This is a genomic window from Amycolatopsis sp. NPDC114504 (genome assembly GCF_055633595.1).
This window is the reverse complement of sequence record NZ_JBVKDU010000007.1, coordinates 893,111-948,521: the sequence shown is the minus strand read 5'-3', so window position 1 is coordinate 948,521 and position 55,411 is coordinate 893,111. Positions and strand designations below refer to the sequence as shown.

Below are 55,411 nucleotides of genomic sequence, written 5' to 3'. Positions count from 1 at the left end.
CGTCTTCGGCGAGCTTCTGCAGCAGCCGGTAGCCGAGCTCCGGCCGGGACTGCTCGCGGCCGCGGAACATGATCGTGACCTTGACCTTGTTGCCCGCCGCCAGGAACCGCGACACGTGACCCTTCTTGGTCTCGTAGTCGTGCTGGTCGATCTTGGGACGCAGCTTCTGTTCCTTGATGACGGTCAGCTGCTGGTTGCGACGCGACTCGCGGGCCTTCTGCGCGCTCTCGTACTTGAACTTGCCGAAGTCCATGAGCTTGCACACCGGCGGGCGGGCCTGCGGCGCGACCTCGACGAGGTCGAGATCGTTCTCCTGCGCCAGGCGCAGCGCATCCTCGATCCGGACGATGCCGACCTGTTCACCGGCGGGTCCGACGAGTCGGACCTCCGGCACCCGGATTCGGTCGTTGATGCGTGTCTCGGAGCTGATGGGGCCTCCTTGGTCCGAGGAATGTTTCCTGTTCTCGTTCGACCTGGTGCCCACATAGCGAAGGCCCCGACACCATTCCGGTGCGCGGGGCCCACTCTGTTTCCGATCGTGCTCGGCCGTGAGGCCTGGCACTTCACCCTGGACTTGCGTCCTGGCGAGACCGGACCCGGACACCTGTACGGTGACGCGGGTGGGAGCGGGGCTCCACTTGCGGCCCCCGATCGCTCAGGGGCTGGTCGCTCGTGGAAGGGTACCAGACGTGTCGGAACAACCTTCCCAACAGCCCCCGTATTCCCCGGACGACCGCCACCTGGAGGACATCCCCAGCGTGGAGGTGATCAGCCGCGCGGCCGTGATGCTGCTGTCGGCCGGCGCCGAACGGCTCGGCCTGGCCGACGCCGACCCGGACAACTCCCCGCACCGCGACCTCGACGAAGCGCGCCGGCTCATCACCGCGCTGGCCGGGCTCGTGACGGCGTCCGCCGAGTACCTGGGCCTGCACGCCGGGCCGTTGCGCGACGGGCTGCAGTCGCTCCAGAAGGCCTTCCGGGAGGCTTCGGCCGTCCCGGACGAGCCCGGCAAGGGCCCCGGCGAGAAGTACACCGGCCCCGTCTACTGACCCTCTCGACCCGCTCGGCTCTTGCCGGACGGGCTCGCCGACATCTAACATGTTAGATGTGAGTCTCTCAAAGGTCACTCGCCCGCTCCTGCGGGACGAGGCGTACGACCGCATCCGGCAGGCCATCGTCGACGGCACGCTGCCGCCCGGCACTCCCCTGCGGGACACCGACCTCGCCGAGCAGCTGGGCCTGTCCAAAGCCCCCGTCCGCGAGGCGCTCCGGAAGCTGGCCGACGACGGCCTCGTCGACTCCAAGCCGCAGAGCTACACGCGCGTCTCCGACGTGATGTCCCGCGACGTCATCGACGCCCGGCAGATCGTGCGCGTGCTGCACGAGTTCGCCGTGCGGGAGGCGGCCCGGAGGTGCCGCCCGGCCGACGTCGCCGCGATGCGCGCCGCCAACGACCGGTTCGCGAAAGCCATCGAAGCCGGCGACATCGCCGCCGCCGTCAAAGCGGACGACGAGCTGCACGACGTCCCGGTCCGGCTGGCCGGCAACGCCGCGGTGGCCGCGACCCTCGACCGCTACACGCCACTCCTGCGCCGCCTGGAGCACGCCCGCTTCAGCTCCGCGCTGGCCTGGAACTCCGTCGAGCGCCACACGAAGCTCATCGACGCGCTCGAAGCGCACGACACCGGCACCGCCGTCTCCGTGATCTCGACCATCTGGACCGACCTCCTGGAGGACCGATGACCCTCGCCGACTTCCCGCGCTACCCCCTGCTGTTCGGCCCGTCGCCGGTGCACCCCCTCGAACGCCTCACCGCGCACCTCGGCGGCGCGAACGTCTGGGCCAAGCGCGAGGACGTGAACTCGGGCCTCGCGTACGGCGGCAACAAGACCCGCAAGCTCGAATACCTCGTCGCGGACGCCCTGAAGGAGGGGGCCGACACGCTCGTCTCCATCGGCGGTGTCCAGTCCAACCACACCCGGCAGGTCGCGGCCGCCGCCGCGCGCGCCGGGCTGAAGGCCGTGCTGGTGCAGGAAAGCTGGGTCGACTGGCACGACCCGCTCTACGACAAGGTCGGCAACATCCAGCTCTCGCGGATCCTCGGCGCGGACGTCCGGCTCGTCGACGCCGGCTTCGGCATCGGGTTCAAGCAGGCCTGGGAGGACGCCGTCGCCGAGATCGAGGCCGGCGGCGGGAAGCCGTACGCCATCCCGGCCGGCGCGTCGGACCACCGGCTCGGCGGGCTCGGCTTCGCGAACTGGGTCGTGGAGCTGGAACAGCAGGAGAAGGAACTGGGCGTCTTCTTCGACACCGTGATCGTCTGCTCGGTCACCGGCAGCACCCAGGGTGGCATGGTCGCCGGGACGGCCCTGGGCAAGAAGCGCAGGATCCTCGGCATCGACGCCTCCGCGAAGCCCGACGAGACCCGCGAGCAGGTCACGCGCATCGCGCGCAACACCGCCGAGCTGATCGGCGCCGGGGAGATCGCGGACGTCGAGCTGGACGACCGCTACCACGCCGGGATCTACGGCATCCCGGACAAGTCCACTGTGGACGCGATCGAGACGTGCGCCCGGCTGGAAGGCATGATCACCGACCCGGTGTACGAAGGAAAATCCATGGCCGCGCTCATCGACCTGGTCGGCCGCGGGGAGATCGGCAAGGACTCGAACGTCCTCTACGCCCACCTCGGCGGGCAGCCCGCGCTCAACGGCTACACGAGCGTCCTCGGCTGAGCGCCCCGGGGCCCGCGGGCCCCGGGGCAAGACCTCAGTCCAGCACGCAGAGCACGTCGATCTCGACGAGGAGCTCGCCCGGGAGGCCGACGTACACCGTCGTGCGGGCGGCGTGCGGCGCGTCGCCGATCAGCTCGTTGTAGACCTCGTTGAACGGCGCGAAGTGCGCCGTGTCGGTCAGGTACACCCGCACCATGATCGCGTCGGCGAGGCTCGAGCCCGCCTCGGCGAGCACGGCTTCGATGTTCTTGAACGTCTGCCGGGTCTGGCCCACGACGTCGTCGCCGACGATCTCGTTCGTGGCCGGGTCGAACCCGACCTGGCCGGCGACCTGCAGCAGGTTCCCCTTGCGGACGGCCTGCGAGAACTTCGCCGGCGGCTTCGGCGCGTTCTCGGTGGAAACTGCCGTCTTGCTCATCAGTGCCCCTTTCCGTTCTCCGTCCATCCACTGTGGACGGAAGCTTCCGTGGTCGCCGCGCGCAGGTCCGGGACCAGCGCCAGCAGGCCTTCGTAGTCGAGCAGCACCTTCGGCACCGACATCGACGCGGCGGCCAGCACCTCGCCGTCGGCGCCGCGGACCGGCGCCGCGATGCAGTGGATGAAGTCCTCGTGCTCGGCGTTGTCGACGGCGTACCCCAGGCGCGCCACGCGTTCCAGCTCCGCCAGGTAGTCCGACGGTGTCGTGATCGTGTTCGGCGTCAGCACCGGGTACTCGATCGAGTGCGCGATCTCCTCGCGTCGCACCTCCGGCATGGCCGCGACCAGCACCTTGCCGACGGCCGTGCAGTGCAGCGGCGCGCGCTTGCCGACGCGCGAGTACATCCGCACCGAGTGCCGGCCCTCGTACTTGTCGATGTAGACGACTTCGCCGTCGTCGTAGCTGGCCAGGTGCACGGTGTGCCCGGTGCGCGCGTTGAGCGCGGCGAGCGCGGGCTGGGCGCTGCGGCGGACGTCGATCGAGTCGAGGGCCTGGTTGGCCAGGTCGAACATCGCGCTCCCGAGCCGGTAGTACCGCGTGCCTTCGCGCCGGACGAAGTGGTGCTGTTCGAGGGTGCGCAGCAGGCGCAGCACGGTCGACTTGTGGACGCCGATCTCCTCGGCGAGGTCGTCGAGCGTGCGCGCGTCCTTCGCGATGGAGTTCAGCAGCGTCAAGGCGCGGTCCAAGCTCTGACTCACGTGCGCACCAGACCTTCCCCGGTCAGCCGGGCCGAACGCCACTCGTCCGGATCCGCCCGAAGCAGGCTATCCACGACCGTGCGCGGCAGCGGCACCCCGACGTCGTCATGGGTCAGCAGGGTCGCGGCGGCCTGCAGGTGGCCCTGCCGCAGCCGGGCCAGGGGTGCGGCGCCCCGCAGCGTCGCGGCCAGGAAACCGGCGGCGAACGCGTCCCCGGCACCGACCGGCTCGACGACGTCGACGGCCAGCGCGGGCGCGAACAGCGGCTCCCCCTCGACGAGCGTCGCGCCGCGTTCGCCGTGCTTGACGACGAGCGTGCGCGGCCCCGGCAGCAGCGCGCGCAGCTCGGCCGGGTCACCGGTCCCCCAGACGTGCTGGGCTTCGTCGTCGCCGGTCAGGACGATGTCGGCCTGTCCGGCCAGCTCGGCGAGCAGCCGCGGGTCCCGGCCGGCCCAGAGCGCGGGGCGCAGGTTGACGTCGAACGAGATCAGCCGGTCGCCGCGGGGCATTTCCAAAAGCGCCCGGACGAGCGCGAGGCAGCTCCCGGACAGCGCGGGCGTGATGCCGGACAGGTGCAGGACGCGGACGCCGTCGAGGTCGAGCCGGTCCAGCAGCGACGGGCCCATCCCGGACGCCGCGGAGCCCGCCCGGTAGTAGCGCACCGGGCTGCCGCCGGCGCCGCTTTCCTTGATGTAGAGCCCGGTCGGGCGGGCCGGGTCGACGTAACAAGCGCTGACGTCGACGCCATGGGACGCGATCTCCCGCAGCATCGCGCGGCCGAACGGGTCGTCGCCGACCGCGCTGACCCAGCCGCTCGGCACACCGAGGGCCGGCAGGTGACTGGCCACGTTCGATTCGGCGCCGCCGATCGTGCGCAGCCACTGCTTCACCTCGTCCGGCGGACCGGGCTCGGCGGGCACGAACAGGGCCATCGTCTCGCCGACACAGAGCACTTCGGGCCCGCTTGTCACTTTCCGTCTCCCCTGTCCGTCACCCCGTTGACCTGTGGCGACCCGGATGCTACACCTATGGCACTCAAAATGCGCAACAGTCGTTGCAACATACGCAACCGAGGTCGCCGCCGATGAACCCTTGCCTGATGAACCCCGCCGCGCTCGCCGCCCTTCGCGACGAGCGGATCGACTGGCGCTTCCGTTCGGCCGCCCCCGCCCTGACCGGGCTCACGCTCACCGAAGCCGCGGACCGGCGGCTGAACCTGTTCACCGACGGGTTCTTCGCGCCGTTCGTCGTCCTCGACGACGACGCGCTCGAGCACAACCTGCGGACGATGGCCGCGTGGTGCGCCGACCGTGGTGTCGTGCTCGCCCCGCACGGCAAGACGACCATGGCACCGCAGCTGTTCGCCCGCCAGATCGAGCACGGCGCGTGGGGCATCACCTGCGCGAACGCCGGCCACCTGCGGATCTACCGCGCGTTCGGCGTCTCCCGGATCCTGCTGGCCAACCAGTTCCTGGACCCGGCGGGCCTGCGCTGGCTGGCCGCCGAACTGGCCGCGGACCCGACGTTCGAGTTCGTCTGCTGGGTCGACTCCGTCCGCGGTGTCGAGCTGATGACCGAGGCTCTCGAAGGCACCGAGCGGCCGGTCGACGTCCTCCTCGAACTGGGTGCCGACGGCGGCCGCACCGGAGTTCGCGACACCGCGACCGCGCTGGCCGTCGCCGAAGCCGTGCACGCGAGCCCGGCCCTGCGGCTGCGCGGCACCGGCGGCTACGAAGGCGCGCTCTCCCACCACACCGACGAAGCCGCGCTCGCCAAGATCAGCTCCTATGTGGACGGACTGCGCGACCTCGCGATCACGTTCGCGGACAAGGGGATGCTCGACGGCCAGATCATCGTCACCGCCGGCGGCAGCGCGTACTTCGACCAGGTCGCCAACGAGCTGACCAAGCCGTGGCCGGACGGCCTCGACGTGCTGCCGGTGCTGCGCAGCGGCGCGTACGTCACCCACGACGACGGCTTCTACCGCGAGATCTCCCCCCTCGGCGACCACCCGCGCATCGACGGCGTCGCGTCGTTCCGGCCGGCGTTGCGGGCGTGGGCACAGGTGACGTCGAAGCCGTCGGACGAGCTCGCGCTGCTGACCATCGGCAAGCGCGACACGTCCTTCGACGAGGGCATGCCCGAGCCGCAGCTGCGCCGCACCCCAAACGGCCCCGCCGAACCCCTCGACGGGCACGTCGTCGCGAAGATGAACGACCAGCACGCGTTTCTCACGCTGCCCGCCGGGTCGCCGGTCGAGGTCGGCGACTGGATCGGGCTCGGGCTCTCGCACCCGTGCACGGTGTTCGACAAGTGGCCGCTGCTGCCGGTGACCGCGGCCGACGGCGAAACCGTCGTCGACCTCGTGCGGACGTGGTTCTGATGGACGTCGTCATCAAGAACGCGCTGGTCGCCGACGGCACCGGGGACGCCATGACGCGCCACGACGTCGGCGTCACCGGCGGCCGGATCGCCAGCGTCGCCGAGGCGGGCTCGCTGGACGGGCGCCGGAACATCGACGCCGGCGGGCTGGTGCTCGCGCCCGGGTTCATCGACATGCACTCGCACTCCGACCTGCAGCTGCTGGCCAACCCGGACCACCCGGCCAAGATCACCCAGGGCGTCACGACCGAGGTGCTCGGGCAGGACGGGCTGTCGTACGCGCCGGTCGACGACGCGGTTCTCGAGGCACTGCGGCAGCAGCTCGCGGGCTGGAACGACGACCCGGCCGGCTTCGACTGGAACTGGCGCTCGGTCGGCGAGTACCTCGACCGGCTCGACCAGGGTGTCGCGGTCAACGCGGCCTACCTGGTACCGCAGGGCACGGTCCGGATGCTCGCCGTCGGCTTCGACGACCGGCCCGCGACGGACGCCGAGCTGACCCGGATGAAGGAGCTCGTCGCCACCGGTCTCGCGGAAGGCGCGATGGGGATGTCGTCCGGGCTGACCTACACGCCCGGGATGTACGCGGAGACGAGCGAGCTGGTCGAGCTGTGCAAGGTCGTCGGCGAGGGCGGCGGCTTCTACAGCCCGCACCACCGCAGCTACGGCAAGGGCGCGCTGGAGGCGTTCGCCGAGATGATCGACGTCAGCAGGCGGTCCGGCTGCCCGCTGCACCTCGCGCACGCGACGATGAACTTCTCGGTGAACAAAGGAAAAGCGCCCGACCTGCTCAAGCTGCTGGACGACGCGCTCGACGACGGCTGCGACATCAGCCTCGACACCTACCCGTACCTGCCGGGCGCGACCTACCTCTCGGCGCTGCTGCCGAGCTGGGCCACCGAAGGCGGCCTCGAACCGACCCTCGCCCGGCTGTCCGATGTGGACGAACGTGAGAGGATCCGCGCCGCGATCGAAGAGTCCGGTTCGGACGGTGCCCACGGCGTCCCGATCGACTGGGACGCCATCGAAATCAACGGCGTCCGGAACGAGCACAACGCCCACCTCGTCGGGCACAGCGTCGCCACGTCCGCGCGTACGCAGGGCACCGAACCGGCGAAGCTGTACTTCGACACGCTGCTGGACGAAAAGCTCGGGACGTCGTGCCTGATGCACGTCGGGCACGAGGAGAACGTCCAGGCGATCATGCGGCACCGCACGCACACCGGCGGCAGCGACGGCCTCCTGGTCGGCGCCCGGCCGCACCCGCGCGCGTGGGGCACGTTCCCCCGCTACCTGGCCCGGTACGTCCGCGAACTGGGCGTGCTGGACCTCGCCGAGTGCGTCGCCCACCTGACCGGGCGGGCCGCGCGGCGGTTGCGGCTGACCGACCGCGGGCTCGTCCGCGCCGGATACGCCGCCGACCTGGTGCTGTTCGACCCGGACGCGGTCGCCGACACCGCCACCTTCGACGACCCGCGGCAGCCCGCCGCGGGGATCACCCACGTCTTCGTCAACGGCGTCGCCGCCCTCGACGACGGCCGTCCCACCGGCGCCCTCGCCGGACACTCCCTGCGCACCCCCCGGAGAGCCCGATGATCCACTGGCTGCAACACACCACGGGTGGCCTGCTCACGCTCGCCGCCGTCTCGATCGCCGTCCTGCTGCTGTTGATCGTCAAGCTCAAGATCGAGCCGTTCATCGCGCTCATCGTGGTCGGCCTGCTCACCGCGCTCGCCGCGGGCCTGCCGGTCGGCACGATCGTCGGCACCGCCCAGAAGTCGTCCGATTCCCTGCTGGAAAAGGGTTTCGGCAGCATCCTCGGGCACATCACGGCGATCATCGGGCTCGGCACGCTGCTCGGGTCGATCCTGGAACGCTCAGGGGGCGCGAAGGTGCTCACCGGGGCCCTGCTGCGGGGCTTCGGCGAGAAGCGCGCGCCGCTGGCCATGGGTGTCGCCGGGTTCATCTTCGGCATCCCGGTGTTCTTCGACATCGGCATCTTCGTGCTGGCGCCGCTGGTGTACGTCGCGGCGAAGCAGGGTAAGCGCTCGCTGGTGCTCTACGCGATGCCGCTGATCGCGGGCCTGTCGATCACGCACGCCTTCCTGCCGCCGCACCCCGGCCCGGTGGCCGCGGCGGGACTGCTGCACGTCGAGCTCGGCTGGATCATCCTGATGGGCCTGGCCTGCGGCATCCCCGCGTTCCTCGTCGGCGGCGTGCTCTACGCGACCTGGATCGGCAAGCGCATCGACGTCGAGGTGCCCCAGGAGATGATCGTCGCCGAAGAAGAGGGCGAAGAAGAGCAGGACGTGCCGTCGCTGGCGCTGGTCGGCTCGATCATCGCGGTGCCGCTGGTGCTGATCCTCGCCGGCACGTTCGGCAGCATCTGGCTGCCGAAGGGCTCCGCGCTTTCGGGTGTCGCCGCGTTCATCGGCACTCCGGCGGTCGCGCTCACGGTCGCCGTGCTGCTGGCGTCCTGGCTGCTCGGGCTGCGCCGCGGGTTCACCGGCAAGGACCTCAACGAACTGGCCTCGAAGTCACTGCGGCCGGTCGCGATGATCCTGCTCGTCGTCGGCGCGGGCGCGTTCTTCGGCGCGGTGCTCTCGGCCACCGGTATCGGCAAGGCGGTCGCCGACTCGCTGCACGACGCCGGACTGCCGGTGCTGCTCGCGGCGTACGTCATCAGTTGCGGCATGCGCATCGCGCAGGGCTCGGCGACGGTCGCCATCGTGACCACGAGCGGGATCATCGCGCCGACCGTGGCGCAGCTCGGGTATTCGCAGGTGCAGCTGGCCTTGCTGGTCATGGCGATCTCCGCCGGCTCGATCATCGCCTCGCACGTCAACGACGGTGGTTTCTGGATCGTTTCGCGGTACTTCAACATGAGCGTGGTCCAGACGCTGAAGTCGTGGACGGCGCTGGAAACCGTGCTTTCCGTTTCCGGTTTCGCGGTTTCGGCATTGCTCATGGCCGTGGTCTAGACCATACTGAAGGGAAGCCGCCGCCCGAACCGTTGGGAGACAATGACGATGACCGGACTTTCCCGTCGTACGTTCCTCGGTGCCGCCGCTGGGGCCAGTGCCGCGACCGTTCTCGGCGCACAGCTCGCGTCCGCGGCCACCACTCCGAAGGGCTGCATCGCCGGAGGGACCGTGTACATCGGCAGTTACACCAGCGGGGCGGGCGGCCACGGCCTCGACGTCTCGAGCCGGTCGGGTGCCACCCTGGGCCCGGTCCGGACGGTGCCGGGCATCACCGACACGTCGTGGTTCGACCGCGGCGCGGACGGCAAGACGTTGTACGTCACCAACGAAGGCGATCCGAACGGGTTCGTCTCCGCGCTGAACGTCAGTGACGCGGCGAACCCCAAGCTGCTCAACAAGGTTTCGTCGAAGGGCGGCGCGCCGACGCACCTGAGCGTGCATTCGAGCCAGAAGTACGTGCTGGCGGCGAACTACAGCTCGGGCAGCGTCGTCGTGCTGCCGATCCTGGCCGGCGGCAAGCTCGGCGCGGCCACGGATCTCGTGACGCACAAAGCCGACTCCGGGCAGGCCCACGCCCACCAGGTCGTCAACGACCCGACCGGGCGCTGGGTGCTGTCGGTCGACCTCGGCGCCGACTCCGTGTACGTCTACTCCCTCGACGTCGGCACGGGAAAGCTCGCGCTGCACCAACAGCTGAAGCTGCCCGCCGGTGCCGGGCCGCGGCACCTCGCGTTCGACAAGACCGGAGCGTTCGCCTACATCCTGCAGGAGCTGCGCCCGGAGGTGACGGTGGCGAGCTGGGACGCGGCCACCGGGAAGCTGAAGGCGCTTTCCGTGGTCCCCGCGGTGCCGCCGGGCAGCACCGGGGACCTGTTCCCCGGCGAGATCGCCCTGTCGAAGGACGGGAAGTTCGCCTACGCGACCGTCCGGGGGCCCAACACCCTGGCGACGTTCTCCGTCGCCGGTCCGACGCTGAAGCTGGTGTCCACTGTGTCCAGTGGTGGCAACTGGCCGCGGCACGTCGCCCTCGACCCCGGGGAGAACTGGTTCTACGTCTCGAACCAGCGTTCCGGCACCGTCACGTGGCTGCCGCGCGACCCGGCCACCGGCCTGCCCGACGCGGTCGCCGGCAGCCTGGCCGTCCCCGACGTCAACTCGGTCTACTTCGCCTGAGCACCGGTCGTGAGTGCGTAACAGTGTTCTAACACTGTTACGCACTCACGACCCTCCCCACTGGAGGATTCCCATGAGACTGCGCCGCACGCTGCCCGTCGTCGCCGGGCTGGCCCTGCTGGCCGGCTGCGCGCCCACCCAGTCCGCGCCCGCGGGCTCCGGCGGGGACGAGAAGACCGGCACCGTCCGGGTCTGGCTGTTCGACGAGGCCAACCGCGCGCCGAAGGAGGCCGCGGTCAAGGACGCCATCACCGAGTTCAAGGCCGCGCACCAGGGCGTCGAGGTCGACGTCCAGTGGGTGCCGGTCGAAGGCCGCGCCGACAAGTTCTCCGGCGCCTTCACCGACCAGGCCAGCGCCCCGGACGCCGCCGAGTTCGGCAACACCGACGTCTCCAGCTACGCCGCCACCGGCGCCCTCGCCGACCTGACCGGCGACCTCGCGTCGTGGAGCGAGGGCAAGGACCTGATCCCGACCGTCGTCGACACCGCGAAGTCCGGCGGCAAGACCTACGGACTGCCCTGGTACACCGGCATCCGCGCGTTGTACTACCGCACCGACGTCTTCACCGAGCTCGGTCTCAAGCCGCCGACGACGCTCTCGGAGCTCACCGAAGACGCCCGGAAGATCCGCGCCGCCAAGCCGGACCTCTACGGCATCTCCGTCGGCGGCAAGTACACCTACGCGATGCTCCCGTTCCTCTGGGCCAACGGCGGTGAGCTGGCGCAGGAGACCGACGGCAAGTGGAAGTCGACGGTCACCGGTGAGCAGGCCAAGGCCGGCGTGACGCAGTACGCGAACCTGCTCAAGGACGACATCTGCCCGCCCGCGCAGTGCGCGAACCTGACCGGCACGCAGAGCGTCACGGCGTTCGCCGGCGGCAAGGCCGGGATGACCATCGGCGGCGACTTCAACCGCAAGGCCGTCGAACAGGGCGCGGTCAAGGGCAAGTACGCCGTCGTCCCGATCCCGGGCACGGCCGCGGGCAGCGTCGCGCCCGCGTTCGCCGGCGGCAACCTCCTCGGCGTCTTCAACGCCTCCAAGCACCGCGGCCTGGCGCTCGAGTTCATCGAGCTGCTCGGCGGCGCGAAGTACCAGGAGAAGATGTACACGGCGATGGGGAACCTGCCGACGCTGAGCACCGTGCAGCAGAAGCTCGCCGCGAACGACCCGTTCCTCAAGCCGTTCGTGGACACCCTGAAGGCGGGCACGAAGTTCGTCCCGGCGACGCCGGCGTGGTCGAAGATCGACAGCCAGAACGTGCTGCCGACGGCCGTCCAGCAGATCGCGACCGGCGGCAAGGACCCGGCCGCCGCACTCACCGACGCGGCCGCGGCGATGGACAAGGCCTTCGGGTAGTGGTGACCGTCCAGGAAGCCCCTTCCGTCACGGCCCCCGCCCGGCGGCCGCGGCGGAAGGGGGACGGCCGGGCCGCCGCGCTCTACCTCGCCCCGGCGGGCGTCCTGCTCGCCGCGATGCTGGCCTACCCGATCTACCAGCTGATCCTCATCTCGTTCTACGACTACGGCCAGCCCCAGGCCGCGGGCAACGCGCCGCTGGTGTTCCTCGGCTTCGCGAACTACACCGACCTGCTGTCCCAGGTGCAGTTCTGGACCGTGCTCGGCAACACAGTCGGGTTCGCCGCGGCCTGCGTCCTCGGTTCGCTCGTGCTCGGCACCGGGCTCGCGGTGCTGGCTTCGCGCGTGCGGTCGCTCCCCCGGACGCTGCTGTTCCTGGCCGCGCTCGGCGCGTGGTCGACCCCGGCGATCGCCGGCTCCTACGTCTGGCTGTTCCTCTTCGACACCGACTTCGGCCTGGTCAACGAGGTGCTCTCGGGGGTCGGGCTGCCGTTCGAGCACCACTCGTGGACCTTCGGCACGGTCGGCGCGTTCGGGCTGGTCGCCGCCGAGGTGATCTGGTGCTCGTTCCCGTTCGTGCTGGTCACGATGTACGCCGGGATCAAGGGCGTCCCCGACGAGGTGCTCGAAGCCGCGTCGCTCGACGGCGCGTCGGTGTGGCGCACCAGCTGGTCGATCGTGCTGCCGATGGTCCGGCCGCTGCTGATGATCGCGACCGTCCAGTCGATCATCTGGGACTTCAAGGTGTTCACCCAGATCTACGTGATGACCAACGGCGGCGGGGTCGCCGGCCGCAACCTGGTCCTCAACGTCTATGCGTACCAACAGGCTTTCGCCGGGCAGGAGTACGGCCTCGGCTCGGCGATCGGAGTCGTCATGACGCTGTTGCTGCTGTCGATCACCGGGCTGTACGTCCGGTCGCAGCGCCGGAGCGCGGCATGGCTGTGAAGCGTCCCGGTCGGCTGATCGCCGAGGTCATCACCGTCGTGATCGCCGGGATCGTCGCCTTCCCGCTGTACTGGATGCTGCTCTCGGCGTTCAAGCCGCCGGGCGAGATCCAGTCGGCGAACCCGAAGCCGTGGACGTTCAGCCCGTCGTTCGACAGCTTCCAGCGCGTGCTCACGGTGTCCGGCTTCGGGCGGTTCTTCGTGAACAGCCTGGTGGTCGCGCTGGTCGTCGTGGTGTTGTCGCTGCTGCTGTCCTTTCTCTCGGCGGTGGCGCTGACGCGGTTCTCGTTCAAGGGCCGGACCGTGCTGCTGGTGATGATCCTGGTCGCGCAGATGGTGCCGGTGGAGGCGCTGACCATCCCGCTGTTCTTCCTGATGCGCCAGATCGGCGGCGTCGCGCCGGCGTTCGGGCTCAACGAGCTGGGCTCGCTCGTGCTGGTGCACCTGGCGTTCAGCCTGCCGTTCGCGATCTGGATGCTGCGCGGGTTCGTCGCGGCCGTGCCGGTGGAACTCGAAGAAGCGGCGAAGCTCGACGGCGCGTCGCGGATGCGGTTCACGTGGCAGATCCTGTTCCCGCTGGTGGCGCCCGGGCTGGTCGCGGTGAGCGTGCTCGCGTTCATCCACGCCTGGAACGACTTCCTCTTCGCCAAGACGTTCATCATCTCCAAGACCGAGAACCAGACGCTGCCGCAGGCGATCCTGGTGTTCTTCAAACCGGAGGACACCGACTGGGGCGCGGTCATGGCGTCCTCGACGCTGATGACGATCCCGGTCCTGGTGTTCTTCATTCTCGTGCAACGACGGCTGGTGTCCGGGATGGCCGGCGCCGTGAAGGGCTGACATGTCTTTCGATACCCTGCTCCCCCGCCCGGTTTCGGTGACGCCCGCGCCGGGTTCGTGCCCGTGGCCGTCCACTGTGGACGTCCGGTCGGCGTCTTTGCCGGCGGAGAGCTATCGGCTGGAGATCTCTCCGTCCGGGGTCGTGTTGCACTGCGGTGATCTTGCCGGGGAGGTTTACGGACGGCAGACGCTGCGGCAGCTCGCCGGGCCTTCCGCTTTTCGGGCGGCTTCTTTCGGCGAAGCGTTGTCGCTGCCATGCGGGGTCGTCGAGGACCACCCGCGGTTCGGCTGGCGCGGGTGCCTGCTCGACGTCGCCCGGCACTACCGGACCAAGGCCGAGGTGCTGCGGTTCGTCGACCTGCTGGCCGCGCACAAGCTGAACGTGCTCAACCTGCACCTGACCGACGACCAGGGCTGGCGCTTCGAGGTCCCCGCGTATCCCGGGCTGACGTCGGTGGGCGGCTGGCGGCCGTCGTCGATGACGGGCAGCGGGGGCGAGCAGGACGGTCGTCCGCACGGCGGCTTCTACACCGGCGAGGACCTGCGGGAGATCGTCGCTTACGCGGCGGCGCGCGCGATCACCGTGGTGCCGGAGATCGACATCCCCGGCCACGCCCGGGCGGCGCTGGCGGCCTACCCGTCGCTGGGGACTTCGGAGTCCTACGAGGTCTGGACCGCCTGGGGCATCAGCACTTCCCTGCTCGACCCGTCGGAGTCCACTTTGGACTTCTTCCGGACCGTGTTCGACCACCTGCTGGAGATCTTCCCGTCGAAGGTGATCGCCCTGGGTGGCGACGAGACCCCGGGCGCGACCGACGAACACCGTAAGTTCGTCCGGCTGCTCGCCGAGCACCTGGTGTCGCGCGGCCGCACGCCGATGGGCTGGGACGAGGTCCTCGACATCCCGGACCTGCCCCCGATGGTGATCGGCTCGTGGCAGAACGAAGAAGCGGGCGTCCGCGCCGCCGCGGCCGGGCACGATGTCGTGATGTGCCCGGAGCAGCACGTCTACCTGGACCACCGGCAGTCGTCGCACCCGGACGAGCCGATCCCGGTCGGCATGGTGCACACCCTGGAAGACGTGTACGCGTACGAGCCGGCGCTCACCGGAGAGCGGCTGCGCGGGGTGCAGGCGCAGGTGTGGAGCGAGCACCTCGACAGCGTGCGGCGCGTCGACTACATGGCCTTCCCGCGGCTGTCGGCGTTCGCCGAGGTGGCGTGGAGCGGCGGAACCCGGGACTACGCCGAGTTCCTGCCGCGCCTGCGCGACCACCACCTGCCCCGGCTGGACGCCCTCGGCGTCGAGTACCGGCCGCTGGACGGGCCACTCCCCTGGCAGACCCGGCCCGGGGTCCCGGGCCGGCCGCGCTGATCAGGGCAGCAGCGTCACCGTGAACGACCGCGTCGGGCCCACGTTGCCCGCCGCGTCGATCGAGCGGTACTCGACGCGGTGGCGGCCGTAACCCGGGGTGCGGTCGCTGAACGGGGACACCGTGAGCCCGCCCGAACCGAGGTTGCCGTACGCCAGGCCGTCGATCTCCGTGCCACGCGGCGTGAACAGGTACGGCGCGTTCGGGTCCGTCGGCCAGCCGTAGTACTTGTGCCAGCCGTCGCCGTCCACACGGAACTCCGGCATCCCGTCCGGTGAGGTCAGCCGCATCGTGAACGAGCCGTGGAACACCGTGCCCGGTGGCAGTTCCGCCGTGGTCGTCGGGCCCGTGGCGTCCACCGTCCAGGTCAGCGTGGTGCCGCCGGTGGTCGCGGTGAGCCGGTGCGTTCCGCGGGACTCGTCGAGCGCGAAGTCCGGGCCGCTCCCGACCGGCCGGCCGTCGAGGGCCCAGCGGACCGGCGGGACGGACCCCGTCGGCTCCCCGGTTTCGACGTAGATGACGTCGTGGCCGCCGACCGGCGCGGCGGTGGACGTCGATCCCTCCACTGCCGGGCCGCCGGTGGGCGGGGTGACGACCGAGGTGTCGACCGTCCACGTGCGCGTCGCCGTGGGCCGGACGGCCGGGTCGCGGACGAACGGCGTCGGGTCGGTCACCGTCGCCGTCAGCGTGTGCTTGCCCGGCTTCACGTGGGCCTGGCGCAGGTCGAGGGAGTCGGAGCCGCGCAGGGGGACGCCGTCGAGGGTCCAGGTGACGTCGAGGCGGTGGCTGACCGGGTGCATCGGGCGCACCCACACGACCCGGTCGGCGCCGACCGTGCCGGCCGGGGTGCCGCCGGCGATCAGCGGGACCTTCGCCGAGATCCGCTGAGTCATCCGCTCGCGGCCGACCTGGTCGAACGCGTAGCCGAGGGTCTTCATCATCGAGTGCGCACTCGGCCGCCAGACGCCGGTCTGGGTGTAGAGGCCGCCCTCGTACCGGCCGAGCCGGCCGCCGGACTCGCTGGGCTCGCCCAGCCACCGGTACCACTTCGCGTGCTGGTCCCGCATCTGCTTCTCGGTCAGCAGGGTGTGGTGGATCGAGTCGGGCTCGCCGCCTTCGTAGGCGCCGCCCGGGACGTTGCGGGCGTAGTAGTCGTACTCGTCGTCGAGCCCGCCGAGCGAATGGCCCAGCTCGTGCGGCGAGATGAGCGCGGAAAGCGCGTTGCCACCGGACGCCGTCGCGTACGCGCCGCCCGCGCCGCCGTAGGTGTCGCTGTTGGCGAGGGCGAGGATCTGCCGGTTGGCCCGGGTGGTGCCGGGCACGAGATCGGCGTACCGCTGCGCGGCGTCGTCGTCGACGGTGAGGAGGCGCTGGACGCTCTGGGCGTTGCAGCCGCCCCAGAAGCCCATGTTCAGCGGAGTGTTCCTCTGCGGCGCGTCGAGCGAAGGGTCACAGTCCACACCGGACTCGGGCGAGGCGATCGACACGGCGTAGACGTTGAAGTAGCTGCGGTAGGACTTGAACGGCTCGAGCGACCACAGGGTGCTGACGTGCCGCTGGACGTCGGCGAAGAACTTCGGCTGTTCGGCGGCGGTGTAGCCGTCCCCGAGCACGACGAGGTTGAACCGCTGAGCGGCGGGCCCGCTCACTTGGACGTCGGTGACACTCGCGGCCGGCTCGTCGGCGTAGGCCGGCGTGGCGATTCCGACGACGATCAGCAGCGCTGCGAAGAACCCGGCCCACTTCGACATGGTCCGGTTCTACCGCAACGGAAACACCCCCGGAACCGCCGGAAGTCGGAGGCTCGCAGTATAGGGCGTTATACGCGGGTGAGCCGGTACCAGACCTCGGGCCGGCCGACCTGGCCGTAGTGCGGCTCGCGGTGTGCCATCCCGTTGTCCGCCAGGTACTCCAGGTACCGCCTCGCCGTCACCCGGGACGCTCCGATCGCGCTCGCCGCCGCTCCGGCCGACAGGCCTTCCGCGGCTCCCGACAGCGCGTCCGTGATCGCCTCCAGGGTCTGGACGCTCATCCCCTTCGGCAGCGGGGGCTGCTCCGTCGTGCGCAGCGCCCCCAGTGCCCGGTCGATCTCGGCCTGGCCCGTCACCTCGCCCGACGCGTCGCGGAACTCGCGGTAGCGCTCCAGCTTTTCGCGCAGCGTCGCGAACGTGAACGGCTTCAGCAGGTACTGCACCACCCCCACCGACACCGCCGCCTTCACCAGGCCGAGGTCGCGCGCCGACGTCACCGCGATGACGTCGATCGGGAGGCCCGCCGCGCGCAAGGAGCGGCAGACCGCCAGGCCGTGGGTGTCGGGCAGGTAGAAGTCCAGCAGCACCAGGTCGACCGGCTCACGTTCGCAGAACCGCAGGGCGTCGCCGCCGGAATGGACGACGCCCGCCACCGAAAACCCGGACAGCCGCTCGACGTAGACGCGGTGCGCCTCGGCGGCCACCGGCTCGTCCTCCACCACCAGCACCCGGATCACCGGTCCGCCTCCTGTCGCGGCAGGCGCACGGTGAACACCGCGCCCCGGTCCCGCCCGACGTCCACCGTGCCGCCGTAGCGGCGCACCGCCTGCCCGACCAGTGCCAGGCCGAGCCCGTGGCCGTCTTCGGCCTTCGTCGACCAGCCGCGGCGGAAGACGTCCACGTCCTCGGGGACGCCGGGTCCGGTGTCGGCGACGCGCAGCAGCAGCTCCGCGGGCCCGGAGCGGGCGGTGACGACGACCGCGGGCTTGCCGGTGCCGCGCACGGCCGCGTCGATGCCGTTGTCGATCAGGTTGCCGAGGATGGTCACCAGGTCGCGGGATGCGACGCCGAGCGAGATGTCGTCGATCACCGTGTCCGGCGTGATCGTCAGCTCGACGCCGCGCTCGCTGGCCTCCGCGGCCTTGCCCAGCAGCAGCGCGGCGAGCACCGGCTCGGCCACGGCGCCGACGACGCGGTCGGTCAGCTCCTGGGCGAGCGCGAGCTCGGCCGTCGCGAACTCGACGGCCTGCTCCGGCTGCCCGATCTCCACCAGGGAAACGACCGTGTGCAGCCGGTTCGCCGCCTCGTGCGCCTGCGACCGCAGTGCCTCGGCGAGGCCGCGGGCGGTGGTCAGCTCACCGGTCAGCGTCTGCAGCTCCGTGTGGTCGCGCAGGACGACGACGGTGCCCTGCGAGCGGCCGCCCGAGCGGACCACCGACGTGCTGACGAGCAACACACGCGAGTCCGTCAGGTGCAGCTCTTCGGCGCGGTTCTCGGCCGACCCGAACGCTTCGACCAGCTCGGCCGGCAGGCCCAGCGACGTCAGCTCGCGCCCGACCGGCTCGGCGTCGAGGCCGAGGAGGGCGCGCGCGCCGTCGTTGCACAGGCCGATGCGCCCGTCGCGGCCGACGAGCAGCACGCCCTCCCGGACCGAGTGCAGCACGGCTTCGTGGTACTCGAACAGGTTGCTCAGCTCGTCCGGCGCGACCCCGCGCGTCTGACGCCGCAGCCGGGCGCTGATCAGCCAGCCGCCCAGCGCCCCGACCACCAGCACCCCGGCGGCGACGCCGAACAGCGGCCAGAGCCGCTCGCGCAGCTCGGCCGAGATCGCCGCGACGATGATCCCGACGGCGACCAGCGCGACCACCCGCTGCCCCGGCCCGAACACCGGGACGACCGTGCGCACCGACGGGCCGAGCGAGCCGGTGTAGGTCTCGGTGTACTGCTGCCCGCGCTGCGCCTGCTCGATCGTGCCGATGTAGTGCTGGCCGATCAGCGCCGGGTTCGGGTGGGTGTACCGGATCCCCGCCGGGCTCATGATCGTGATGAAGTCGACGCCGGTGTCCGCCTGCACCCGGACCGCGAACGGCTGCAGCGTCACACTGGGGTTCGGGGTCGCCGCGGCCGCCGCGACAGTCGGCGCGTCCGCGACCGCCGAGGCGATCGCGCGGACCTGGTCGCGCGCGTTCTCGTCCACCGCCCGCGACGCGTCCAGGTAGGCGAACGTGATCCCGGCGCCGGCGAGCACGCAGAGCACCACCAGCTGCAGCACGAGCAGCTGGCGCGCCAGGCTCCAGCGGGACGACGTCGCGGACACCTCCTCATACCAGCACACCGGCAGGCGGCTGTCCGAACAGGACGGGGCGATCATCGCGCGAACTCAATGAACACAAGTGAGCCGGGTCACCCGAATGCCCCTACAGTGTGCCGCAACCTGGAACACCCCTGAGCTGGAGGCAACGGTGCCGACCCCACCGACAACCGACGAGACCCCGCGTCGGCGGGACAAGACCCACTACCTGTACCTGGCCGTGATCGTCGCGGTCGTGCTCGGGATCCTGGTGGGCTTCCTGTTCCCCGGCTTCGCCAAGGGCCTCAAGCCCCTCGGCGACGGCTTCGTCAACCTGATCAAGATGATGATCACGCCCATCATCTTCTGCACCATCGTCATCGGCGTCGGCTCGGTCGCGAAGGCGGCCAAGGTGGGCCGGGTCGGTCTGATGGCGTTGTTCTACTTCATCATCATGTCGACGTTCGCACTGGCGATCGGCCTGGTCGTCGGCAACATCCTGCACCCGGGCACCGGCCTGCACCTGAACCCGGCCGACGTGAAGAGCGTCCAGAAGTCCGCCGGTGGCGCCGAAGCCCCGGTCGACTTCATCCTCGGCATCATCCCCAAGACGCTCGTCTCCGCCTTCACCGAAGGCGAGGTCCTGCAGACCCTGCTGGTCGCGCTGCTCGTCGGGTTCGCGCTGCAGAAGCTGGGCCCGACCGGCGCTCCGATCCTGCGCGGCATCGAGCACATCCAGCGCCTGGTGTTCCGCATCCTCGCCATGATCATGTGGGCCGCCCCGATCGGCGCGTTCGGCGCCATCGCCGCGGTGGTCGGCGCGACCGGCTGGGCCGCGTTGAAGAGTCTCGCGGTGATCATGATCGGGTTCTACGTCACCTGCCTGCTGTTCGTGTTCGTCGTGCTCGGCCTGGTCCTGTGGCTCGGCGCCCGCGTCAACATCTGGCACCTGCTGCGCTACCTCGGCCGCGAGTTCCTGCTGATCTTGTCGACGTCGTCGTCGGAGTCGGCGCTGCCGCGGCTGATCGCGAAGATGGAGCACGTCGGCGTCAGCAAGTCGGTCGTCGGCATCACCGTGCCGACCGGGTACTCGTTCAACCTGGACGGCACCGCGATCTACCTGACCATGGCGACGTTGTTCATCGCCGCGGCCCAGGACGAGCCGCTCTCGCTCGGCTCGCAGATCGGCCTGCTGGTGTTCATGATCATCGCGTCGAAGGGCGCGGCCGGCGTCAGCGGCTCGGGCATCGCCACCCTGGCGAGCGGCCTGCAGTCGCACCGGCCGGAACTGGTCAACGGCGTCGGCTTCATCCTCGGCATCGACCGGTTCATGTCCGAGGCCCGCGCGCTGACCAACTTCGCGGGCAACGCCGTCGCGACCGTCCTCATCGGAAACTGGACGAAGGAGTTCGACCGGGAGAAGGCCGAACGGGTCTTCGCCGGGCAGGAACCCTTCGACGAGGCCACCATGCTCGACGAGCACAGCCCCGCGGCCGGCACCGACGACATGGACGAGACCAGCCCGCAACCCGCCCGGTAACACCGAAGACGTTCGTGCTCACGCCCCCGCTGAGCACGAGCCACGCGGGCCGCTGTGCGAGTTCCCCGACTTCGCGCAGCGGCCCGTTTCCACGTCCGCGTCAGCAGGCGGCGTGGCCGTCGTAGACGACGCGCGCGGCGGCGATGTCTTCGCGGTGCTGCTCCGCCCAGCCGAGCAGGCCGCTCAGCGACTGGTACAGCTCCTTCGCCATCGGCGTGGCTTCGTACTCCACGCGCGGCGGGACCGTCGGGTAGATCGTGCGCTCCAGCAGGCCGTCGCGCTCGAGGTTGCGCAGCGTCAGGGTCAGCATCCGGCGGCTGATCCCGTTGACCGCGCGTTCCAGCTCGGTGAAGCGCACGGGGCCGCGGATGGCCTCCAGGAGGATGCCGATCGCCCACTTGCCGCTGATCCGGTTGATGACCTCCAGCACCGTGCAGACGTCGAGTTTCTCCGGGTCGATCTCGGTGACCTGGACAGGTACACCGATGTTCCCCTGGGACATGAAAGTGCCTCCTTACGAGCGCACCCATGGTCACACATGATGGGCACTGTTACAAGAAGTGCCCTGGCAACGACCAGGGGGAACGCTCGACTGGAGGGGCCCAGACATGGCCGAGAACCATCCCACCCGCTCCCGCGGCCTCGCCTTGGCGGTGCTGTGCGCCGCCTCGCTGATGGTCGTGCTCGACAGCAGCATCGTCGCGGTGGCGCTGCCCGCCATCCAGGCCGACCTCGGCTTCACCGCCGCCGGTCTCGCCTGGGTCGTCACGGCGTACCTGGTCGCCTTCGGCGGCCTGCTGCTGATCTCCGGCCGGCTCGGCGACCTGCTCGGGCGCCGCCGCGTCTTCCTCGGCGGGCTCGGCCTGTTCACGGCGGCGTCGCTCGTCGCGGGACTGGCTTCGGACGCCGGTGTGCTCGTCGTTTCGCGGTTCGCGCAGGGGGTCGGCGGCGCGCTCGCGTCGGCCGTCGTGCTCGGCATGATCGTCACGATGTACCCCGAGCCGGGCCCCCGCGCGAAGGCGATCGGGGTGTACAGCTTCACGCAGGCCGCGGGCGCGTCGATCGGGCTCATCGCGGGCGGCGCGCTGACGCAGGCGCTGAGCTGGCACTGGACGTTCTACGTCAACCTGCCGATCGGCGTGGTCGCGCTGGTGCTGGCGGTCCGGGTGCTCGAAGCCGACCGCGGCCCGGGCCTGCGGGCCGGCCTGGACGTCCTGGGCGCGGTGCTCGTCACCGCGGCGGTGATGCTCGGCGTGTACGGGATTTCGTCCTACGCCTGGGGTGCGGTGGTCGCGGCCGCCGCGCTGCTGGCCGCGTTCGTGGTGCGGCAGGCGAAGGCCCGCACGCCGCTGCTGCCGTTGCGGCTGTTCCGGATCCGCGCGGTCACCGGCGCGAACGTGGTGATGGTGCTGATGGTCGCCGGGATGCTGGGCTTCCAGTTCGTCACGGCGTTGTACCTGCAGCAGGTGCTGGGCCTCGACGCGCTGCGCACCGGCGTCGCGTTCCTGCCGGTGCCGCTGGTGATCGCGGTGGCGTCGCTGGGCTTCGCGGACAAGCTGGCCGCGCGGTTCGGGGCACCGGCGGTGCTGCTGTCCGGGCTGGGCCTGGTGATCGTGGGCTTGCTGCTGCTGACGCAGGTGTCCGACAGCTACTTCACCGGCATCCTGCCGCCGCTGCTGGTGATGGGCCTCGGCGCGGGCGTGGCGATCCCGGCGCTGATGGGGCTGGCGATGTCGGACGTCGCCGACGCCGACGCGGGCGTGGCGTCCGGCCTGATCAACACGACCCAGCAGGTGGGCGCGGCGATCGGCACGGCGGTCCTGGCTTCTGTGGCCGCGTCCCGGACGGCGAGTCTGGGTTCGCTCGGCCACCGCGAAGCACTGGCGTCCGGCTTCCGGCTGGCGTACGGCGTCAGCGCGGGCTTCCTGATCGCCGCGGTGACGCTGGGAGCGGTGGTCCTGGCCCGCCGCCCCCGCCCGGCCGCCACGCCTGCCCCGGAGGTCTGCGTGGCCGGCCGTGAGTGAAGGGTCGACACGCGTGATCAGAGGGTCGACACGGCTTCCCCGACCGTGTCGACTCCGCAATCACGCGAGTCGACCCTTCACTCACGCGAGTTGGCGCTTCGATCACGCCAGGTAGGCCGAAAGGCCGCGGTGGCCCCGCCGCATCATCAGCGCGTGGTTGGCGCGGAAGAGCGGCCGGGCCACCGCGTCGAGCCGCCGCAGCAGCTCCTTGCGAGCCTGGACGTCCTGGGTGATCCGCAGGAGCGTGCCCGCGCCCGCCGCGCGGACCGCTCCGGCCAGTACCCCGTCCAGGTCGCCGCTCAACCGGACCCGCATGAGGCCCGCCCGTTCGTCCTGGTGTTCCCGGTGCATCCGGACCACCAAGCGGAACGGGAGCCGGGACCGGCAGATCAGCTCGGCGGTGTCGTCGTCCACCCGGCGCACCGTGCGGACGTCCGACCACCACCGCGGGTAGCCGGCGAGGTCGGTGACCGCGTCGAACACCCGATCGGGCGCGGTACCGGGCAGCAGCCACGTGCTGCTGAACCGGTAGCGCGCGCCCGTCATACCTGGGCCGAGACCAGCTTCCGGCCGTCCACCGTGACGATGTCGACCGACTTCACGTCGTCAGGCGCCACCAAAGCGGAACCGTCGAGCGAGAAGCCCGAACTCTCCCACTTCTCGGACACCTTCCAGCTGCCGGCGGTGACCGCCTGGCCTTCCTTCGTGACGACCTGGAGGAGGCACTGCTCCCCGGCCTTGACGCCCTTCACGGCGACGTTCACCCGGACCCAGCCCTGGAACGGGGCCACCGACGCGGCCAGCTGCACGCCGGTCGTCGGATCACGCCCTTCGACGCTCTTCGTGCCGGGCACATCGGTCGGCGGCGCGGGGATCGCGAGGGGCTCGCTTCCCCCACCCGTCTGCCGGCCGACCAGGATTCCGCCGCCGAGCGCGGCCACGACCAGCACGGCCGCCGCGACCAGGGCGAGGCCCCGGCGTGACGTCGTGCGGCCCGAAGAGCGGACCGGCAGTGCTTCTTCTTCGTCGCGCACCCGGCGGAGGGTCTTCTGCAGCAGCAGATCCCCGCCCTCGGGCGGCCCGTCGAGGAACGCCTCGGGCGGTACCTCGTCGAGCGACTCGCGCAGAGCCACGAGCTCGTTCAGGTCGAACCGGCACTGCGCGCAGGTCTGCAGGTGCCGCCGCTCGAAGTCGGCCGCCTCCCCGGGATCGAGCGCGCCGAGGGCGTACGCGCCGAGCTGCGTGTGACTCTCATCGACCGCGTTCATCGCGCCACCTCCGTTCCGCTCGAAATCATCGCTGCTCTCAATGCTCTCAGTGCGTAGTACGACCTTGATTTCACGGTACCCGGTGCGACGCCGAGTGTTCTCGCCGCTTCGGCCACCGTCCGTCCCCGGTAGTAGATCTCCACCAGGACCTCTCGGTGCTCGTTAGAAAGACCGTCCATCGCGCCGAGCACCGTCATCGAGTCGACCACGCCCTGGGCGTGATCGCGCTCGACGGCCGGCGTCGGCGCGCCTTCGGCCGGTTCGGCCACCTCCTGTGGCCGGGCCGCCCGGGCACGTGCCCGGTCGGTGACCAGGTTGCGCGCGACGGTCAGCAACCAGCCGCGCACCGAGCCCTTCCCGTCGTTCTGCAGGTCGTCCGCGTGTTTCCACGCTCGGACCAGCGTCTCCTGGACCACGTCCTCGGCTGCCGCCCGATCACCGGTCAGCCTCGTCGCGTAGGCCAGCAGGCTCCGGCCGTGTTCGGCGTACAGCTGCCGAATCAGGTCCTCGCCTTTGGCCTTCTTAGGCCGCCTGCCTCCTATGGCCACCCTCGTCCTCCCGACGGTGTTCTGAGTCGTCGAGGACAGTAGTGCAACCCTCAGCTCCACCGGCGGTGCGTGCGCCGAGCGCAGCGCGACCATGGTGTTCATCGGCTGCCCGTCCTTCCTCGTGCTGCCCGGAATCCGTCGGTTTCAGTAGCCGGAGCCACCGGCCGCGGGCTGTGCCGCGGTGATCTTGCTGCCGTCCGGGGCGACGGCGAACCAGGTGCCGTTGGCGCCCTGGCCGTTCATCTGCCCGGGGGCCTTGTCGCCCGAGAACTCGTAGAGCGCCCAGCCGTTGAGCGTGAGCTGCTTGCTGCCGTCCGGCCGCGCCAGCGTGCCGACCTGGCTGTCCTGGATGCCCTGGAGCATCGGCGAGGTCTCCCCGGCCAGCGCCGGCGGCCAGGTCGTGGCGCACTCGGCCTCGCAGTGGGACATCGGCGGCGTGGCCATGTCCTTGTCGAACCGGTAGAGCGTCTTGCCCGCGGCGTCGGTGACGACCGTCCCGACCCCCGCCACCTCCGTGGCGGCCAGCATCACGTGTCCGGGCTGCCCGTGCTCCGGGTTCCCGCCCCCGGCGGAGGCCATGTCGCCACAGGCCGACAAGGGGGCGACGACGGCGATCGCGGCGGCACACAAACTGGCCGTCCGGATACGGTTCATGGCGTTTCTCTCCTCGGTGAGGGCGGCACCGCCGTCCGGCGGACCTCGACACCTGAGACACGGACGGTTGCGGGAAACGGTTCAGCGGGCTTTCGCGCGGTTCGGTGCCGGTTCGGGGCCGGATTGGTGCGTTCCGGTGATCGGCACGACCTTGTCGCCGTGCGGGCGGGTTCCTAAGCTGATCACGATCGCCGCCGCCCCCGCTTCACCCGGGAGCCGCCGTGTCCGTGAAACCCCTGCTCTGCGTGGCGCTGCTGGCCGCGGGCTGTGCCACCGCCGCGCCGGCGCCCTCGTTCACCGCTTCGCTGACGTCACCGACCGACGTGGTGTTGACGTGGCCGGACGACGAGGCCGGCCACCGCGTCGAGTACGCGAACGACCCCGCCGGGCCGTGGACGACGCTGCGGTTCCTCCCCGCCCACACGACGAGCTACCACCACCCGGACCTGATCCCCCGGACGCCGTTCTACTACCGGGAGCAGCCGTTCACCGGCCCGGTGACGACCGAGCTGCACGAGGTGACGTCCGGCGACACGGTGACGTTCACGTGGGCCGACCGCACAAGCGACGAAGCCGGGTTCCTCCTGGAGATCCGGCGGCCGGGCACGCCGGACTTCGACCCGGTCGAGGTGACCGACCCGGACGCGACGACGTGCACCTTGTCCGTGCTCCCCGGCGAGGGGGGCTCGGCCTACCGGCTCCGGGCCCTGCACTACGGCCCGCTCTCCCCGGTGGTCCACCAGACCACCGGGGAGGAGCGGTGAGCCGCTACTCGGCGGTGAGGACGGTGCGCAGGAACTCGCCCGTGTAGCTCTCCTCGACGCTCGCGATGTGCTCCGGCGTGCCCTCGGCGACGATCGTGCCGCCGCCGTTGCCGCCTTCGGGACCCATGTCGATGATCCAGTCGGACGTCTTGATCACGTCGAGGTTGTGCTCGATCACGATCACCGAGTTGCCCTTGTCGACCAGCCCGTTGATCACGCCGATCAGCTTGTTGATGTCCTCGAAGTGCAGACCGGTCGTCGGCTCGTCGAGGATGTACACCGTCTTGCCGGTCGAGCGCTTCTGCAGCTCGCTGGCCAGCTTGACGCGCTGCGCCTCGCCGCCCGAGAGCGTCGGCGCGGGCTGCCCGAGCCGGACGTAGCCGAGGCCGACGTCCACCAGCGTCTGCAGGTGGCGGTGGATGGCCTTGATCGGCTCGAAGAACTCCGCCGCCTCCTCGATGGGCATGTCGAGCACGTCCGAGACGGTCTTGCCCTTGTAGTGCACCTCGAGGGTTTCCCGGTTGTACCGCGCGCCCTTGCAGACCTCGCAGGGGACGTAGACGTCCGGCAGGAAGTTCATCTCGATCTTGATCGTGCCGTCGCCGGCGCACGCCTCGCAGCGGCCGCCCTTGACGTTGAACGAGAACCGGCCCTGCTGGTAGCCGCGGACCTTCGCCTCGGTCGTCGCCGCGAACAGCTTCCGCACGTGGTCCCAGACGCCGGTGTAGGTGGCCGGGTTGGACCGCGGGGTCCGCCCGATCGGCGACTGGTCGACGCGCACCAGCTTGTCGACGTTGCCCAGGCCGTTGACCCGGGTGTGGCGGCCCGGCACCTGGCGGGCGCCGTTGAGCTTGTTCGCCAGCACCGTCGCGAGGATGTCGTTGACCAGCGTCGACTTGCCCGAGCCCGAGACGCCGGTGACCGAGACCAGCGCGCCGAGCGGGAACGAGACGTCCAGCCCGCGCAGGTTGTGCTCGCGCGCGCCGACCACGGTCAGCTGCCGCTTCTTGTCGATCGGCCGCCGGATCGCCGGGATCTCGATCCGCCGCCGCCCGGACAGGTACTGCCCGGTGATCGACTCCTTGCTCTTGAGCAGCTTCTTGTACGGTCCACTGTGGACGATGTGGCCGCCGTGCTCGCCCGCGCCCGGGCCGATGTCGACCACCCAGTCGCTCGAGCGGATCGTGTCTTCGTCGTGCTCGACGACGATCAGCGTGTTGCCCAGGTTCCGCAGCCGCGTCAGCGTCTCGATCAGGCGGTGGTTGTCGCGCTGGTGCAGGCCGATCGACGGCTCGTCGAGCACGTACAGCACGCCCACGAGACCCGAACCGATCTGCGTCGCGAGCCGGATCCGCTGTGCCTCACCACCCGAAAGAGTGGCCGACGCGCGGTCGAGCGAGAGGTACGTCAGGCCGACGTCGAGCAGGAAGCGCAGGCGGGCCTGGATCTCCTTGAGCACCGCGCCGGCGATCATCGACTCGCGCTGCCCGAGCTCCAGCTCGTCGAGGAACTGCGACGCCTCGGCGATGGAGAGGGCGCAGACCTCGGCGATCGACATGTCACCGCGGGTCTTGTGCTGCAGCGTGACGGCGAGGATCTCCGGCTTGAGCCGGGTGCCCTGGCAGGCCGGGCACGGCACCTCGCGCATGTAGCCCTCGTACCGCTCGCGCATGTACTCGGACTCGGTCTGCTCCTGGCGCCGCTCGAGGAACGGGATGACGCCCTCGAAGGCCGCGTAGTACGACCGCTGGCGGCCGTAGCGGTTCTTGTAGCGGACGTGCACCTGCTCGTCGACGCCGTGCAGGACGGCCTTCTGGGCCCGCGCGGGCAGCCGGCGCCACGGCGTGTCCATCCGGAAGCCGATGGTCTCCGACAGCGACTCCAGCAGCCGGATGAAGTAGTCCGCGCTCTGCCCGCCCGACCACGGCGCGATCGCGCCCTCGGCCAGCGACAGCTCGTCGTCCGGGACCACCAGCTCCGGGTCGACCTCCTTGCGGATGCCGATGCCGGTGCACTCGGGACAGGCGCCGTAGGGCGAGTTGAAGGAGAACGAGCGGGGCTCGAGGTCCTCGATGGCCAGCGGGTGGCCGTTGGGGCAGGCCAGGTTCTCGGAGAAGCCGCGGATCCGGTGCGGGTCGTTCTCGGGCAGGTCGACGAACTCGAGCTCGATCAGCCCGTCGGCCAGCCGCAGCGCCGTCTCGACCGAGTCGGTGAGCCGCTGGCGCGAAGACGACTTCACGCTCAAGCGGTCGATGACCACGCCGATCTGGTGCTTTTCCTGCTTCTTCAGCTTCGGCGGGTCGGTCAGCGCGTGGACCGTCCCGTCGACGACCACGCGCGCGTAGCCCTGCTGCTGCAGGTTCTCGAACAGGTCGACGTACTCGCCCTTGCGTCCGCGCACCACCGGCGCGAGCACCTGGAAGCGGACGCCTTCGTCCATCTCCAGCACCTGGTCGACGATCTGCTGCGGGGTCTGCTTGCTGATCGGCTCGCCGCACTTGGGGCAGTGCGCCTTGCCGGCCCGCGCGTAGAGCAGCCGCAGGTAGTCGTAGACCTCGGTGATCGTGCCCACGGTCGAGCGCGGGTTGCGGGAAGTCGACTTCTGGTCGATCGACACCGCGGGCGAGAGGCCCTCGATGAAGTCGACGTCCGGCTTGTCCATCTGCCCCAGGAACTGGCGGGCGTACGCCGAGAGCGACTCGACGTAGCGGCGCTGCCCTTCGGCGAAGATGGTGTCGAAGGCGAGGCTCGACTTCCCGGACCCGGACAGACCGGTGAATACGATCAGGCTGTCGCGGGGCAGGTCGAGATCCACGCCGCGGAGGTTGTGCTCGCGGGCACCGCGAACAACGAGGCGATCAGCCACGCCAGGGTCCCTTCAGTGTCATTCTCAGCTGCGGTCGCCGGCCCGGTGGGAGGCTGCACGGGCGGCCTCTCCATGCTACGAGCCACCACCGACAGAAACTGGCTCCGCGTCTTTGACCTGCGGTTCTTCCGGCTTTCGCCGAGTGGTGAGCCACCGGTGGACCGGCCGTTCGACCCCCGCGGTGACCGCCCAGCCCGCCAGCACGGCGGCACCGACGACCACGGGGAGCCGCAGCCAGCCGGGCAGGCCGGCGTCGAGCAGGGCGCGGGCCAGGACGTAACCCAGTTCCTGGTGCACCAGATAAAGACCATACGAGATGCCCGCGAGCCAGGTGACGGCCGGGGCGATCCTCGCGAGTCCGGGGAACCGCCAGTCCGGGCCGCGGGCGGCCAGGCAGACCAGCAGCAGGAGCACGGCGAACCCGATCGTGGACGGCCAGCGCAGGGCGTCCTGCGGCAGCGCGACGTGGAACGGGAAGACCTGCAGGTCCTGCGCGGCGACGGCGGCGGCCACGAACAGCGCGGCGTGCCACGTCCGGAGCCGGCGCTGCGACCAGAGCCACAACGCGATGCCGATGGCGAAGACGTGCAGCCGATGCAGGCCGAGGCCGTAGAAGAAGGTCTCGACGACCGGGCTGGCCGTCCCCGGTGGGAAGACCAGGAAGCGGAGCGCGAGCGGGACGAGGATCAGGGCCCACAGCAGGGCGACGGTCAGCCGGTGGGTGCGCCACGACCGCGGCCACAGCAGGGCGGCGCCGGTGAAGGCCAGCAGCTGCACCGGCAGCGTCCAGTAGGAGCCGTCGAGGTAGTAGAACGTCTCCGACCGGACGCCCCACTCCTGCACCATGCCGAGGTTGGCGACCAGGTCGAGCCCGGTGGGGATGTACCACGGCGCCGGGTTCGCCGGCGGCCCCTGCGGCACGCCGAAGAGGAACCCGAGGACCCCCGACGGGTACGGCAGGCCGCTGAAGGAGATGGCCGCCCACCGCGTCACGACGTAGGTCACCAGGACGGCGACCAGGTAGGCGGGCACGAGGCGCGCGACGCGGTTCCACAGCCACCGGCGCGGATTGCCCTTGCGGAGGCTCGCGCAAACGAAGAAGGCGGAGATCACCAGCAGGATCGCGGCGCCGAACTGCGCTGTCACCCTTACGGGGTACCCCGTCAGTTCGGGGTGCAGAAGAGCACCCTGGTGGGTGACGTGCCCGAGGATCACCGCGAGGACGGCGACGACGCGGAGGAGGTCCCAGCTGATCCGGCGCGGCGTCGGGGAGGTGGGCACTGTCGTCCTGAGGTCGGTTCGGCGGGGGTGCGGTGAGCCTACGTGGCGGGGTGAGCGCGCGCTTGTGCGGGTGGAACCGGTTGGAGCGAAACGACTACCGTGTGCAGGGTGAACATCGTGGAGACCTACACCGGGCACGTCGACCCGGGCGGCGACGCCACCCGCCGGACCCTGGACGCGCTGACCATCACCAAGCTGTCCGTCGGCCCGATGGACAACAACACGTACCTGCTGGTGTGCCGGGCGACCCAGGAGGCCCTGCTGATCGACGCGGCGGCCGACCCGGAGCGCATCTCGGACCTGATCGGCCACGGCCCGGACCGGCCCGCGTTGAAGACGGTGGTGACCACCCACCAGCACGGCGACCACTGGCAGGCACTGGGCGCGGTGGCGGGGGCGAACGGGGCCAACACGGCGGCGCACCCGCTGGACGCATCGCCGTTGCCGGTGCCGCCGGACTTCCTGGTGGAGCACGGGGACACGCTTTCGGTGGGGCAGGTCACTCTTTCGGTGATCCACCTGAGGGGGCACACACCGGGGTCGATCGCGCTGCTGTACCGCGATCCTTCGGGGCACCCGCACCTGTTCACCGGGGACTCGCTGTTCCCGGGCGGGGTGGGGCGGACCACGTCGCCTGAGGACTTCGCGTCGCTTGTGGACGACGTCTCGTCGCGGATCTTCGACGAGCTGCCGGACGAGACGTGGTTCTACCCGGGCCACGGGGATGATTCGACGCTGGGCGCGGAGCGCCCGAAGCTGAAGGAGTGGCGCGACCGCGGCTGGTAAGATTACGTGCCCGCGGCGCGAAAGCTCCGACAGGTAACCTTTGACTGCCGGCGTCTCTCCGGCGCTTGCCTGATCAGCGGGTGCCACCAGGAGAGATATCCGGATGGCCGATTGGTGTAATGGTGAACACGCCTCGATTGCGAGGAGTTCCCGGGTTCGATTCCCGGGTCGGCTGAGTGCAGGACGTTTCCTGCACTCAGCCGACCCTGGAATCCCAGATTTCACACAGGAATTTATATCGTGTCCTCCTTCAAGGTCTGGAAATACCACCACAGCAACTCAGACTTACTCGAAACCGGATTCACCACCACGACACGATACTGCAAGGAATTCATCCGACAGGGCCGCCAGCGAGAAGCGGACTCTCAAACCCGGCTGGCCGCGGTCAACCTGGCCGCACTCTTCGAGAGCCGCCTGATGGAACTGATCTTCCACGAAGATTCAGCCGTCTACGCCGATCGCGACAGGATTCTCGCCTGCGCCTCGATGTCCGACACCTGGCGCAAACTGGTGGACGAAGGCTTCGCTCAACTCGAAGGCATCCGCCTCAGTCTGGTCCCTCGAGGCTTGAAGTCCTCGAACAAATCTCGCCACACGGAGATCATCACCGCGATCGACGACCACGTGGTGCCGCTGATCGAACTCAGGAACGCGTTGGCTCACGGGGGCTGGGAATACACGCTGACTGATGACCGGATGACAGTCTCGCAGACCAAGATGCAACACCTCCGAACCACGTCGTTGTGGCATCTCCAGGTGCAACACAATCTCTTCGGTCATCTTTACAAAGCAGTCTATGACCTACTTATAGCGAAGTCATTCGAACGCGACTTCGACAAGCATTTCAACAACCTGCACGCGGCAACCGCCAGACTGAAAAGGAACGGTTCGAAGGACTGGGAGGCGATGCTCCGGCGGAGGTGGCAGCGACGCCCCGCACGAATGCACTTACCTCCTGCGGCCAAAAGAGCCATACCCTGACGGGGTGATACAACACCGCGACGCTCGGTCGCCAAGCGCTTGCGCCGATGTCGGCAGGTCGGTGATCCGGTCGCGTCCGCTGAGACCGGGCGCCACGTCCGGAGCAACCGCATAACGATAAGGGACTTCCGCGCAACTTCCCGGACGAACCGGACGTCCCCCGAGAACCCAGCGCTGGGACTTCCATCGGTTCGCTCCAGGAGGCCCACCATGTCCAGACCCGTCAGACGCGCGCTCCTCGCCGTCGCGATCCTGCTCGCGGGAACCGTCGCCGCCGCCGCGCCGGCCCACGCCGCTCCCACCATCCCGGCCATGACCAACATCCGGACCGGGAACAACCCCACCTTCGACCGGATCGTGCTCGACCTGACGTCCGGACCCGCGCCCGCCGTCAGCTACCAGCTCACCGACGAACTCACCGCTGACCCGAGCGGCGAAGTCGTCTGGCTCACCGGCGAATACTTCATCAACGTCTCCGCCACTCCCGCCGCCGCGCACGATGATGCCGGGACGCCCACCTACACCGGGCCGCAGAAGTTCCGGACGCGGAACCTCGCCAACGTCATGGCCGTCGCCGTCACCGGGGACTTCGAAGCCCACCTCACCGTCGGGCTCGGCGTGCGGTCGCGGACCGCGGTGAACGTCTTCACGCTCACCGCGCCCAACCGCGTCGTCATCGACGTGGCCCACTAGGGGAACGCGGGGGAGTCACCCGCGCTCGTACGGGATCTTCTCCCCCGCCTCCACCGCGACCGGCAGGTGGTTGCCCGCCGGCGGCAAGGGGCACGTCGCGAAGTCCGTGAACGCGCACGGCAGGTTCACCGCCCGGTTGAAGTCCAGCGTCACCGTTCCGTCCGCCGAAGGCGCGCTGACCGGCAGCGAGCGGTTCGCCGCGTACGTCGTCACGCCGCTCGTCTCGTCCGTGAACAGGATGCTGAAGCCGCCGTCCTTGCCATTGAACGCGGTCAGCGTGTGCGACGCTCCATCCAAAGAAAAGTGCACCAGGCCCGGCGCCGTGTACACGTGGCTGAGGCCCTCCACCACCGCGCCGACCGTCGTGGGCCGCGGTGCGTCGAACGGCTCGAAGCGCCCCTCGATCACCCAGGACGGCGATGGCTCGAACGCCGGGATGCCGTGGAACTCGCGCAGGACCTCGGCCTTCGGGTCGTGCACGCGGATCAGGTACCCGGACCGGCGGGCGACCTCGATCTCGACGTCGCCGGCCAGCACGCGCGTGCCCGCGCCGCTGTTGACCAGCTCGAACCGGCGGGTCCCGGTGATCGGCGAACCCTCGTGCGTCAGCGTCGCGCCGGCCGGGTCGACGTACGCCGCCTCCGCGTCCTGCCACCAGCGGCCCGGGATGCCCGGGTACTCGCGCGGGGCGTCGGTCAGCCAATCGAGCGACACCAGCGCCAGCCAGCCGTGGGGTGCCGCGAGGTCCTCCTCGCGGTGGGTCTTCCAGTCCTGCCACTCGCTCGTGAACGTGCTCATCGCGGGCCCCTTCTGCTCGGCTACGACGGTGCCAACCCGCCGCCCGCGCCGGTATTCCGCGTCCCAGTATCCGGACCGGTCCGCAGCCACGCGATTTCGCGCTCGCCGCCGGCGGGGACGACAACGCGCCGGAACCCCGGCTCGTCCGCGAGAGCCGTGTGGAACCGGTCGGAGAGGATCAGCAGCTGGTCGCACTCCGGGGCCGCGGCCATCGCCGCCTTCAGCACCTCCGCGTCGCACAGCCAGACCGCCAGCGCGATCGCCGCGCCGCCGAAGTTCGGTGGCCGCAGCACCACGTCGCCGTGGTCGGCGGCGAGCCTCAGCCGCAGCCGGCCGAACTCGTTGAGGTGGCGGTTGCGGCGCCGCAGCGCCTCGCCCAGCCCGTCGGCGAACTCCGTCGCGACCCACCGCAGCGGCACGGTCGGCGGGATGACCAGCGTCGTGTTGTCCCCTTCGGCCCGGCGGTACCAGGTCGGCGTCCGGTACGGCACCGGGACGTGGTCGAACACCTCGTCCAGCACCCCGTCGAGGGTGGTGCCGAGGTGCACCGCGCGGGCGGTGCCGCCGCGGCTCGGGGAGACGATCCCGAGCCGGACGACGGTCGCGGCCACCGGGACGGTGCGCATGGCCTCAGTCCTCCCGGGGGTCGAAGGACCACTGCAGGCCGTAGCTCAGCCCCTGGTGCAGGTCGTGGAACTCGAGCGCCACCTCGCCGACGCGGTTGACCGTCAGCGCGTCCCCCGAGTCGACGCCGTCGTCGACGACCCGGCCCGGCACGCCGTTGAGCCGCCACACGCGCGGCGGCGGGTTCGCGCGGTCGAACCGGACCCGCACCGAGAACTCTTCGCAGCGGCGCAGGGGCGTCATGACGTAGTACGGCCGCAGCGACGTGCGCCGCGGCGCGAAACGGATCCCGTACTCGTGCCGCTGGCCGAGCCGCAACGGGCTGGGGAGCCGCATGACGAACTGCGCGTGGCTCACCGAAACCTGGCGCGCTTCGACGATCTCGCCGCCGAACAGGACCTCGGCGGCGATGTCCGGCACCGGGTCGCTGCCCGGCTCGGCCGGGACGCTGAACGAGAGGACCAGCTCGTCGAGTTCGTCGACCTCCGCGACGATCCGGCGCTCCTCCTGCAGGTCCGGCGGGTCGCGGTCGAGCCGGAGCACCGCCTTCGCCGACTCGGCGTACCAGCCGGCCAGCGGGTGCCGGTCACGGTCCGGCGGGGGCGCGCCGAGCAGCTCTTCGAGCCGGCGGAACGCGAGGTCGATCCGCCGGCGCGCGGTGCGCGGGTCGCGGTCCAGGACGCTGGCCAGCCACGAGATCCGCCGGTCGAGAAACTCCCCCGCGGCCTCTTCGTGCAGGCCGAGCGCCGCGAGCGCGGCCAAGCGCAGGTCTGCGGGCAGCCGGCCGCACAGCTCGGTCAGCCGCAGCACGAGCTTCTGCCGGGCGGCGGAGGGCTGGTCGGCGCCGGTGATCTCGCACGCCTCGCGCAGGCAGGGACCGATCCGCTGGTGCAGGTCGGCCGCGTCGAGCCCGCGGCCGCGGCGCAGTTCGTTCAGCTCGCGCACGAACGGGAAGGAGCTCTCCGGCCGCATCCCACCCCCTCCCGGCGCCGCGGTGAAAATGACGGTCCAGATTACCAAGAATCGGTTCCGCGCGACGGGTGACAGATCGCGGACACCCGCATTTCCGGAAATACCCGGTCGGCCGGCCCCCCACGAGCCGGCCGACCGGGCGCCGCGGGTCAGTTCGCGCCGAAGATCAGCGCCCAGATCGAGTGGCTCTCCATCACACACACCTCCTCATCGCTGCGCCCAGGCCGAGACGGGGAACGAGGAATCGCCGTGTGACGCCGGCGCGGCGGCGAAGATCCGTTGCGGATTTCACGGCAAAGCGTTCCCCGAGCTCGCTTCGAAAGGGAATCCGGCCGGTCGGCATCTGATTCTTTTCCGGCCGGAACCCAGGATCGCGCCTGGGTGGGGTCCGCTCAGAGGTCTGCTGTCACGGGCGTTGTGTGCCGTTTGGCTCAGAACGGGCGAAGGCCCGCAGGACGCGCAGCTCGCGGATGACGATCCGGCGGCGGCCGGTTTCGACGATCCCCCGCTCCCGCAGCATGCGCAACGCCCGGGCGACGGTACGCCGGGCCGCCCCGATCTGCGCGCCGATGTCCTCCTGCGAGCCCTCGATGAGCACGCCCCCGGGGACGCGCCGGCCGTGTTCCTCGGCCAGCCGGACCAGGACCACGGCGACGCGGCGGCTGACGTCGAAGGCCGCGGCGTCGACCCGGGCCGACTCGGCGCTGCGGAGCCGGGCCGCGACGGTCTTGATCGTCGCGATGGCGATCTCCGGCCGGGCGTGCAGGACGTCGACGAACTCCGCGCCGGTCAGCTGGAAGACGGTGCAGGGTTCGATCGCGCGCACCGACGCCGACCGCGGCAGTCCGGTCACGGCGGCGAGGTCGCCGAGCACCTCGCCGGGCCCGCGCAGGCCGAAGAGCACCTCGCGGCCGTCCTCGACGATCGTGGAGACGCGCACCCAGCCGGCGACCAGCACGTGGACGTGGTCGGACGGGTCGCCTTCCATGAGCACGACGTCGTTCGCGCGGAACCGGCGGCGGGTGCCCCTGGCGAGCAGGTAGTCGCGATCGGCGTCGGCGAGATAGGCCAGGAGCGCTCCCTCGGCCTTGTCGTCGTGCCCGCTCATGGCTCCCCTCCGGATCTCCACCGTACTGTGCCGTTCGTTACTGATCCGACCACAGTCACAGCCGGATGGCTTTCGTGGCAATCGCACGTACCGCTCGAGGGCCGGCCTACTTTCGGTCGGATCAGTAACGCGGCGTGGCGGGCCGGGGCGAGAGCCGGGACCGGTAGGGTCGCCGCGTGGACGTGGAGATCTTCACCGACGGCGCGTGCAGCGGGAACCCGGGACCGGGCGGCTGGGGCGCGGTGCTCCGCTACGGCAAGCACGAGCGCGAGCTATACGGCGGCGAAGCGACCCCGACGACGAACAACCGGATGGAGCTGACGGCGCCGATCCGGGCGCTGGAGACCCTGACCCGGCCGTCGCAGGTCCGCGTGTACACCGACAGCACGTACGTGCGCAACGGGATCATGCAGTGGCTGCCCCGCTGGAAGAGCAACGGCTGGCAGACGGCGGCGCGCGAGCCGGTGAAGAACGCGGACCTGTGGCAGCGCCTGGACGCGGCGGCCGGCGCCCACGAGGTCGAGTGGCTGTGGGTGAAGGGCCACGCGGGACACCCGGAGAACGAGCGCGCCGACCGGCTCGCGGTGCGCGGGGCGCAGGAAGCGCGGGAGACCGGGAAGCCGGTCAACGCGGAATAGTCCTCAGTAGACGGTCGTGGCCGCCGTGGGATGCTTTCCCCATGACTCCCGCTTCGTGCCCGTGCGGCCTCGCCGAGTCCTACGCCGCCTGCTGCGGCCGGTTCCACGACGGCGCTCTCGCGGCGCCGACCGCCGAACTGCTCATGCGGTCACGGTTCAGCGCCTTCGCCGTCGGGGACACCGCGTACCTGCTGCGCACCTGGCACCCGGACACCCGCCCGCGCCGGCTGAGCCTCGACGCCGGCCAGGAGTGGACGCGGCTGGAGATCCTCGGCCGGACGGGCGGCGGGCTGCTGCACACCGAAGGCACGGTCGAGTTCCGCGCGCACTACCGCGACCACGGCCGCGACGGGTTCATGGAGGAGAACAGCCGCTTCCGCCGCGCCGACGGCCAGTGGGTCTACCTCGACGCGGAAGCCTGATGGGCACCGCACTCGTCGGCGTGGGCGGCGCACTGCTCGGCGTGCTCGTCGGCGGCTTCCTCCAGCTGCTGCAGGCGTCGCGCAGCCGCCGGTGGCAGCGCGAAGACGCGCTCGGGAAGCTGAAGCAGGCCATCTACGCCGAGTACCTGCGCTCGATCAGCGCGAGCTACGGCCAGGCGATGGCCGGCGAGCGCAGCCACGGCGAAGACGCCCGGTTGCACGCCGCCACCGCCGAGATCGAGGTGCTGGCCGGGGCCGAGGTCTCCGGATCGGCGCGGGATCTCGCGAACACGGTGATCGAGGTGCACACGAAGATAGCCGCGGGCGACGGCGTCGAAGAGGCGACCGTCGCCGCGGTCGACACCCGGCGGCTCGCGGTGATCGCCCTCTTCAAAGCCGATCTCGGAATAACCGCGTAACGGGCCCCGACGCCGTGCTAAACAGTGCTGCGATGGGAAAACTGACGCGCCGCGCCCGGGCCAAAGCCGACTACTTCGGCTTCATCGGCGCCCGGGAGTGGCCGCTCGCCGCCTCCGGGCTGGGTGTTGTGCTCGGGGTCGTCACCCTCCTGCCGAGCGCCGTCGGGGTCGTGCTCTCCGTCGTCGCGCTCGGGCTCGGGGTCGCCACCTTCACCCGGGACGTCCGGTTGCTGCGCCGCCGCTGGGCCGGGTTCGCCTTCACCACCATCGCCGCTCCCTTCCCGACCGCCGAGCTGCCGCCGCCGTCGGCGTATCCGGCGTCGGAGTACCTCGCCGTGCCCGCTCGCGGGACCGCGCTGGTCAGCGCCGCGATCGACCGGGACCTCCGGACCGAGCGGCACACGATCACCGTCGCCGAGGAGCCGTACCGGCTGCCTCCCGCGCTCAAAGCCACCGCGCCGCACGTGCTGCCGCTGCGGGCGCGCGGGCGGCTGCTCTTCAACGGCCCGATCGTCGGCATGCGCGGCGACCCGCTGCCCGCCGCCGGCGCGCGGCCCGCGCCGATCCGGCTGCACCGGGCCCGGTTCTTCGACGCCGTCTGCTCCAACGAGCTCGGCACGCTCCGCATCACCCGCGCCGACACCGGCGAGGAGTACGACCTCCGCAAGGCCGAACTGACTGACACCGACGGCGCGCTCCGCGAGCTCGGCAGCAGCACGCTGGCCGACCTCGTCGGCGTCTCCACCGTCGCGTTCACCACCGACGGCAAGCTCGTCACCGTCCGGCAGTCGTCGCTGAACGCCGTGAGCGGGCTGCTGCTCGCGCCGTCGGGCAGCGGCTCGCTCGAGCCGCGGGACCTGCGCACGGCGGACGGCGGCTCGCGCCGGTCGCTCCACACCGCCGTTTGCGCCGGGATGGAACGTGAACTCCGCGAGGAGAGCGGCCTCAAGCCCGACGACGTCCGCGAGACCAAGCTGGTCGGGTTCGCGCGCTGGATGGAACGCGGTGCCAAGCCCGAGTTCTTCGGCGTGACCGAGCTGGCGGTCGACAGCACCGAGATCGCCGCGCGCCGCCCGGTCAGCGGCGAACGCCTCTACAGCGCCGGGCTGACGCTCTTCGACGTCGACCTCGCGGCCATCGGGGCCGCGCTGGCCGATGGTGTCCCGCTCAGCGAAGCACTTCCGCAGCGGATCTGGGAGGACGGTTCGCTGCCGCTCCTGCTGGCACTGCGCGCCGCGGCGGTGTGGCGGGCGACGCGGGTCTGACCGATTCGCCCCTGTTCTCCGGGTGACCGGACCGCTACGATCGTCCGCAATTGTTAGGAAAGTTCCCTAACGATGGTCCGCTGTCCCCCACGCCGCCGCGGTGCCTAGGAGGCGCGCTAGTGAGCTATCGGCTGAGAAGAACCCGGACCCTCGTGGCGGCGGCGGTGCTCGCCGTCGCCGTGAGCGGGGCGACCGTTCCCGCGGCGACCGGACAAGAACAGGTGCGGGTGCAGGCGACGGGCCCGGCCACCGCCGTCCCCGGCTTCCTGATCCAGACGTCGGCGCAGGTCAGCGACGACTCGGCGGTGTCGAAGCCCGGCTTCAACACCGCCGGCTGGTACCCCGTCGGCCCCCGGTCGACCGTCTACGCCGGCCTGCTGGCCAACGGCAAGTACGCCGACCCCTTCTACTCGACGAACATGAAGAACGTGCCGACCGCGGACTTCAAGGTCCCCTGGTGGTACCGCACCGACCTCACGGTCACCGACACCACCCAGCGCACCTACCTCGACTTCAGCGGCGTGCTGTCCAAGGCCGACGTCTGGGTCAACGGGACGCGGATCGCGGACAAGACCCAGGTCACCGGCGCCTACACCCGCCACGACCTGGACATCACCGCGCTCGTGAAGGCCGGGACGAACAGCATCGCGTTCAAGGTCTACCCGAACGACCCGAACAAGGACCTGTCGATGGGCTGGATCGACTGGGCGCAGACCCCGCCGGACCAGAACATGGGCATCGTGCGGGACGTCCTCGTCCGGCGCAGCGGCCCGGTGGCGCTGCGCGGTGGTCACGTCGTCACGAAGCTGACCGGGACCAGCCACGCCGACCTCACGGTGAAGGCCGACGTCCGCAACGACTCGGCGGCCGCGGTCTCCACGACGGTGTCCGGCACGGTCGCCGGGAAACCGATCAGCCAGACCGTTTCCCTGGCGGCCAAGGAGAAGAAGACCGTCACGTTCCCGGTGACCGGGATCGACAACCCGCAGGTCTGGTGGCCGGCCGGGATGGGCGGGCAGCCGCTCTACGACCTCGACCTGACGGCGAACGTCGGCGGCGCGGCGTCGGACTCCTCCCACGAGAGCTTCGGCGTGCGCCAGGTGACGGCGAACAAGAACTCCAGCGGCGGCCGGTCGTACACGATCAACGGGCGCCCGCTGCTGATCAAGGGCGGCGGCTACTCGCCGGACCTGTTCCTGCGCTGGAACGAGCAGTACGCGGCGGACAAGCTCGCCTACGTCAAGGACCTCGGGCTCAACACCGTGCGCCTGGAAGGGCACATCGAGCCGGACGAGTTCTTCGACCTCGCCGACCGGATGGGCGTGCTCACGCTGCCCGGCTGGGAGTGCTGCGACAAGTGGGAAGGCCAGGTCAACGGCGACGAGAAGGGTGACCCGTGGACGGCCGCGGACTACCCCGTCGCGAAGGCGTCGATGACCGCGGAGGCCGAGCGCCTGCGCGACCACCCGAGCGTCATCTCGTTCCTGATCGGCAGCGACTTCGCGCCCGACGCGACGATCGAGAAGAACTACCTCGACGCGCTGTCCGCCGCGGACTGGCCCACCCCGGTGGTCCCGGCCGCGTCGGCGAAGTCGTCGCCGCAGCTCGGGTCGTCCGGCATGAAGATGAACGGGCCGTACGACTACGTCCCGCCGAACTACTGGTACGACAAGGCGCACACCGACCTCGGCGGCGCGTGGAGCTTCAACTCCGAGACCAGCGCCGGGCCGGACATCCCGACGATGGACACGCTCAAGCGGATGATGTCCTCGAGCGAGCTGGACACGATGTGGAAGAGCCCGTCGACCGCGCAGTACCACCGGTCGTCGTCTTCCACGTTCGCCAACCTGAAGCTCTTCGGCGACGCGCTGACCAGCCGCTACGGCAAGCCGGCGAGCCTCGACGACTTCGTCCGGAAGGCGCAGCTGGCGCAGTACGAGAACGTCCGCGCCGAGTTCGAGTCGCACTCGCGCAACTTCAGCGACAGCTCGAACCCGGCCACCGGGATCATCTACTGGATGCTCAACAGCGGCTGGACGTCGCTGCACTGGCAGCTGTTCGACGCCTACCTCGACCAGAACGGCTCCTACTTCGGGGCCAAGAAGGCGAACGAGCCGCTGCACATCCAGTACTCGTACGACACCAAGTCCGTTGTGGTGGTCAACCACAACCACGACGCGGCGTCGAACCTCACCGCGTCCGTCAAGCTGTACAACCTCGACGGCACGGAGAAGTTCAACCAGTCGAAGGCCGTATCGGTCGGCGGCGACGGCGCGAAGACCACCGCGCTGACCATCGGTTCGGTGAGTGGCCTGTCGACGACGTACCTGGCGAAGCTGGTCCTGAGCGACTCGTCGGGCAAGGAGGTCAGCCGCAACGTCTACTGGCTGTCCACCAAGGCCGACACGCTGAACTGGGACGCCAGCGACTGGTACTACACGCCGCAGTCGGCCTACGCGGACCTGTCCGGGCTGAACGGCCTGGCCCAGGTGTCGCTGGGGTCGACCGCGACGTCGACCACCAACGGTGACGGCACCACGACGACCAAGGTGACGCTGACGAACGGCTCGTCGAACAAGGTGCCGGCGTTCTTCGTCGACGCGCACGTCCTCGGCGCGGCGAACGCACCGGTGCTGCCGGTGCGGTGGACCGACAACCAGGTCACCCTCTGGCCCGGCGAGTCGACCACGCTGACCGCGACCTACCGGACCGCGGACCTCAAGGGCGCCAAGCCGTCCGTGCGGGTCGCGGGCTGGAACACCGGGACGAAGACGATCCCGGCGGACGGCACGGTCGATCCCGGCCCGGGCGACCCGGTCGACTACCAGGCCGAGAACGCCACGATCACCAGCGGCGTCGTGGAGTCGAACCACGCCGGGTTCACCGGCACCGGGTTCGTCAACTACGACAACGCGACCGGCAGCGCGGTGGAGTTCTCGGTCAACGCGGCCGCCGCCGGCTCGGCGAACGTCGTCCTGCGGTTCGCCAACGGCACCACGGTGAACCGGCCGATGGACATCACGGTGAACGGCACCAAGGTGGCGTCCGCGGTGGCGTTCGGCGGCACGGGGAACTGGGACACCTGGCAGACGGTCACGATTCCCGTGACGCTGACCGCCGGGACGAACAAGATCAAGGCGACCGCGACGACCGCCAACGGCGGCCCGAACGTCGACAAGATCACCGTCTAGGTCCGAGCCGGGGCGGTGTCGTGCCGCCCCGGCTCAGTCCCAGAGCAGGCGCTGCTCGCGGTCCGGATCGGACACCGTCGTGGAGACGTCGTCGAAGAGGCGCGTGACGCGGTCTTCGCGGGTGTAGCGCGGCCAGCCCGGGTCGCCGGCCGCGATGAACCGGACCCACGCGTCGCACATCTCGGTCGCCATCGCCTGCATCCGCTCGGCCGGGAACGTCCGGCCGGCGAAGAGGAACCGCCAGTTCTTGTTGCGGATGTCGTCGAACACCAGCGGCAGGTCGAGGCCGTGCGGCGCGCCGAGCCCCTTCCCGCGCGGCGCGATCCGCCAGTCCAGCCGGTACATCCACGCGTCCGGCTGCTTCTCGGCGAAGCGGATCGCCGGGATCCACCAGTCCCCCGCGGTCAGGGCGCGGTTGCGGACCTGGCCTTCGGGCCAGTCGAGCAGTTCGCCGTACGCCGCGACGGCCTTCTCGATCTCGGCGGCGTCCAGCACCGTCGAGCCGACGCCCAGGAGCTTCGCGCCGCCCGACTGCAGCCAGCTGAACAGGTCTTCCTCGTCGGCCGTCGTGCCGATGAGCAACGGGACGTCGCGGACGCCGTCGATCGGGCGTTCGGGCAGCAAGTCGCCGTCGACGACCACGCGGTAGGTCACCTTGGTCCCGGAGGCCGCCGAAACCCGTTGCTGCGCTTCGAGAATCCGCTTCACGGGCAGGGTGGCGAGTTCGTCCGGCGCCGCGTCCAGTTCGAACAAAACGGCCGAAGCGATCGCCGCGCCCTCGGCGGGGGTGTGCACGACCGAGCCGACGCCGGTGCCGCTCTGCACTATCGCCTGCCGGACCAGGCCGCGCGTGGCGGGCACGGCCAGCAGCGTCCCGACGGTGCGGCCGCCGTTGGACTGCCCGGCGAGCGTCACGCGGTCCGGGTCGCCGCCGAACGCGTCGACGTTGTCCCGGACCCACTCCAGCGCGGCGACCTGGTCACGCAGCGAAAGGTTCGAGTCGGCGACGCCGGGCAGATGCAGCATGCCGAGCACCCCGAGCCGGTAGCCGACGGTCACGACGACGACACCCCGCCGCGCGAACGCGGACCCGTCGAACTGGTGCGGCGCGCCCATCACGCCACCGCCGCCGTGGATCCACACGAGCACGGCGTACGAGCCGGGTTCCGACGGCGCGTGGACGTTCAGGTAGAGGCAGTCCTCGTCGCCGGTGAAGCCCCGCCCGGTCAGCTCGGGCTGCGGCGCCCGGGCGGCCCACTTCGTCGCGTCGCGCTCCCCGGCCCAGCGTGGCGCCGGGCGGGGCGCGCAGAACCGCAGCTCCCCCACCGGCGGTTGCGCGTACGGCACGCCGAGGTACGTCCGGACGCCGTCCTGCTCGGACCCGCGCAGGGCGCCCGTCGTGATCTCCACCGTCGTCACGGACCCAGCCTAGGAGCTTGCCCTGAAGTGCGCTCCAGCGTGTTGACTGGGCCACACACACTGGGAGGGAACCATGAGCGCGTCCGAAAACAAGCAGCTCCTGAAGACGGCGTTCGACGCCTGGGGCACCGGCGACATCCGGCCCCTGATCGCCGCCATGGCCGACGACGTCACGTGGACGGTCAGCGGCCACAACAGCTGGTCCGGCCGCTTCCGCGGCAAGGACTCGGTCCGCCGCGACCTGCTCGCCCCGCTCGGCGCGCAGTTCGACGGCACCTACACCAGCACCGCGAGCCGGTTCGTCGCCGAGGACGACGTCGTGGTGGTCGAGACGCGGGGCAGCGTCGCCACGAAGGCCGGCGGACGCTACGACAACCGGTACTGCTTCGTCTTCCGGCTCGAAGGCGGCAAGATCCGCGAGATCACCGAGTACCTGGACACCCAGCTGGTCGCCGAAGCGCTCCCCGAGCTGGCCAGGTGACACGCGCCGCGAGCGGCGGGTAATGAAGCGGCGCATCCATCTGCCAGTAACCAACCAAAATGTAACGCCGCAACAGGGATCGCCGATCTCTTGAGAATGTCAAGCTTGCTAGGAACGCTGCTCGGCGTCGAGCCGACATCTCCGAAGTTGCCTCCTGAAGAGCGGCTCCTCTGGAAGCAGTCCAAGGAGCTGCGGGACGCAAAAATGACGACGCGCTACCTCCTAGTTGCTTTGATAATAGGCTTAGCGATCCTGTGGATAGCATACCCAATATTCCAAGGTACTGGAGGATTCTACTGGTCGGCTTCGCCGGCCGTGCAGGATGAGACGCGAAAGACCGTAAGCATCCTCGCCGCCGCCGGCCTTTTTCTCGTCAACACACAGCATCGGTCCACCCGGCGGTCAGCCATGACCTACTTCAAGGACCGACTTGCTGTCGAGCGCGCGAAAGCCGACCTAGAATCTTCCGAGAAAGACACCAACGACCTCTCGCTCGAGCTACTCTGGAAGCAGACGCAGAAGCGACTCGACTTCTATCATTCGGTCGCAACCGGACAAGCCGAGAAGAGCTATCTTAGCAGTCAGCGCGCCACTATGGTCGGCTTTGGCGTACTGCTGATGACGGTTGTCTTTGCCGCCATCTCTGCGTCGCTGGGCGGCGCTCTTGCGGCCGGAGCTATCGGTCTCGTTGGCGGCGCCTTGACTGCGTACTTGAGTCGAACTTTCCTCCGCGTGTATGAATCGTCCTCACAACAGATGCGTCAATATTTCGAGCAGCCGCTCTCCTTCTCCCAACATCTGGCAGCGGAGCGGCTGGTCACGATGTTGGACAACGATGCAGACCGGGCGGCTGCCGTGATGCAACTCGTGCGTGCCATCACCCGGACCGAGAGACTGTCTGACGACAACGGCGACGCAGAAACCTCTTCGAAGTAAGTCGTAGGCCGATCACTCCGCGTCACCGGTAGCCCGGGCGGCCGACGCGCCGGGCGCAAGGGGTGAGGCTGGCCAGGTGACACGCGCCGCGAGCGGCGGGTAATGATTACCCCGTGCACATAGCGGCAGAGATAGTGGCGCTGGTCGTGACGGTCCTCGTCGTCAGCGCGGTGGCGCGGCGGCTGGACTGGTCCGCCCCGCTGTGCCTGATCGTCGTCGGCGTCGGCGCGTCGTACGTCCCCGGCGTGCCCGAATATCACCTCGACCCCGAGGTCGTGCTGCTCGGTCTGCTTCCGCCATTGCTGTACTCGGCGGCCATCCAGACGTCGCTGATCGACTTCCGGAAGAACCGCTCGGCGATCGGGCTGATGTCGGTCGGGCTCGTCGTGTTCACCGCCTTCGGCGTCGGGCTGGTCGCCTGGGCCGTGATCCCCGGGCTCCCGCTGGCCGGGGCGATCGCGCTCGGCGCGATCGTCGCCCCGCCGGACGCCGTCGCGGCCAGCGTCGTCGCCCGCCGGGTCGGCATGCCGCGCAAGCTGATCCGGCTGCTCGAGGGCGAAAGCCTGTTCAACGACGCGGCCGCGCTGGTCGCCCTGCGCACGGCCATCGCCGCGCTCGCCGGCTCGGTCAGCTTCTGGCAGGTCGGCGCCGACTTCCTGCGCGCGGCCATCGGCGGGATCGTGCTCGGGCTGGTCGTCGGGTTCGTGGCCGCGTTCATCCGCGCCCGGCTGAACGAGCCGGTGCTGGACACCGCGCTGTCGTTCGCGGTGCCGTTCATCGCCTACATCCCGACCGAGGCGATCCACGGGTCCGGGGTGCTCGCCGTGGTCGTCGCCGGGCTCATCCTGGGGCACAAGGCGCCGAAGATCCTCTCCGGCTCGGCCCGGCTGGCCAGCAGGCTGAACTGGCAGACCATCGCGTTCCTGCTGGAGAACATGGTCTTCCTGCTGATCGGCCTGCAGCTGCGGCGGATCCTGTCCGAAGTCGGCGAGTCCGGGCTGTCGCTGGGCATGCTGACCTGGATCTGCGTGGCGGTGCTCGCCGCGACGATCCTCACGCGGATGCTGTGGCTCATCGGGATCGGCACCGTGAAGCGGCTGGAACGGCGGCTGCTGCCGAACCGGGCGAAGGCCAAGATCTGGCCGTGGCGCTACTCGGCGGTGATCTCCTGGGCGGGCATGCGCGGGGTCGTCACGCTCGCCGCGGCCTTCGTGCTGCCGGCCGACACCCCGCAGCGGGCCGTGCTGGTGCTCGCCGCGTTCGTCGTCGTGGCCGGCACGCTCGCCGTGCAGGGCATGACGCTGCCACCGCTGATCCGGCGGCTGCGCCTGCCGCGGCCGGACCCTGCGGAGGACGCGCTGCAGGAGGCGTCCGTGCTGCACGACATGACCACCGCGGCGCTGGCGAAGCTCGAGGAGATCCAGCAGCCGGACGACCCGCCGGAGATCATCCAGCGCATCCGCGACCGGCTGCAGAACCGCTCCGACTCCGCGTGGGAGCAGCTCGGCAGGCAGAGCGTCCTCGCCGAGACGCCCAGCGACGCCTACCGCCGCCTGCGGATCCAGCTGCTCGAAGTGGAACGCGAGCAGTTCCTGAAGGCCCGCGACGCCGGCAGCGCCGACGACGACGTCCTGCGCAAGGTCCTGGAACGGCTCGACATCGAAGAGTCCATGCTGGACCGCGACGAAGCGGAACCCGACGTCGAAGGCCGCGAACTGCGCACGCCGGCCGCGACGGCCGGTTCGTGCAAGCACCTGGCCCACGAGTGGACCGAGAAGGAACCCAGCTCGCCGGACACGTGCGCCGCCTGCGTCGAGGAAGGGACGTCCTGGGTGCACCTGCGGATGTGCCTGAAGTGCGGCAACGTCGCCTGCTGCGACTCCTCGCCGCGCCGGCACGCCACCCGGCACTTCCACGAATCCCGGCATCCGGTCATGCGGAGCTTCGAGCCGGGCGAGACGTGGCGATGGTGTTTCGTGGACAAGCAACTCGGCTAACCTCGGGGCCATGAGCACGCCCGAGCAGGAGATCGAATACCGCCAGCACCGCTTCAGCCCGCCGCCGGGGGCGACGGAGATCTTCCTGGTGCGCCACGGCGAGTCGGCTCCCGCCCGTGGCGAAAACCCGTTCGCGCTGGTCGACGGGCAGGCCGACCCGGAGCTCGCGCCCGACGGCCGTGACCACGCCCGGCGCGTCGGCGACCGGCTGGCCGGCGAGCGGATCGACGCGATCTACGTGACGACGCTGCGTCGCACGGCGGAGACCGCGGCTCCGCTGGCGGAGAAGCTCGGGCTGACCCCGGTCGTCGAGCCGGACCTGCGCGAGATCCACCTGGGCGACTGGGAGAACGGCCTCTTCCGGAAGTACACGGCCGAAGGCCACCCGATCGTCGAGCGGCTGTGGACCGAGCAGCGCTGGGACGTCATCCCGGGCGCGGAGTCCGACGAGCGGTTCGGCGCCCGGCTGCGCGGCGCGCTCACCCGGATCGCCGCCGCGCACCCGGACCAGCGCGTCGCGGTGTTCACCCACGGCGGCGTGATCGGCGAGGTGTTCGCGCAGGCCAGCCGCTCGGTCGAGCGGTTCGCGTTCCTGGGTGCCGACAACGGGTCCGTGTCGCACCTGGTGCTCCACGGCGACAACTGGATCATCCGGCGCTTCAACGACACGGCGCACCTGGCCACGCCGCTGGGCTGAGCTTCCCCTGCTAGACGGCGCAGCTGAACTGGCGTCCCGGCTCGGCGACGGTCTTCTCGGCGACGACGACCCCGTCGACGACGATCCGGCAGCGCAGCTCGCCGGGCCCGGGGTTGCGGGCGGCGATGCTGTAGAACTCGGTGCGCCCGGCCGGGCCGACGCGGGTGAACTCCGCCGACCAGGGCGTCGTCACCTCGGCCCGCTGGGCCAGCGCCGAGCCCGCGGCGGCGTAGGTGACGTCCTGGGCGCCGTGCGCGCCGAGCAGCTCGTAGACGACGGAGTGGCTCGCGGTGGCGACCGCGGCCGGCACGACGACCGGCGCGACCACCGGCTCCGCCTTGGCGGGCCCGCGCGAGGACCGGGGCACGACGAACGCCGTCACCGCGACGGCGGCGGCGAGCACGCCCAGGACGACCACGACACTGCCGGCCGCCCTGGCGCGGCCGGGGCGGTCACGGTCGGTGCGAACACCCATGGAGAGGTCTTCTCTCGTCGCGCGCACTTCCGTCGAGTGCGTCGACCTCTATCTCGCCGTGACCTCACTGCGCGTTAGCCGCTGTTCGCGAGATGTCCAACTTTCACCCAATCGGGTGCCCGGGTCCGGCCCGCGTTTTTGTCGGACCCGAGGTGCATCATCGGGGGTGTGTACGAAGAGACGGCACCCCCCGGCGCACTGGCGGGCGTGGCGCGCTGCGTGTGGCGATCGGCTTCGGCGGGACCGAAGCGGATAGTCCCCGACGGCTGCCTGGACCTGGTGGTCGGCGACGGCGGGGTGTTCATCGCGGGCCCGGACACGTCGGCGTGGTCCTCGGTGACCCGGCCGGGAGCCGAGCTCCGAGGGGTGCGGTTCACACCAGGCCGGGCGTCGGCGGTCCTCGGCGTGGCGGCGGACGAGCTGCGCGACCGCCGGGTGCCGTTGGGTGAGCTGTGGGGGCGAGCCGGGGAGGTGCTGGCGGAGAGGCTGTTGTCGGGCGATCTGACGCCGGTGCAAGCGGTTGCGTCGCGGTTGCCGGAGGTCCCACCGGCGGATCCGGCGGATCCGGCGGATCCGGCGGTGGCGGCGTTGATCGCGGAGATGGACGCGGGGGCGGCGCGGGTGTCGCAGGCGGCGGCGATGGTGGCGGGTGCGGCTGCCGTGGTCGGGCGGGGAGGTGGGGGTCCGGCGGAGGTCGCCGGAGTGCTTGCCCGGGGCGGCGTCGACCCGGCACCGATCGCGGCCGCGCTCGCCCGGCAAGGCGTCGACCCGGCGCAGGTCCAAGCGCTCCTCGCCCCGCGTGGCGCCCCGGCCAGCGTCGCTCGAACCGCGCTGCTCGACCGGCCCGACCCCACCCGAGCCGCGCCCGATGTCGCGGCCGCGCGGGTCGAAGAGCCCTTCGCCGTGAGTGAGCGGCGGCTGCGGCGGCGGTTCGTCCAAGCCGTCGGGTACGGCCCGGCCACCTACCTCCGCGTCACCCGTTTCCAGCGTGCCGTCGCGCTGGCTCCGTGCGTCGCGGGGCTGGCCGCGCTCGCCGCCGCCGCGGGTTACTCCGATCAGGCGCACCTCAGCCGCGATTGCCGGGCATTGACCGGGCTGACCCCGCGTGCCTACTTCCGCGGACCCTCCACTGTGGACGAGACGGTGCGTGATCGACTCCGTTCGGCGTAACCCGTACGGGCAACCGGAAGTGGGTCCTCACCCGAGAGGGTAAGCGGACGGTAAACGACTACCAAGAGCGCTATCCTCCCTTCGACCAGTGATCAGGGAGGGCGTGTGGCCACCATCAGCGACGTCGCGGCCAGGGCCGGCGTCTCCACGGCGACCGTGTCGCGCGCGCTCAACGGCAAGTCCACTGTGGACCCGATGCTCGCCGCGCGTGTCCAGGAGGCCGCCGCCGAGCTCGGGTATCACCCGAACGGGCTGGCGCGGAACCTCCGCCGTCAGGAGACCGCCGTCCTCGCGCTGATCATCTCCGACGTCGAAAACCCGTTCTTCACGGCCATCGCGCGCGGCGTCGAGGACCTCGCGCAGCGGTCGGGCTACTCCGTCGTGCTCTGCAACTCCGACGAGAACGAGGACAAGGAGCGGCGCTACATCGAGGTCGCGCTGCAGGAACGGGTCGCCGGGGTGGTGCTCTCGCCCACCGGCCGGTCGACGAACGTCGAGGGCCTGCGCCGCCAGGGCACGCCGCTGGTGGCGGTGGACCGCCCGCTGCCGGCCGACGCGGGCGACCAGGTCCTGGTCGACACGCGCCACGCGGCCGCCGAAGCCACGCGCCACCTGCTGGCGGGCGGTTACCGCCGGGTCGGCTGCCTGACCGGCCCCGCCGGCGTCCGCACCGCCGACGACCGCCTGGCGGGCTACGCCGACGTCGTCGGCGAGGCGAACGTCGTGTCCCGGCGCGCGGAATACCGCGCCGAGGGCGCCCGGGTGGCGGCACTGGAGCTGCTCGACGAGCCGTCCCCGCCGGACGCGCTCCTGGTCGCGAACAGCACGATGGCGATCGGAGTGCTGGAGGCGCTGTCGTCGCGCGGCCTGCGTTCGGGGCGCGACGTCGGGATCGTCTCGTTCGACGACGCCCCGTGGACGACGCTCATCGACCCCCCGCTGACGGTGGTAGCCCAACCGGCGTACGAGGTAGGCCGCGTGGCGGCACAGCTCCTGCTGGCCCGGATCACCGACAGCACCCGCGACGCGACGACCACGACGCTCGAAGCCCGGCTGATCGAGCGGAAGAGCTCCCGCCGCTGACCCGGGTGGCCACCGGTTCGCACGCCGCAAATGCCGACTCGCGTACCTGGATGGACGACTCGCGCACCCAGACAGCCGACTCGCGTACCCAAACGGACGACACGCGCACCCGGAAGGCCGACTCGCGTACCTGGAAGGCCGACACGCGCGACTGGGGGGCGACACGCGTGACTGGGGAGTCGACACGCGTGATTGAAGGGTCGACTCGCGTGATTGGAAGGTCGACTCGCCTGTGTGCGGGTGGAGCGACGTGCCTGGGGGCCGGCTCGTGCCGGGCCCCCCAGGCACGCCCCACCCCCTGTGTCCCCCATGGCCGGCGCGAACCCGCCGGATCCTGTGAGCACGGAGCGGAAATCGTTTACTCACACGGAACGTAAGGCCGGGAACGCACACTGTCAAGCCTGGACAATGTCGTCCGATGCGGTCAGACTGACCGGAAGTTGCCTACTCAACGTGTTGGGTAATGTGCGGTAAGTGTCGATCTCTGGTGAATTCACCCACAGTCAGGGCAAGAAACCGCACGAACCCGCACACGCGCGCTGTTTCGGGTTAACCTGAGCCACATGTCTGTAGCGCTGGAGAACATCCTCGCCAAGGCGGGCCTGAAGGTCGACGCGAACGAGTTCCTCACGCTCGTCGAAGACGCGGCGCGCAGACTGTCCCCGCCGAATCCGGATCCCTCGCACTACTTCTCGGCCGACCAGCGCGCCGCGCTCACCGATGTCGGCCTCGATCTCTCGCCTCGCCAAGAGGGCGAACCGGACTTCCGGGCGCGGACCGTCGCCGCCCACGCCGTCCTCGCCGAGGGTGCGCTCAGCGTCAACGAGGCCGCGAGGGCCCTCGGCGTCGACGACAGCCGGATCCGCCACCGCCTCAAGGAAGGCAGGCTGACCGGCTGGAAGGACGGCGGCTGGCGGCTGCCGGCGTGGCAGTTCGCCGGCTCGGGGGTGCTGCCCGGCCTCGAAGTCGTGCTCAAAGCCCTGCCCGAAGACCAGCCCGCGCTCGTCGTGGCCGCGTTCATGAGCACTCCGCAGGCGGACCTCGTCATCAACGAGCACCCGGCGACCCCGCGCCAATGGCTCCTTTCCGGGGGTGACCCGGACCACGTCGCCCGCCTCATCGCCACGCTCGGCTCGCCGTTCTAGGCTGGACACCCCCGAGCAAGATCACCGACAAGGACGGACCACCCCCGACCCATGGCCCGGCTCCCGCTGCCGCCCGCCCGATCCGTCCTGGTCCGGCAGCTGAACCGCGCCAATGACGTGGTGACGGTCCAGCCCACGACCAGGCTCGTACGGATCTTCACCGCGCACGGCAACCACCCCCAGCAGTGGAACTCGTTCCGCTACACCGGCCCGCTCCCGCACGGCCGGTTCGACCAGCAGTCGCCCGGCCGCGGCGGCGCGCCGGTCACCGATCCCGCGAACGGGGTCCTCTACTTCGGCCTCACGGTGCGCACCTCGGTCGCCGAGGTCTTCCAGACGAGCTCGTCGGTCGACCGCCGCACGCGCGGCCCCCGGCTGGTCGTCGTCCGCCCGACGCGCACGCTGCGCCTGCTCGACCTGACCAGCCTGTGGCCGACGCGGGTGGGTGCGTCGCAGGAGATCTCGAGCGGGCCGAAGAAACTGACGCAGTCGTGGGCCCGCGCGATCCGCGGTGCGTTCAGCGACCTCGACGGCCTCTGGTACCGCTCCTCGATGGACTCCGGCGACCCGGCGATCTGCCTGTGGGACCCGCCGGCGGGCGCGGCGCTGCCGATCGCGCCGGACGTGCTGCTGCCGCTGGACCACCCGGGCCTGGACGTCCCGCTCGGCCGGGTCTGCGAAGAGCTGAACTACACGCTGCTGAACTGAGCTTCGAGCAGCGGGACGATCGCGGTCAGGTCGCCGGAGTCGACGACGTGGGTCGCGACGGCGCGAGCCGCCGGCGAGGCGTTGAAGCCGATGCTCATCCCGACGGCGGCGAAGAGCGGCAGGTCGGACCGGCCGTCCCCGACCGCGACACACCGATCGCGCGTGACGCCGTACCGGCCCGCCTGGGCCAGCGCGAAGTCCCGCTTGCCGTACTCGTCGAGGTGCTCGGCGACGTCGCCGGTGTACCGGCCGCCGTCGGCCGAGGGCACGGGCCCGCAGTACGCGGCGAACCCGAACCGCCCGGCGAGCATACGGCCGACCGGCGTCCACGCCAGCGTCGTGAGGATCGGGCGCAGGTCGCGCTCGTGGCACCACGCCACCGTCTCGGCGATCCCCTCGACCAGCGGCAGGGACTCCAGCCGGGCCTCGATCTCGGCCTCGGCGTGCCCGGCCCAGCCGCGGGCGTCGATCACCGACGCTTCCTGGTTCGTCATCAGGCCAGCGTCGTACACCGCTTCGGCCGCGACGAGCTCGGCCTCGTGCCCCAGCACCGCGGCCACCCACGCGCACGAGCTCGGGCCGGGGGCCAGAGTGCCGTCGACGTCGAAGCAGACCAGGCCGCGCACTTACAGGTGCCGCCCCCACCACTCGAGGATCGCTTCGAAGCGCTGCACCCGGTGCCGCGGCCTACCCGACCGGGACAGCTCGTGGCCTTCGCCCGGGAACAGCACGAACTCCGCCGGTGCGCCCGCGCGCCGCAGGGCCACGAACATCCGCTGTGCCTGCTCCAGCGGGCAGCGCCAGTCCTGCTCCGAATGCGCCACCACGAACGGGATCTTGATCTGCGCGGCGTAGGACAGCGGCGAACGGTCGCGCTGGACCTCGGGGTCGGCGCCGATGTACGCGTCGACGAACGTGTAGCCGATGTCGGAGCTGCCGACCATCGAGTCCCACGCGTTGACCGCGCGCTCGCTCCACGCCGCCTTGAAGCGCTCGCCGTGGTGGGCCGCCAGCCAGCTCGTCATGAACCCGCCGTACGAGCCGCCCATGATGCCGACGCGGGAGGCGTCCAGGTCCGGCCGTTCGAGGGCCTTGTCCAGCAGTGCCAGGACGTCGTCGACGTCGACCGTGCCGAACGCGTGCGTGATCGCGTGGCCGTGGGTCTGCCCGTAGCCCGCCGACCCGCGCGGGTTGCCGAGCACCACCGCGTAGCCCGCCGACGCGTACACCTGCGCCTCGTCGAACACCGCCCAGTCCTGCTGGGTGAACGGGCCGCCGTGCACCACGCGCAGCACCGGGTGCGGGCCGTCGCCCTCCGGCAGCACCAGCCAGCCGTGCACCGGGTAGCCGTCCGGCGCCGTGGTGTCCAGCTCGATCATCGGCCGGATTCCCTTGTCGCGCAACGGCTTCGCGTAGTCCGTCAGCACCTGCGGGCCACCGTCGCGCAGCAGCACGACCTCGCCCGCGGTGTCCGGCGTGGCGATCACCGCCGCCAGCACCGAGCCCTCCAGCGTGAACGCCCGCAGCGCCGTGCGGTCCGCGTAGACCACCGGCAGGTCGGCGAGCGGGGCGTCCGCGGCGTCGACGGCCACCGCGCGCAGCTCCACCGCGCCACGGTTGCGGACGGCCACGAGGACGTCGCCCTCGCGCGGCGCCGGCGGGCCCGCCGAGGCCTCGCAGTCGACGGTTTCGATGTCGGTGAGCCGGCGCGCCTTCACCGGGCCGGCGCCGAACTCCGGCGTCGCCGCGTAGAGACCGGTCATCCCGGCTTCGTGGTGCTCCTCGAAGGACTGTCCGAAGTAGAACAGCGTGCCGTCGGCGGCGAACACCGGGCGCTCCGAGTACCCCTCGCCCCGCACGACGAGCTCGGGCTCGCCGCCCGACGCGGAGATCGCGCAGACGTCGCGGAAGTCGCTCTCGGCCGCGCCCCAGTCCGGCGGCGCGGTGAAGACGACGCGGGTGCCGTCCGGCGTCCACACCGGGCCGGTGACGTCGTACCCGTCACCGGTCAGCGGCTCCGGGTCCGCCGGGTCTTCGGTGAGGGCGTCGACGACGAACAGCCGCTGCGTGCGGTCGCGCAGGAACCCGATGTCGTCGATCCGGTAGTCCATGCGCGTGAACCGGCGCGGGGCCTCGGCGGCCGGCTCCGGCGTCTCGCCGTCGGCGTCCTCGGTCCCGTACCGCCCGGCCGAAGGCACGCGCGCGGTGAAGGCGATCCGCCGCGAGTCCGGCGCCCACACCGGCTCGCCGGCACCGAGGTGCAGCGACGTGAGCCGGCGCGCGTCACCGCCGTCGGCCGGCATGACGTGCAGCTGCGGGCTGCCGTCGGCGCCCTTGCCCTCCCCCGCGCGGAGGAACGCCACCCAGCGCCCGTCCGGGGAGATCGACGGCGCCGAGTCGCGCGGACCGTGCGTCCACGCGGACTCGCCGCCGTCGAGCGAGACGCGCCGCAGCGAGCTGTGCCCGGCGTTCGTCTTCAGATCGGGCTTCTTCAGCGCGGTGAGCAGCAGGTTCCCGCGCAGCGCGGGACGGCCGGGGGCGACGAGGTCTTCGATGTCGGCAGGACGCACGTCCTCGACCGTACCGGAAATCCTTAGCCCTGCGAACGACCTTCGTCGGGACTTACGCGGCGACCTGCTTGCGCTCGTCGCGCCGGGCCTTCGCCAGGCTCGCCACCGTGGTCACGGTGAGCACGACGATGATGACGCCGAGGGAGACCCAGTTGTTGATGTCCAGCCAGTCCGGCACGACGTGGTACTCGTGCAGGGCGTGCAGGAACAGCTTCGCGCCGATGAAGGCGAGGATCACCGCCAGGCCGTAGGTCAGGTAGACCAGCTTCGTCACCAGCCCGCCGAGCAGGAAGTACAGCTGCCGCAGGCCCATCAGCGCGAACGCGTTGGCGGTGAAGACGAGGAACGCCTCCTGCGTGATGCCGAAGATCGCCGGGATCGAGTCGACCGCGAACAGCAGGTCGGCCGAGCCGATGGCCACGATCACGAGCAGCATCGGCGTGATCATCCGCTTGCCGTTCAGCTTCACCGTGTAGTGGTGGCCGTGGTAGTCGTCGGTCACCGGGGCGAACTTGCGGACCTGCCGGGTGACGGCGTTCTCGTGGTACTCCTCATCCTCACCCTTGTTGCGCAGCATGCTGACCGCGGTCCAGACCAGGATCGCGCCGAAGAGGAAGAACACCCAGACGAACTGCGCGATCAGCGCGGCGCCGATGGCGATGAAGACGCTGCGGAAGGCCAGCGCGAGCAGGATGCCGACCAGCAGCACGCGGTGCTGGTGGATGGCGGGCACCTTGAACGACGCCATGATGATCATGAAGATGAACAGGTTGTCGACGCTCAGCGAGTACTCGGTGATGTACCCGGTGAAGAACTCGACGCCCGGCTCGTGCCCGGCGAAAAACCACACGCCCGCACCGAAGAGGACCGCGCAGGAGACGTAG

General features: G+C 70.6%; 53 protein-coding genes and 1 tRNA gene (2 of these 54 cut by a window edge). 31 read left to right on the top strand and 23 right to left on the bottom strand.

The window, feature by feature from the left end; genetic code table 11:
- Positions 1–484: the 5' portion of a translation initiation factor IF-3 gene (infC, locus tag ACZ7PG_RS50930; RefSeq protein ID WP_364630984.1), read on the bottom strand. 134 nt of this gene lie to the left of the window's left edge; only the first 484 of its 618 coding nucleotides appear in the window; the start codon lies at positions 482–484; the stop codon falls past the left edge of the window.
- Positions 485–689: 205 nt separating this feature from the next.
- Between infC and ACZ7PG_RS50925 the strand changes: the two genes are divergently transcribed.
- The 3 genes from ACZ7PG_RS50925 (at position 690) to ACZ7PG_RS50915 (ending at position 2,735) form a co-directional block, all read left to right on the top strand.
- Complete coding sequence (locus ACZ7PG_RS50925; protein WP_470246455.1) at positions 690–1,049, top strand: DUF1844 domain-containing protein; 360 nt, start codon at positions 690–692, stop codon at positions 1,047–1,049.
- An 88-nt stretch (positions 1,050–1,137) separates the two neighbouring features.
- Positions 1,138–1,743, top strand: a complete 606-nt coding sequence (locus ACZ7PG_RS50920) for a GntR family transcriptional regulator (RefSeq protein ID WP_470246503.1) — start codon at positions 1,138–1,140, stop codon at positions 1,741–1,743.
- Positions 1,740–2,735 carry a 1-aminocyclopropane-1-carboxylate deaminase gene (locus ACZ7PG_RS50915; protein ID WP_470246454.1) on the top strand — a complete coding sequence of 332 codons (996 nt, stop codon included), beginning with the start codon at positions 1,740–1,742 and terminating at the stop codon, positions 2,733–2,735. Before ACZ7PG_RS50920 ends, ACZ7PG_RS50915 begins: the two co-directional genes overlap by 4 nt.
- 34 nt (positions 2,736–2,769) lie before the next feature.
- Here ACZ7PG_RS50915 and ACZ7PG_RS50910 read toward each other — a convergent pair whose 3' ends face one another.
- From ACZ7PG_RS50910 to ACZ7PG_RS50900, 3 genes are read right to left on the bottom strand one after another with little or no spacing between them, the layout of a single operon-like run.
- Positions 2,770–3,153: a RidA family protein gene (locus tag ACZ7PG_RS50910; protein ID WP_086672334.1), complete on the bottom strand. Its 384-nt coding sequence runs from the start codon at positions 3,151–3,153 to the stop codon at positions 2,770–2,772.
- Complete coding sequence (locus ACZ7PG_RS50905; RefSeq protein ID WP_470246453.1) at positions 3,153–3,911, bottom strand: IclR family transcriptional regulator; 759 nt, start codon at positions 3,909–3,911, stop codon at positions 3,153–3,155. The genes ACZ7PG_RS50910 and ACZ7PG_RS50905 overlap by 1 nt, the downstream gene beginning before the upstream one ends.
- A complete protein-coding gene (locus ACZ7PG_RS50900) occupies positions 3,908–4,882 on the bottom strand; it encodes a sugar kinase (RefSeq protein WP_470246452.1) in 975 nt (324 codons plus the stop codon). Before ACZ7PG_RS50900 ends, ACZ7PG_RS50905 begins: the two co-directional genes overlap by 4 nt.
- A gap of 113 nt (positions 4,883–4,995) precedes the next feature.
- Here ACZ7PG_RS50900 and ACZ7PG_RS50895 point away from each other — a divergent pair, with 113 nt between their 5' ends.
- The 8 genes from ACZ7PG_RS50895 to ACZ7PG_RS50860 all read left to right on the top strand — a co-directional run bounded on the left by ACZ7PG_RS50895 (position 4,996) and on the right by ACZ7PG_RS50860 (position 14,965).
- Positions 4,996–6,294 carry an amino acid deaminase gene (locus tag ACZ7PG_RS50895; protein WP_470246451.1) on the top strand — a complete coding sequence of 433 codons (1,299 nt, stop codon included), beginning with the start codon at positions 4,996–4,998 and terminating at the stop codon, positions 6,292–6,294.
- Positions 6,294–7,889, top strand: coding sequence for an N-acyl-D-amino-acid deacylase family protein (locus ACZ7PG_RS50890; protein ID WP_470246450.1), 1,596 nt, complete (start codon positions 6,294–6,296; stop codon positions 7,887–7,889). The genes ACZ7PG_RS50895 and ACZ7PG_RS50890 overlap by 1 nt, the downstream gene beginning before the upstream one ends.
- Entirely contained in the window at positions 7,886–9,274 is a 1,389-nt protein-coding gene (locus tag ACZ7PG_RS50885) for a GntP family permease (RefSeq protein ID WP_470246449.1), read from the top strand. The genes ACZ7PG_RS50890 and ACZ7PG_RS50885 overlap by 4 nt, the downstream gene beginning before the upstream one ends.
- Positions 9,275–9,316: 42 nt before the next feature.
- On the top strand, positions 9,317–10,450 hold the full coding sequence (locus ACZ7PG_RS50880) for a lactonase family protein (protein WP_470246448.1): 1,134 nt from the start codon (positions 9,317–9,319) through the stop codon (positions 10,448–10,450).
- Positions 10,451–10,523: 73 nt separating this feature from the next.
- Positions 10,524–11,807 (top strand): extracellular solute-binding protein, encoded by a 1,284-nt coding sequence (locus ACZ7PG_RS50875; protein WP_470246447.1) that lies wholly within the window; start codon positions 10,524–10,526, stop codon positions 11,805–11,807.
- Entirely contained in the window at positions 11,807–12,754 is a 948-nt protein-coding gene (locus ACZ7PG_RS50870; RefSeq protein WP_470246446.1) for a carbohydrate ABC transporter permease, read from the top strand. The genes ACZ7PG_RS50875 and ACZ7PG_RS50870 overlap by 1 nt, the downstream gene beginning before the upstream one ends.
- A complete protein-coding gene (locus ACZ7PG_RS50865) occupies positions 12,745–13,593 on the top strand; it encodes a carbohydrate ABC transporter permease (protein WP_470246445.1) in 849 nt (282 codons plus the stop codon). Before ACZ7PG_RS50870 ends, ACZ7PG_RS50865 begins: the two co-directional genes overlap by 10 nt.
- Position 13,594: 1 nt before the next feature.
- Positions 13,595–14,965: a beta-N-acetylhexosaminidase gene (locus ACZ7PG_RS50860; RefSeq protein ID WP_470246444.1), complete on the top strand. Its 1,371-nt coding sequence runs from the start codon at positions 13,595–13,597 to the stop codon at positions 14,963–14,965.
- Here the strand turns inward: ACZ7PG_RS50860 and ACZ7PG_RS50855 are convergent, their stop codons facing one another.
- The 3 genes from ACZ7PG_RS50855 to ACZ7PG_RS50845 all read right to left on the bottom strand — a co-directional run bounded on the left by ACZ7PG_RS50855 (position 14,966) and on the right by ACZ7PG_RS50845 (position 19,085).
- Complete coding sequence (locus ACZ7PG_RS50855; protein ID WP_470246443.1) at positions 14,966–16,714, bottom strand: M64 family metallopeptidase; 1,749 nt, start codon at positions 16,712–16,714, stop codon at positions 14,966–14,968. It abuts the gene before it with no gap.
- A gap of 68 nt (positions 16,715–16,782) precedes the next feature.
- A complete protein-coding gene (locus ACZ7PG_RS50850; protein ID WP_284750118.1) occupies positions 16,783–17,451 on the bottom strand; it encodes a response regulator in 669 nt (222 codons plus the stop codon).
- Positions 17,448–19,085, bottom strand: coding sequence for a sensor histidine kinase (locus tag ACZ7PG_RS50845; protein WP_470246442.1), 1,638 nt, complete (start codon positions 19,083–19,085; stop codon positions 17,448–17,450). Before ACZ7PG_RS50845 ends, ACZ7PG_RS50850 begins: the two co-directional genes overlap by 4 nt.
- A 91-nt stretch (positions 19,086–19,176) precedes the next feature.
- Here ACZ7PG_RS50845 and ACZ7PG_RS50840 point away from each other — a divergent pair, with 91 nt between their 5' ends.
- On the top strand, positions 19,177–20,544 hold the full coding sequence (locus tag ACZ7PG_RS50840; RefSeq protein WP_470246441.1) for a cation:dicarboxylate symporter family transporter: 1,368 nt from the start codon (positions 19,177–19,179) through the stop codon (positions 20,542–20,544).
- Positions 20,545–20,644: 100 nt separating this feature from the next.
- Here the strand turns inward: ACZ7PG_RS50840 and ACZ7PG_RS50835 are convergent, their stop codons facing one another.
- Positions 20,645–21,046, bottom strand: coding sequence for a winged helix-turn-helix transcriptional regulator (locus ACZ7PG_RS50835; RefSeq protein WP_360482710.1), 402 nt, complete (start codon positions 21,044–21,046; stop codon positions 20,645–20,647).
- A 106-nt stretch (positions 21,047–21,152) separates the two neighbouring features.
- On the opposite strand from ACZ7PG_RS50835, the gene ACZ7PG_RS50830 reads away from it, so the two are divergent.
- Positions 21,153–22,568: an MFS transporter gene (locus ACZ7PG_RS50830; RefSeq protein ID WP_470246440.1), complete on the top strand. Its 1,416-nt coding sequence runs from the start codon at positions 21,153–21,155 to the stop codon at positions 22,566–22,568.
- Positions 22,569–22,670: 102 nt separating this feature from the next.
- Here ACZ7PG_RS50830 and ACZ7PG_RS50825 read toward each other — a convergent pair whose 3' ends face one another.
- The 4 genes from ACZ7PG_RS50825 to ACZ7PG_RS50810 form a co-directional block, all read right to left on the bottom strand.
- Positions 22,671–23,114: an SRPBCC family protein gene (locus tag ACZ7PG_RS50825; protein ID WP_470246439.1), complete on the bottom strand. Its 444-nt coding sequence runs from the start codon at positions 23,112–23,114 to the stop codon at positions 22,671–22,673.
- The gene (locus ACZ7PG_RS50820; protein ID WP_470246438.1) at positions 23,111–23,836 is read right to left on the bottom strand and encodes an anti-sigma factor family protein; all 726 of its coding nucleotides are present in this window, start codon (positions 23,834–23,836) and stop codon (positions 23,111–23,113) included. The genes ACZ7PG_RS50825 and ACZ7PG_RS50820 overlap by 4 nt, the downstream gene beginning before the upstream one ends.
- Positions 23,833–24,384: a sigma-70 family RNA polymerase sigma factor gene (locus tag ACZ7PG_RS50815; protein WP_410597193.1), complete on the bottom strand. Its 552-nt coding sequence runs from the start codon at positions 24,382–24,384 to the stop codon at positions 23,833–23,835. The genes ACZ7PG_RS50820 and ACZ7PG_RS50815 overlap by 4 nt, the downstream gene beginning before the upstream one ends.
- Before the next feature lie 144 nt (positions 24,385–24,528).
- Positions 24,529–25,038 carry a hypothetical protein gene (locus tag ACZ7PG_RS50810; protein WP_470246437.1) on the bottom strand — a complete coding sequence of 170 codons (510 nt, stop codon included), beginning with the start codon at positions 25,036–25,038 and terminating at the stop codon, positions 24,529–24,531.
- A gap of 221 nt (positions 25,039–25,259) precedes the next feature.
- Here ACZ7PG_RS50810 and ACZ7PG_RS50805 point away from each other — a divergent pair, with 221 nt between their 5' ends.
- The gene (locus ACZ7PG_RS50805; protein WP_470246436.1) at positions 25,260–25,802 is read left to right on the top strand and encodes a fibronectin type III domain-containing protein; all 543 of its coding nucleotides are present in this window, start codon (positions 25,260–25,262) and stop codon (positions 25,800–25,802) included.
- 4 nt (positions 25,803–25,806) lie between these two features.
- Here the strand turns inward: ACZ7PG_RS50805 and uvrA are convergent, their stop codons facing one another.
- Together uvrA and ACZ7PG_RS50795 are read right to left on the bottom strand one after the other, a co-directional pair.
- On the bottom strand, positions 25,807–28,668 hold the full coding sequence (gene uvrA, locus ACZ7PG_RS50800; RefSeq protein ID WP_470246435.1) for an excinuclease ABC subunit UvrA: 2,862 nt from the start codon (positions 28,666–28,668) through the stop codon (positions 25,807–25,809).
- Positions 28,669–28,743: 75 nt separating this feature from the next.
- Positions 28,744–29,949: an acyltransferase family protein gene (locus tag ACZ7PG_RS50795; protein WP_470246434.1), complete on the bottom strand. Its 1,206-nt coding sequence runs from the start codon at positions 29,947–29,949 to the stop codon at positions 28,744–28,746.
- Between the two features lie 108 nt (positions 29,950–30,057).
- On the opposite strand from ACZ7PG_RS50795, the gene ACZ7PG_RS50790 reads away from it, so the two are divergent.
- From ACZ7PG_RS50790 to ACZ7PG_RS50775, 4 genes are all read left to right on the top strand, one after another.
- Positions 30,058–30,735: an MBL fold metallo-hydrolase gene (locus ACZ7PG_RS50790; RefSeq protein WP_470246433.1), complete on the top strand. Its 678-nt coding sequence runs from the start codon at positions 30,058–30,060 to the stop codon at positions 30,733–30,735.
- 105 nt (positions 30,736–30,840) lie between these two features.
- Positions 30,841–30,910 (top strand) — tRNA-OTHER (locus ACZ7PG_RS50785).
- 65 nt (positions 30,911–30,975) lie between these two features.
- Positions 30,976–31,716: a hypothetical protein gene (locus ACZ7PG_RS50780; protein WP_470246432.1), complete on the top strand. Its 741-nt coding sequence runs from the start codon at positions 30,976–30,978 to the stop codon at positions 31,714–31,716.
- 210 nt (positions 31,717–31,926) lie between these two features.
- The gene (locus ACZ7PG_RS50775) at positions 31,927–32,409 is read left to right on the top strand and encodes an AMIN-like domain-containing (lipo)protein (RefSeq protein ID WP_470246431.1); all 483 of its coding nucleotides are present in this window, start codon (positions 31,927–31,929) and stop codon (positions 32,407–32,409) included.
- Positions 32,410–32,424: 15 nt separating this feature from the next.
- On the opposite strand, the gene ACZ7PG_RS50770 is transcribed toward ACZ7PG_RS50775, so the two are convergent.
- The 4 genes from ACZ7PG_RS50770 to ACZ7PG_RS50755 all read right to left on the bottom strand — a co-directional run bounded on the left by ACZ7PG_RS50770 (position 32,425) and on the right by ACZ7PG_RS50755 (position 35,911).
- Positions 32,425–33,207, bottom strand: a complete 783-nt coding sequence (locus tag ACZ7PG_RS50770) for a DUF1684 domain-containing protein (protein WP_470246430.1) — start codon at positions 33,205–33,207, stop codon at positions 32,425–32,427.
- Positions 33,208–33,227: 20 nt separating this feature from the next.
- Positions 33,228–33,833 carry a hypothetical protein gene (locus tag ACZ7PG_RS50765; RefSeq protein ID WP_470246429.1) on the bottom strand — a complete coding sequence of 202 codons (606 nt, stop codon included), beginning with the start codon at positions 33,831–33,833 and terminating at the stop codon, positions 33,228–33,230.
- 4 nt (positions 33,834–33,837) lie between these two features.
- Positions 33,838–34,803, bottom strand: a complete 966-nt coding sequence (locus ACZ7PG_RS50760) for a hypothetical protein (RefSeq protein WP_470246428.1) — start codon at positions 34,801–34,803, stop codon at positions 33,838–33,840.
- Positions 34,804–35,209: 406 nt separating this feature from the next.
- Positions 35,210–35,911, bottom strand: coding sequence for a Crp/Fnr family transcriptional regulator (locus tag ACZ7PG_RS50755; RefSeq protein ID WP_470246427.1), 702 nt, complete (start codon positions 35,909–35,911; stop codon positions 35,210–35,212).
- A gap of 176 nt (positions 35,912–36,087) precedes the next feature.
- Here ACZ7PG_RS50755 and rnhA point away from each other — a divergent pair, with 176 nt between their 5' ends.
- From rnhA to ACZ7PG_RS50730, 5 genes are all read left to right on the top strand, one after another.
- Positions 36,088–36,549, top strand: a complete 462-nt coding sequence (gene rnhA, locus ACZ7PG_RS50750; protein WP_470246426.1) for a ribonuclease HI — start codon at positions 36,088–36,090, stop codon at positions 36,547–36,549.
- A 41-nt stretch (positions 36,550–36,590) separates the two neighbouring features.
- Entirely contained in the window at positions 36,591–36,971 is a 381-nt protein-coding gene (locus ACZ7PG_RS50745; protein WP_470246425.1) for a YchJ family protein, read from the top strand.
- Positions 36,971–37,390, top strand: a complete 420-nt coding sequence (locus ACZ7PG_RS50740) for a hypothetical protein (protein WP_470246424.1) — start codon at positions 36,971–36,973, stop codon at positions 37,388–37,390. Before ACZ7PG_RS50745 ends, ACZ7PG_RS50740 begins: the two co-directional genes overlap by 1 nt.
- 32 nt (positions 37,391–37,422) lie before the next feature.
- Positions 37,423–38,655, top strand: coding sequence for a hypothetical protein (locus ACZ7PG_RS50735; protein ID WP_470246423.1), 1,233 nt, complete (start codon positions 37,423–37,425; stop codon positions 38,653–38,655).
- A gap of 119 nt (positions 38,656–38,774) precedes the next feature.
- Positions 38,775–41,846 carry a glycosyl hydrolase 2 galactose-binding domain-containing protein gene (locus ACZ7PG_RS50730; protein WP_470246422.1) on the top strand — a complete coding sequence of 1,024 codons (3,072 nt, stop codon included), beginning with the start codon at positions 38,775–38,777 and terminating at the stop codon, positions 41,844–41,846.
- Between the two features lie 33 nt (positions 41,847–41,879).
- On the opposite strand, the gene ACZ7PG_RS50725 is transcribed toward ACZ7PG_RS50730, so the two are convergent.
- Positions 41,880–43,265: a carboxylesterase/lipase family protein gene (locus ACZ7PG_RS50725; protein WP_470246421.1), complete on the bottom strand. Its 1,386-nt coding sequence runs from the start codon at positions 43,263–43,265 to the stop codon at positions 41,880–41,882.
- 73 nt (positions 43,266–43,338) lie between these two features.
- Here ACZ7PG_RS50725 and ACZ7PG_RS50720 point away from each other — a divergent pair, with 73 nt between their 5' ends.
- The 4 genes from ACZ7PG_RS50720 (at position 43,339) to ACZ7PG_RS50705 (ending at position 47,376) form a co-directional block, all read left to right on the top strand.
- Positions 43,339–43,746, top strand: coding sequence for a nuclear transport factor 2 family protein (locus ACZ7PG_RS50720; RefSeq protein ID WP_470246420.1), 408 nt, complete (start codon positions 43,339–43,341; stop codon positions 43,744–43,746).
- A gap of 105 nt (positions 43,747–43,851) precedes the next feature.
- Positions 43,852–44,682, top strand: coding sequence for a TRADD-N-associated membrane domain-containing protein (locus ACZ7PG_RS50715; RefSeq protein WP_470246419.1), 831 nt, complete (start codon positions 43,852–43,854; stop codon positions 44,680–44,682).
- Positions 44,683–44,795: 113 nt separating this feature from the next.
- Positions 44,796–46,679, top strand: a complete 1,884-nt coding sequence (locus tag ACZ7PG_RS50710; RefSeq protein WP_470246418.1) for a Na+/H+ antiporter — start codon at positions 44,796–44,798, stop codon at positions 46,677–46,679.
- Positions 46,680–46,689: 10 nt separating this feature from the next.
- Entirely contained in the window at positions 46,690–47,376 is a 687-nt protein-coding gene (locus ACZ7PG_RS50705; protein WP_470246417.1) for a histidine phosphatase family protein, read from the top strand.
- A 10-nt stretch (positions 47,377–47,386) separates the two neighbouring features.
- Here the strand turns inward: ACZ7PG_RS50705 and ACZ7PG_RS50700 are convergent, their stop codons facing one another.
- Positions 47,387–47,851: an MmpS family transport accessory protein gene (locus ACZ7PG_RS50700; RefSeq protein ID WP_470246416.1), complete on the bottom strand. Its 465-nt coding sequence runs from the start codon at positions 47,849–47,851 to the stop codon at positions 47,387–47,389.
- 168 nt (positions 47,852–48,019) lie between these two features.
- Between ACZ7PG_RS50700 and ACZ7PG_RS50695 the strand changes: the two genes are divergently transcribed.
- From ACZ7PG_RS50695 to ACZ7PG_RS50680, 4 genes are all read left to right on the top strand, one after another.
- A complete protein-coding gene (locus ACZ7PG_RS50695; RefSeq protein ID WP_470246415.1) occupies positions 48,020–49,021 on the top strand; it encodes a helix-turn-helix domain-containing protein in 1,002 nt (333 codons plus the stop codon).
- Positions 49,022–49,126: 105 nt separating this feature from the next.
- A complete protein-coding gene (locus ACZ7PG_RS50690; protein ID WP_470246414.1) occupies positions 49,127–50,104 on the top strand; it encodes a LacI family DNA-binding transcriptional regulator in 978 nt (325 codons plus the stop codon).
- A 563-nt stretch (positions 50,105–50,667) separates the two neighbouring features.
- Positions 50,668–51,249, top strand: coding sequence for a MerR family transcriptional regulator (locus ACZ7PG_RS50685; RefSeq protein WP_470246413.1), 582 nt, complete (start codon positions 50,668–50,670; stop codon positions 51,247–51,249).
- 51 nt (positions 51,250–51,300) lie between these two features.
- Complete coding sequence (locus tag ACZ7PG_RS50680) at positions 51,301–51,957, top strand: RES family NAD+ phosphorylase (RefSeq protein WP_470246412.1); 657 nt, start codon at positions 51,301–51,303, stop codon at positions 51,955–51,957.
- Here ACZ7PG_RS50680 and ACZ7PG_RS50675 read toward each other — a convergent pair.
- The 3 genes in view from ACZ7PG_RS50675 to ACZ7PG_RS50665 are tightly spaced (at most 52 nt apart) and all read right to left on the bottom strand, a layout consistent with a single transcriptional unit that may run on beyond the window.
- Positions 51,939–52,583, bottom strand: coding sequence for an HAD family hydrolase (locus ACZ7PG_RS50675; RefSeq protein WP_470246411.1), 645 nt, complete (start codon positions 52,581–52,583; stop codon positions 51,939–51,941). The genes ACZ7PG_RS50680 and ACZ7PG_RS50675 overlap by 19 nt on opposite strands.
- The gene (locus tag ACZ7PG_RS50670) at positions 52,584–54,527 is read right to left on the bottom strand and encodes a S9 family peptidase (protein ID WP_470246410.1); all 1,944 of its coding nucleotides are present in this window, start codon (positions 54,525–54,527) and stop codon (positions 52,584–52,586) included. It abuts the gene before it with no gap.
- Positions 54,528–54,579: 52 nt separating this feature from the next.
- On the bottom strand, positions 54,580–55,411 hold the 3' portion of the coding sequence (locus tag ACZ7PG_RS50665; protein WP_470246409.1) for a TerC family protein. Its footprint extends 131 nt past the window's final position; only the last 832 of its 963 coding nucleotides appear in the window; the start codon falls outside the window, past its right edge; the stop codon is at positions 54,580–54,582.

What these genes read in the sequence shown, in the direction of transcription:
- ACZ7PG_RS50915 (WP_470246454.1), top strand. Translation starts at nt 1,740, where the DNA reads ATGACCCTCGCCGACTTCCCGCGCTACCCCCTGCTGTTCGGCCCGTCG.
- ACZ7PG_RS50910 (WP_086672334.1), bottom strand. Translation starts at nt 3,153, where the DNA reads ATGAGCAAGACGGCAGTTTCCACCGAGAACGCGCCGAAGCCGCCGGCG.
- ACZ7PG_RS50895 (WP_470246451.1), top strand. Translation starts at nt 4,996, where the DNA reads ATGAACCCTTGCCTGATGAACCCCGCCGCGCTCGCCGCCCTTCGCGAC.
- ACZ7PG_RS50890 (WP_470246450.1), top strand. Translation starts at nt 6,294, where the DNA reads ATGGACGTCGTCATCAAGAACGCGCTGGTCGCCGACGGCACCGGGGAC.
- ACZ7PG_RS50885 (WP_470246449.1), top strand. Translation starts at nt 7,886, where the DNA reads ATGATCCACTGGCTGCAACACACCACGGGTGGCCTGCTCACGCTCGCC.
- ACZ7PG_RS50880 (WP_470246448.1), top strand. Translation starts at nt 9,317, where the DNA reads ATGACGATGACCGGACTTTCCCGTCGTACGTTCCTCGGTGCCGCCGCT.
- ACZ7PG_RS50875 (WP_470246447.1), top strand. Translation starts at nt 10,524, where the DNA reads ATGAGACTGCGCCGCACGCTGCCCGTCGTCGCCGGGCTGGCCCTGCTG.
- ACZ7PG_RS50865 (WP_470246445.1), top strand. Translation starts at nt 12,745, where the DNA reads ATGGCTGTGAAGCGTCCCGGTCGGCTGATCGCCGAGGTCATCACCGTC.
- ACZ7PG_RS50860 (WP_470246444.1), top strand. Translation starts at nt 13,595, where the DNA reads ATGTCTTTCGATACCCTGCTCCCCCGCCCGGTTTCGGTGACGCCCGCG.
- ACZ7PG_RS50855 (WP_470246443.1), bottom strand. Translation starts at nt 16,714, where the DNA reads ATGTCGAAGTGGGCCGGGTTCTTCGCAGCGCTGCTGATCGTCGTCGGA.
- ACZ7PG_RS50845 (WP_470246442.1), bottom strand. Translation starts at nt 19,085, where the DNA reads ATGATCGCCCCGTCCTGTTCGGACAGCCGCCTGCCGGTGTGCTGGTAT.
- ACZ7PG_RS50835 (WP_360482710.1), bottom strand. Translation starts at nt 21,046, where the DNA reads ATGTCCCAGGGGAACATCGGTGTACCTGTCCAGGTCACCGAGATCGAC.
- ACZ7PG_RS50830 (WP_470246440.1), top strand. Translation starts at nt 21,153, where the DNA reads ATGGCCGAGAACCATCCCACCCGCTCCCGCGGCCTCGCCTTGGCGGTG.
- ACZ7PG_RS50825 (WP_470246439.1), bottom strand. Translation starts at nt 23,114, where the DNA reads ATGACGGGCGCGCGCTACCGGTTCAGCAGCACGTGGCTGCTGCCCGGT.
- ACZ7PG_RS50820 (WP_470246438.1), bottom strand. Translation starts at nt 23,836, where the DNA reads ATGAACGCGGTCGATGAGAGTCACACGCAGCTCGGCGCGTACGCCCTC.
- ACZ7PG_RS50810 (WP_470246437.1), bottom strand. Translation starts at nt 25,038, where the DNA reads ATGAACCGTATCCGGACGGCCAGTTTGTGTGCCGCCGCGATCGCCGTC.
- ACZ7PG_RS50775 (WP_470246431.1), top strand. Translation starts at nt 31,927, where the DNA reads ATGTCCAGACCCGTCAGACGCGCGCTCCTCGCCGTCGCGATCCTGCTC.
- ACZ7PG_RS50770 (WP_470246430.1), bottom strand. Translation starts at nt 33,207, where the DNA reads ATGAGCACGTTCACGAGCGAGTGGCAGGACTGGAAGACCCACCGCGAG.
- ACZ7PG_RS50765 (WP_470246429.1), bottom strand. Translation starts at nt 33,833, where the DNA reads ATGCGCACCGTCCCGGTGGCCGCGACCGTCGTCCGGCTCGGGATCGTC.
- ACZ7PG_RS50760 (WP_470246428.1), bottom strand. Translation starts at nt 34,803, where the DNA reads ATGCGGCCGGAGAGCTCCTTCCCGTTCGTGCGCGAGCTGAACGAACTG.
- ACZ7PG_RS50755 (WP_470246427.1), bottom strand. Translation starts at nt 35,911, where the DNA reads ATGAGCGGGCACGACGACAAGGCCGAGGGAGCGCTCCTGGCCTATCTC.
- ACZ7PG_RS50745 (WP_470246425.1), top strand. Translation starts at nt 36,591, where the DNA reads ATGACTCCCGCTTCGTGCCCGTGCGGCCTCGCCGAGTCCTACGCCGCC.
- ACZ7PG_RS50740 (WP_470246424.1), top strand. Translation starts at nt 36,971, where the DNA reads ATGGGCACCGCACTCGTCGGCGTGGGCGGCGCACTGCTCGGCGTGCTC.
- ACZ7PG_RS50735 (WP_470246423.1), top strand. Translation starts at nt 37,423, where the DNA reads ATGGGAAAACTGACGCGCCGCGCCCGGGCCAAAGCCGACTACTTCGGC.
- ACZ7PG_RS50720 (WP_470246420.1), top strand. Translation starts at nt 43,339, where the DNA reads ATGAGCGCGTCCGAAAACAAGCAGCTCCTGAAGACGGCGTTCGACGCC.
- ACZ7PG_RS50705 (WP_470246417.1), top strand. Translation starts at nt 46,690, where the DNA reads ATGAGCACGCCCGAGCAGGAGATCGAATACCGCCAGCACCGCTTCAGC.
- ACZ7PG_RS50700 (WP_470246416.1), bottom strand. Translation starts at nt 47,851, where the DNA reads ATGGGTGTTCGCACCGACCGTGACCGCCCCGGCCGCGCCAGGGCGGCC.
- ACZ7PG_RS50685 (WP_470246413.1), top strand. Translation starts at nt 50,668, where the DNA reads ATGTCTGTAGCGCTGGAGAACATCCTCGCCAAGGCGGGCCTGAAGGTC.
- ACZ7PG_RS50680 (WP_470246412.1), top strand. Translation starts at nt 51,301, where the DNA reads ATGGCCCGGCTCCCGCTGCCGCCCGCCCGATCCGTCCTGGTCCGGCAG.